Source organism: Methylovulum psychrotolerans (genome assembly GCF_002209385.1).
GTDB lineage: Bacteria > Pseudomonadota > Gammaproteobacteria > Methylococcales > Methylomonadaceae > Methylovulum > Methylovulum psychrotolerans.
Window position 1 is genome coordinate 1,615,390 of record NZ_CP022129.1, and the last position, 57,671, is coordinate 1,673,060.

The following is a 57,671-nucleotide window of genomic DNA, read 5'->3' on the forward strand; positions in this document are numbered from 1 at the left end:
GAAAAGATTCTTTTTACTGATGCTGTCGCTTTGGAAACAGCAGCTCAAACTCTACGCCACCGCCGCCCTGATTGGTGCGCTGATCGGCGTGTTTATCCTCGCCCCCAGTTATAACTTCATCTATTCGCGTGAAAGCAATAATAATAAATTATCTTCCCTCGAATACGTCTTTAGCCAGCTTACCTCCATTTTCGACGGCAACATCGCGGAAGACAACCTGCTGATGTTTTACGCCAAAATCGGCGCGATGCTGGGCTTGTTGACAGTCGGCATTTACGGGGTATTACACAAACGTCTAGCGCGTATCGAATCCCTGAAAGCGGAGTTGCAAAAAGACTTGGCCACCATCATCGCCCTAGGCGAAGGCCCATACTTGGAGTTTAAGTCCTCGCTACGCTGGGATTTGGAGCAATCCCGTATCAACCGCACCCTAGAAGGGGTTATCCTCAAAACCCTGGCGGGTTTCTTAAACAGCAGCCACGGCGGTACTTTATTAATAGGCGTAGCCGACGACGGCACTATTATAGGCTTGGAAAAAGATTACCAAACCCTGAAAAAGCCCAACCAAGACGGTTTTGAGCAGTCCATCATGACCGCCATCTCCACCAACTTAGGCGCCGACCTTTGCAGCCTAGTCCATGTCCTGTTCCACGTCATCGACCACAAAGACATCTGCCGCCTCATTATCAGCCCCGCCCACCGTCCGGTTTTCCTCACCCAAAACGGCACGCCCAAGTTGTTCGTCAGAACCGGCGGTGCCACCCGCGACCTGAATATCCAAGAGGCTTTGGAGTTTGTGCAGATCCGTTGGAAGCGGGAGGGGTAAGGCTCATTCCGCCCTCAGGTTATTCCGATTCCATTGACACTGTTAAGCAGATCACTAACCCTGCGGCCACACTTCGCCCCCCCCTCTTCCAGGCCACATTATGTGGCCAAAGCCCGTGTATATCTGCCAATTCCCCAGTGATATACACATGCATGCCCACATATTAAATCATCAACGGCTAGCGCTGCACTACAAATACCGCCCTTCCCTGTCATATCACCTAACCACTGACCGTCTTTTTCAAAGATGCAACGTCGGCACTCCCATTAGCACCATTTGGCCAGCCCATTAATTGTGTCCGACTGACAATACGGACAATTGCTGCCGTTTTCAGGCGACGTTTTTGTCCATAATTCAGGTAAAAAAAGGATATGGCAGATATTTAGCCGACTCTCAGAAAACAATACAACCCTAAAAGTTAAGTCAATAAAAAAGCCTCTAGAGAGCGTAGCCATTGAAGTTTTTTAAAAAATAATTTCCTGAAAAGAATTTTTTCCTTTTATTTTTGTGAATTATTCACTTTTAAGTGATAATTTTTTATTTTATTGTGTTTTTTTATTACTATATAATTTGGCCAGCCTTATCTTAAGGCTGGCAAAGGCTTCCGCCGTTGCGGTGAACAAATATTGCCGAAGCCATTTTTTGGCGCACTGTGGCAATTATCAAAGCATAAGCTTTCATTTCCCCCTCTATTTCAACCCCCTCCATGGGAGAAAATAGGAGAAAAAAACCGTCGCTACTCGGTATCTTTATAAAGAGTAAAGACGGGATTAAGTAATTGCCAATGACCCACAATATTTTCCCGTGTCGGGTATAACGATTGTGAAACTTACATAACCCTCAAAAAGGAAATAGTAATTATGACATCTGTAAAAAAAAGGCTAGGCGTGGCATCATGTATGGTGCTGGTTGCGGGGACCTGTTCGGCGACCCCCATCACACTGCCGACGGAATATCCGATTAATATGGGCTTTAAAACCTTATATTCAGATCCAGATCCAACAATTGGGGACGGCAGTAGGGCAGGCAATGAAAGTTTCGATAATGTTGGTAATGCCGCTAACTTTGCCATCCATCACGGCTACTTAAGCGATATGAACGCGATAAAATCACAATATCCAAACAGTGGTATTATCACTATCCTTGCCAATCCACCCACCACGATATATGTTGGTTCTGACAGCGGCACTACAAAAGTAGGCACTGTCTTTCCGGGTCACTTTCTTTATTATACAGGAACGACCGCTACAGCAAGTATCACCTCTACGGCAAGCCAAATTAATGTTGCCGACACCAGTGTCTTCAATGTTGGAGATTACATTCTCATAAGAAATAGCACTTCAGACTGGAGTAACTTTGAACATGCTAAAGTAACCCAGATTCTGTCAGGCGCCATTACCGTTACCCGTAGCACCAACTATGGCACAACCGCTAAAAGCTTCTCTAGCGGCGCTTATATTGCCCCTCATGTTGCGGCCTGGACAACGTCAACCGACATGTCTTATCGCCTTAATTATAGCCTACACGCCCCAACAGACTCTCAGGGGCATAAAGCTAATTATTGGGCTGCCCAGCTAATGGGTACAGGGTTAAACTCACAAACCCAGCACCAAGGAATGGAGCATGATGTGATACTCAATTCTTATTATCATTATGCCCGCCCTATAGATGCCAATAATGACGGCACAGGGGATTGGGGTTCTTTTAATGGCATAAACAGTTTCGGGCTAGGCATCCAAGAATATGCGGGATTTTTACGCACCCAATTAACCAATCTCGGTTCACCGGACAAAATAGTGCAATTCGACAGCGACACCCCACTCCGGGGTTACCGTGGCTTCAACTACGTCAATGGCGTACAGATGGAAACCTTTATGGATAATGTCAACACCGATGGCGGACGTTTTTCTGAGGCATACGAACATCTGTCCCATTGGGTGCAAAAAGCCCAGGCACTACCAAAATTCAGCTACGGTTACAACCGTATGCCCACTGCCACATACCACTCAAACACCTCAACTTACGCTCCCGACAGCGCTTTCCGCCGACATTTTGCGGTCGGCCTGATGGTTGGTATGCCCCATCCCTACGGTAGCGGGGATGATATGGGCATATTTGACTGGTCAGAACAACGGGGGGGCGGTTCAAATTACAAATGGTTAGGCGCCGCATCGGGTGCAGCAAGCCGCGAAGTTCCGGCTGATACGACTAATCATTTACAAGACGCTACTTGGGAGTTGGATATCGCGTCAAACTATACCGTTAAGCTCGACGGCAATATTGCCAGCGATGGCGCCTCCTATGTAACAGATGGCTCGCACAGTATCGAAATTGCCGGCGTTCCTTCGGGCACTAAACCTAACGACTATGGTGTCGGGCTATTACTGAGTTCTACAGCCATGGGAAATCTGACAATAGGCCAAGAATATACGTTGACGTTCGACGCGAAAGCCTCGGATAGCTTTAGTGTGCAAGTCAATGGCGAAACGCATAATTTTTCTAATACACCTTTTCAAATTCATGCCGGAAACTTTGGCGGTTATGACGCTTGGGTATTGGCGGACGGTGACTGGCGAACTTACACACTTAGCTTTACAGCGACAAACTACCCCCGCAACATCAAATTAGGGATCAGTGAAACCTTGGGCACTGTTTATTTTAGAAATATTAAATTCCAGTATGGTACCGCCAACCGTTTATCGCGTACGTTTGCTAACGGCAAAGCATTCTTGAATATGTCCGATAATGCTTGGACTATCGATAGCACTACCCGCCCCGACCTTCTGCCTGCAAGCAACCCTTACTATGACCTGCAAGGCAATAAGATCGGAAGTAGCTTTACCATACCAGCAAAAGATGCGGTTTTTTTGAAAAAAACCGCTAATTAACCCTTGTGATGTGTGGGCAAAAGCTTAAGCATTTGTCCACACGGAAACATGTGGCCCAGCCAAAAAATACTTATTGTAACGGATTATGGGGCGCGTTCATAATCTTGTATCCACTTGATTTCATTTTGTATCAATGAATTTTTAGCCACCCCATAATCCGGCATAATCCGCTTTTAATTAAGTCGATAACCATGAATGTCAGTTAGGAATCAACAACAGAAGTGCCCATAATGTTATGTTAACGCCAACTCACCCTATTGATACATTTCGCTTTTTTCTCTAATACGCTTGCGGATATTTCTTAATTTGCGCGGCCCGTATTCAGCCCACATAATTTCCGCACCGTCTCCAAGCTCTTCATAAATGGGCAAAATGTCTGTCAATCCCTCAAAAACCCATTGCATATTCACCCCATCTTCCCCGCCTTTGTAAGGCTCTGTTGCCGCCAAGGCAATTTCAACAGTCTTATCATAGGCCTCATCAAGATTTTGGGCTTTAATAAGAACCGTATTTTCCCAAGAGATAAAACGTTTTTCCGGGTCGTCATTACCGCTTTGGTCAAGTTCCACAAACCTTAACAAATAAGACGCAACATACCAACCATAAGGCGCGACGTTTTTAGAATAGGTCATCCCCGCGCCACTCCCCTATTGCCATCCCGAATCCACTCGCTCCAAGACCCGGCATATAGCTTAGACCCCAGTAAACCCGCCACTTCCATCGCCAAGATATTATGGCAAGCCGTCACGCCAGAGCCGCAGTTATGCGCAACCGCTTCAGGGGCAAATTTGCCCAGCAAAGCGGTAAACTGCCCGCGCAACACGTCAGCGGGCAAAAACCGTCCGTCTTGCGCCAAATTCCATTGGAAAGGGCGGTTTAACGCCCCTGGGATATGTCCCGCCACCGGATCTATCGGTTCCTGCTCACCGCGATAACGTTCGGGGGTGCGGGCATCAATCAGGCACAGCTTGGCCGTCGCCAAACCATTTTCCACAGCCCGCGCATCCAGCCAAGTGCTGGTATCCAGATACGGCCTAAACACGCAAGGCTTCACTTGCGGCAATACTGTGGTGATCGCCAAGCCTTGTTGCCGCCAATAATTAATGCCGCCATCCAACACCGCGACGTTACGGTGCCCCATAGCGCGTAACAACCACCATAACCGCCCGGCAAACGCGCCAGCCGCATCATCGTACACCACCACTTGGCTATAGTTGCTGATACCCCACGCGCCCAAAGCCTTCGCCAACACCCGAAAATCCGGCAACGGATGGCGACCCGTCTGGTCGGTGATGGCGGAGGACAAATCCTTATTCAAATCGGCATAACGGGCGGTGGGGATATGGCCGAACTGATAGGCGTTACGGCCTGCATCGCTATCCGCCAAAGAAAACCGGCAATCGACGATAACCCAATCGGGATGGCCTAACTGGGCTTGCAATTGGCTGGCGGAAATTAGGGTGGTATAGTTCATAAAGCGACCTGTAAGATGATTTTGCCGAAATGCTGGTTGCTCTCCATCATGTCATGCGCCAGCGCGGCTTGGTTAAGGGGAAAAGTGGCATGGATAATCGGCTTGACCGTACCTGCCGCCAACAAAGGCCAAACGGTTTGATAGAGTTGCCGGGCAATGGCGGCCTTAAAACCATCATCCTGCGCCCTTAAGGTAGACCCGGTCAAGGTCAGGCGTTTTAACATCACCGCCCACAAATTCAGCTCGGCTTTTGCGCCCTGCTGCACGGCGATTTGCACTAACCTGCCCTCTTCGGCCAAGCATTTGACATTACGCGCCAGATACGCGCCGCCGACCATATCCAATACCACATCAACGCCCCGCTGCGCCGTTAACGCTAAGATTTGGTCAACAAAATCCTGGTCATGATAATTAATCGCCGCATCAGCGCCCAAAGCCCGGCACAACTGGCATTTTTGCTCAGACCCCGCCGTCACATAAACGTTAGCCCCTAAGGCCTTAGCCAACTGTATCGCTGTCGTACCGATACCGCTACCACCGCCATGCACCAACAAGGTTTCGTGGGCGGCTAAACGGGCGCGGTCAAAGACATTACTCCAGACGGTAAAAAATGTTTCCGGCAAAGCCGCCGCTTCAACAAACGACAAACCCGACGGCACCGGCAAGCATAAAGCCGCCGTCGCCAGACAATATTCGGCATAACCGCCGCCCGTCACCAAAGCGCACACCGCATCACCGACCCGGACATGTTTCACCTCATCACCCACCGCCACCACCGTTCCGGCGATTTCCAACCCCGGAATATCCGACGCACCGGGCGGCGGCGGATACAGCCCCTGCCGCTGCATCACATCCGGGCGGTTGACACCGGCGGCGGCAACCCGCACTAAAACCTGCTGCCCCGAAGGCACAGGCACAGCGCGTTCGGAGGGCGTTAACAGCGTCTGGTTAATTTCAATAACACGCATGGCAATAATACCTTTAAAATAGGCCGCTATTATAAACCCTTTCTCCACCGCTGAAATAACCGCCCGTTCGCTTGGGCAGGCTATTCGGCGGCAAGCATTCCAACCGTCATAAACTAGGATAACAAATGATTAAGGCAGGTATTGTAGGCGGCACCGGTTATACAGGTGTTGAACTGTTACGGATTTTAGCACGGCATCCAGACGTTGAAGTCAGCGTCGTCACCTCCCGCGCCGATGCCGGGGTGCGCGTCGATACGGTATACCCTAGCCTACGCAACTTCGTGGCCGTCAGCTTCAGCCAACCGGAAATCGACACCTTAGCCCAATGCGACGTGGTCTTTTTCGCCACCCCCAACGGCACCGCCATGCAAATGGCCGAAGCCTTACTGGCACGCGGCATAAAAGTCATCGACCTGTCCGCCGATTTTAGATTGCAAAATATCCCCGAATGGGAGCAATGGTACGGCATGACCCACGCCTGCCCCGACTTGGTAAAACACGCCGTCTACGGCCTGCCCGAAGTCAACCGCGCCGCCATCCAACAAGCCCAACTGGTCGCCTGCCCAGGTTGCTACCCGACCGCCGTGCAACTGGGCTTTTTACCGCTGATCGAAAACCGCCTGATCGACACCCAGCAGCTGATTGCCGACGTAAAATCCGGAGTCAGCGGTGCCGGGCGCAAAGCCGAACTGGCGACCTTAATGAGCGAAACGGGCGAAAGCTTTAAAGCCTATGGCGTCGGCGGCCATCGGCACTTGCCGGAAATTCGCCAAGGCCTCAGCCATGCTGCTGGCGAAACCGTGCAACTGACCTTTGTCCCGCACCTGACCCCAATGATACGCGGCATCCATGCCACCTTATACTCGCAAATCAACGCCAGTGCGGATACCCTGCAAGCCATCCAAGCCCTATATGAGCAACGCTACCAACACGAGGCCTTTGTCGATGTCCTGCCGCAAGGTGCCCATCCCGACACCCGCAACGTGCGCGGCAGCAATAACTGTCAAATCGCCCTGCACCAACCCCAAGGCGGCAACACCTTAGTCGTGCTGTCGGTCATCGACAACCTCGTCAAAGGCGCGTCAGGACAAGCCGTGCAGAACATGAACCTGATGTTCGGCTTGGCGGAAACAACGGGACTGGATATTGTGGCGTTATATCCGTAAGCCCAGTTTATCACCGTAGGAACGTTGCACAGCAACGTCCCTATGCCCCCGCCCCTATTGATGCAGGACAATAGATGCTAACCCAATCGCTGGCGCTTGCCATCACTGGCTACCAAAAATACCTCTCCCCCTATAAAGGCTTCTGCTGCGCCCACCGGGTCTGGCACGGCGAGCTATCTTGCTCCGAATATACCAAACAAACGCTATTGCAAAACGGTGTTTGGCGGTCCCTGCCGAAAATCAGGGCACGTTTTCAAGCCTGCAAAGCTGCCGCTTTAGCACTCTCAGAACAACACAACCGCGAGCGGGACTATAATAGGAAAAAATGGCGGGATAAAACGGGTGATTTTTGCGAATGCTGCAATCCCTTAGAGCTAATTTCGTCCGAAGGTTGTAGTTTCTTCCACATAGACTGCGGTGGGATTGATGCTTGTGCGTGTACGCCGTAGTCGCTTGAATATTATCCTTCAAAGCGTGGTACAAAAGCCGTTGTGCCGGGTCGCCGTCCAGAAAAACCTTACTTAGCCGCCAGCATAACCTGCCAAAAAATTATCCAGCGTTTCATCAGAAAACAGTTTTTTACGTTATCAATTGATTTTACTGCGTAATCAATGACCGACAATGTCCGACCGGGCGATTAATTACATCAAGGCATGGGAATAATGTCACAGCAGTAGGTAAGTACCTCACTGCAATAATTAAGCGGCTTGCGTAAGCTATGTCCTAACAAAGCGGTTACCCAAGATTGCAACCGCCTTGCTAAACCACTGGCTATTTTACTTAATTAGGACACGACTCATGAAAACTTTACGCAACGCAGTAACCGCTTTATTGACTGTTGGCACCTTGGCTGGCGCAACCGCCGCTTCCGCCTTACCTGCAAACTGGAGCGACCAACTGCCCGCTTGGACATCGACCGCTTCTTCTTGCGCAATTGATGAATCTTCCGCCAGCAAATACGAAGTGACCGGCACACAATTCCGCTTCTTGGGAAACAATGTCAGCAATTTTGGCCTTTTTTCCGCCGCCGCTAAACAAAGCTTAAGCTCCATCAATATCACACCGAACTATCAGCCCATCACTGTGCGCTGCAATGTCACTCCCGTTTATGACTATGTTCCGGCTATCCCCCCAGCCGCAGGCGATTTCGTCGGCACACCTGCGTCATGGATCAGCGCAGATTGGAATTCCTTAATTGTCGGCTATAAGGATACTGACGGCATCAGCGCCAAAGCCCAAGTTAGCGCATCACTGAAAAAAATCAGCCGTACCACCATGACTGAATCCACTATCGCCACGTTTAACAGCAATCTGTCGGCTAATGTCGCGGCCAATGAAGATGTCATACAATTCAACCATAAGTTTGATTTCCACGCCAATGACTACTATGTAGAAATCAACTTAATCCGCCAAGACGCTACCGTGACCACGCCAGTGGCTTACAGTGTCCGTCTGGCAAAAGGTAGTGTCGGTACTATCTTACACTAACGGTCTGATGCGGCTGGGTGCAGTACAGCCCACCAGCCGCCTGCAATGAATTTGACGGCGTTAGTGACTACACTAAGGACACCATTAACGCCATCTTATCAGCTCTGTTAATGTAAAGCGTGGACTTGCCCTGTCATCACAAAAGAGTGTGTTTTGTAGGGCATGATAACAAAGCAAAGACACATAGAATACCCGATTAACTCCCCGATCAACTACACCCGCACCAACTTGTCCGAACACCTAGAGCAAGCTAGTCGCCAAAAAAGCACGCGATGTGCGTTGGCAAGCCGGACGGGAGCCCACCGTGAAATAAAACTGTTAGCTAATTTTTAGTTTAGCATTTTCGCTTCAGCCACCGTTCAGCCGTTGCATTCTACTCTATAGCCGACACAACAAGGACATTAGGTTTTCCCGTATGGGAAAGCGATTGGCAACGACACAAAAGGTAAGCAAAATGACTCTGCAAAACGCTGATAATACCCACAATAACATCATCGAATCTATGAACCAAGCTTTTGGCGACCATGAATTTTATGGCTTGGAGTATGTTTTGGACGAATGGCTGGAAAACACGCCCGCCCCCGGCTACCAAAATAAAATCGAATCGTTTGGTTTTTGGGATTTTCGGGATTGACCGCCCCATTGCCTACTCTATATAGGGCGAGTATTAAGCGGGTGTGAACAGTCCCTTGAAATTAGGATATAATCGGTATCTTTTTTTCAACTATTAAGATCAGCGGCGGCCTGTTACTGGCTTAACGTAACGGCGCGGCGGTCAGGATTAAAAACACACGCCATGCAAGAAATAAACCCGATCAAAAATAAAATTGCCGACCTGAAAAGCCGTGGAGACGCGCTCAGGGGGTATCTTTGACTTCGATAACAAAAGCGAACGCTTAGTTGAAGTCTTAAGGGAACTGGAAAACCCCAAAATCTGGGACAAGCCAGAGCTCGCCCAAGCCCTAGGCAAGGAACGTGGCCAATTGGAGTTGGTGGTCAACACCATCCTCGACTTGGAACGCGGCTTGGCCGATGCCGAAGAATTGCTGCTGATGGCAGTTGAAGAAGACGACGAGGACACCGTTGAGACCGTCGTTGCGGACTTGGACGACTTCGAGAAACGGGTCGCCGATTTGGAATTCCGGCGCATGTTCTCCGGCGAAATGGATGCCTGTAATGCCTTTTTGGATATTCAATCCGGCTCCGGCGGCACCGAAGCGCAAGATTGGGCTTCGATTATTGAGCGCATGTTCTTACGCTGGGGCGAGCGCAAAGGCTTTAAGACCGAGTTGATCGAAGAGTCCGATGGCGATGTCGCGGGCATCAAAAGCGCCACCATCCGCTTTGAAGGCGAATATGCGTTTGGTTGGTTGCGTACCGAAACCGGCGTACACCGTTTGGTCAGAAAATCCCCCTTCGATTCCGGCAACCGCCGCCATACCTCGTTCGCGTCCGTGTTCGTGTCACCTGAAATTGACGACGATATTGACATCGACATCAACCCCGCCGATTTGCGTATCGACGTGTACCGTGCCAGCGGCGCGGGTGGCCAGCACGTTAACCGGACCGAATCCGCCGTGCGTATCACCCACAACCCAACCAATACCGTGGTGCAGTGCCAAAGCGACCGCTCGCAACACAAAAACAAAGACACCGCGATGAAACAGCTTAAAGCCAAGTTGTATGAGCTGGAAATGCGCAAACGCAGCGTGACCCAACAGGCTTTGGAAGACAGCAAATCCGATATTGGCTGGGGTAGCCAGATCCGTTCTTATGTGTTAGACCAATCCCGGATTAAGGACTTGCGCACCGGGGTGGAAACAGGCAACCCGCAGGCAGTATTGGACGGAGATTTGGATATGTTTATTGAGGCGAGTTTGAAGAGCGGGTTGTAAGTATGCCTATAAATTTACTAAGCTAATCCCCGCCTCTATACTTTGCCAATGAACAAAAACGAACGTGAATTGTTACAGTTACGCGGTAAGGTGTTGGGTTGTCATTGTAAGCCAGCGGCATGTCATGGTGACGTTTTGGCGAATTACTTAAACTCACTTGATGACGGTAAATAATAAAAGCTGAATGATATGCCCCACTATAACACCGCCCTGTTCCTGTTCCGCCGGGATTTACGCCTAAGCGACAATACCGCCCTAAACGCCGCCTTACAGTCCGCGCAACAGGTCATCGCCGGGTTTGTCTTCGACGAACGGCAAATTAACCCGCATCCGTACCAAAGCCAACCGGCCTTACAGTTTATGCGCCAATCCTTGGCCGATTTGGCGGGGCAGTTGCAAGCGGTTAACGCTAATCTGGCCTTATTCCAAGGCTTGCCCGTACAGGTGATACGCGACTTGCACCAGCAACACGCTATCCAAGCGGTGTTCATTAACCGTGATTACAGCCCGTTCAGCCGCCAGCGTGATGCGGAAATTGCCGACGTTTGCCGACAACTGAACATCGCCCTGCATAGCTTGCCTGACGCGCTGCTGACCGAGCCGGAACAGGCTTTGAAACACGACGGCAGTGCCTATAAAGTGTTCACGGCATTTTATCATCATGTTCAAAAGCGGCCTGTGCCAGCCCCGCAAGCTTTAGTAAACGGGCGGTTTTTAAGCGTGGCCTCCACTGCGCCGCCAGACAGCCTCACGGCTGTAGGCAACTGGGGCGGACAAGGCGGGCGTACGGCGGGGTTAGCCCGTTTGGCACAGCTCCAACACTGCACCGATTACGCGCTAGAGCGGGATTTCCCGGCCTTGGCGGCGACTAGCCAACTCTCAGCGCATCTAAAATTTGGGACATTATCGGTGCGGGAAGCCTTTGCGGCAATTACCCGGCAACTCGGTGCCGAACACCCTTTATTGCGGCAATTGTATTGGCGTGATTTTATGACCCATATCGCTTACCATTACCCAGCAGTGTTCGGCCATGCCTTTATCGGCAAATTTGACGGGCTGGTTTGGGATAATAACCGCGCCTACTTTCAGGCCTGGACGGAGGGGCGGACAGGGTTTCCTATTGTCGATGCTGGGATGCGCGAGTTGAATGCCACGGGCTTTATGCACAACCGGGTGCGCATGATCACCGCCTCATTTTTGATAAAGGATCTGCGCATTAGCTGGCGTTGGGGCGAGCGTTATTTCGCCCAACATCTGACCGATTATGACCCTTGTGTCAACAACGGCAATTGGCAATGGGCGGCCTCGACTGGCTGTGATGCCCAGCCGTATTTTCGGATTTTCAACCCGTGGCTACAACAACAAAAATTTGACCCTCAAGGCGACTATATCTACCGTTGGCTACCCGAATTGCGTTCCGTACCGATAAAAACCTTGCACCAATGGCCGCAGAAACATTACGGCGACTTTTACCCCGCACCGATTGTCGACCACAGCACCGAGGTGCAGATTACGAAAGCGCGGTTTAAAGCGGCAGGGTAGTAGAACAGCGCTAAGCCCCTACCCTAAAAGCCTTTGCTATCCTAGGCTTTTTCCACTATAAATAAGCAACACACTTTTCATTTTAAATTCCACACATTAACAACCATGTCCGAAATACAACAAGACGAACAAGAACAGATCAGACAACGCCGTAGTAAACTCAATGAGTTACGCGATAGCAGCATTGCCTTCCCCACCGATTTCCGCCGTGATACTGTCGCGGGTGACTTGCTTGCCCACTATGCTGACAAAACCAAGGAAGAGCTGGAAGCCGAACCGTTACGCGTAAAACTGGCCGGGCGCATCATGACCCGGCGGGTCATGGGCAAGGCCAGCTTTTGCCATATCCAGGACATGTCCGGGAAAATCCAATTGTATGTCACCCGCGACGCTTTGCCTGAAGGTTTTTACAACGAGCAATTTAAAAAATGGGACATCGGCGACATTATCGGTGCCGAAGGTGTGTTGTTTAAAACCCAAACCGACGAGCTGAGCGTTAAGGTCGACGGTATCCGCTTGTTGACCAAAGCCTTACGCCCCTTGCCAGAAAAATTCCACGGCATAGCGGATCAAGAAATCAAATACCGCCAACGGTATTTGGACTTGATTATGAGCCAAGACTCGCGCAACACCTTTTTTATCCGCTCGAAAATTGTCGCTTATATCCGCCAATTTCTGATTGAGCGGCAATTTTTGGAAGTGGAAACGCCAATGATGCAGGTGATTCCCGGCGGGGCGACGGCGCGGCCTTTTACCACCCACCATAACGCCTTAGACATGGATATGTTTTTGCGTATCGCCCCGGAACTGTATCTCAAGCGCTTGGTAGTCGGTGGTTTTGAGCGGGTCTTTGAAATCAACCGCAACTTCCGTAACGAAGGTTTATCGACCCGCCATAACCCCGAATTTACCATGTTGGAGTTTTATCAGGCCTATGCGGAATATCAGGATTTGATGGACTTGACCGAAGCCATGCTGCGCGGCATTGCCGAAACCGTGGTCGGGCATACCGTCATTACCTATCAGGGTGAAGAATACGATTTTGGCAAACCGTTCCAACGCCTGACCGTTGTCGAATCCATCCTGCATTTCAATCCAGAACTGACGGCGGCAGACTTAGCGACCCGTGCAGCGGCGGCAGCCGTTGCCGAAAAGCTGCGGATTCCGGTCAAAGAAGGCTATGGCCTGGGCAAAATCCAGATTGAAATCTTTGAAAAAACCGTTGAAAGCCGCTTAATGCAGCCGACCTTTATCACCGCCTACCCAGTGGAAGTGTCGCCCTTGGCAAGACGTAACGACAACGACCCGCATGTGACCGACCGTTTCGAGTTTTTTGTCGGTGGCCGTGAAATCGCCAACGGTTTTACCGAGTTGAACGATGCCGAAGACCAAGCCGCACGCTTCCAAAAACAAGTGGAAGAAAAAGAAGCGGGTGACGATGAAGCCATGCACTTTGATGCCGACTACATCGTCGCCTTAGAACATGGTATGCCGCCTACGGCAGGCGAAGGTATCGGCATTGACCGCTTGGTGATGCTATTTACCGACTCGCCCTCTATCCGTGATGTGCTGCTGTTCCCGCACATGCGCCCTAAGCTGTAACGCCAATAAATCTGTCAAAAATAGCCCCGCATGGGTTTTGCCGGGCTATTTTTGAAATAGTATCGTGAGGCGGTTTCCTTGGAGCGCGTGCATTTTGCCTGCGTTTCAAATCCTTAGTTATCCATAGCCTGATCAAGCCAACGCCTTTGGAACTCATCAGCGGGCAGCGGCGGCGAAAGGTAATAGCCTTGGATCAGGTGGCAACCGTAAGACCGTAACAACGCCAACTGAGATTCAGTTTCAACCCCTTCGGCAACAACTGTCATCTTGAGTATTTCCCCTAAAGAGACGATAGTCTTAATAAATGCCGCTTCCTTGGAAGCAGGATCTCCGGTATAGGCCTGTATGAAAGAGCGGTCGATTTTAAGGGTTTGGAGGGGCAGTTTTTGCAAATAGGATAAAGAAGAATAACCTGTGCCGAAATCATCCATCGCGACATGGATACCCCGTTCGCGGACTTGGCGCAACCGTCTGGTGGCCTTTTCGACATCAAGCATGATCAAGTTTTCCGTCACTTCCAATTCAATCCATTCGGGTTTGGTTCCGGTTTCGGCCAGAATACGGTCAAGCACGGCAATAAAGTCATCGGCCAACAGTTGCCTGGGCGAGAGGTTGATCGCCGTCCGAAACCCTGGCTGTTTATCCGCCCAGAGCTTGGCTTGCAAACAGGCGGTCTTGAGTATCCATGTGCCGAGCGGAATGATTAACGCGGTTTCCTCGGCGAGGGCAATAAAACGGTCGGGGGGTATCATGCCGAAACCGGGACGTTGCCAGCGGACTAAGGCCTCCGCACCTACTACGCGTAAAGAACAATCGGCTTTAGGTTGATAATAAAGCCGAAATTCTTCTTGTTCTATCGCCAACCGTAAAGCATTTTCCAACAAAAGCCTTTGCTGGGCGGCCTCATTCATCCCCGCTTCAAAATATTGGAACATACCCCGGCCTTTGGCTTTGGACGCATACATGGCGGTATCCGCATGTTTGGTCAGGGTATCGAAATCATTGCCGTCATCGGGGAAAACGGCTATGCCGATGCTGACCCCGATGTAGACGGTATGTTCGCCAATTTGCACCGGACCGGATATGACCTCAAGCAGTTTCTGGGCTAGCTCAGTGGCGGGGCCGATACCGGATAAGCCCGGCAAGATGATAGTGAACTCATCGCCACCCAGACGGGCTACCGTATCTGTTTGGCGCAGGCAGCTTTGGATCCGCACGGCGATGGCCTGTAATAAACTGTCCCCCGCCCAATGTCCGAACGAGTCATTGATAATCTTAAAGCGATCCAAATCCAGAAAAAACACCGCGACACGGCTATTGTTGCATTGTGCCAAAAAAATTTCGTGTTCAAAACGGTCTCTAAACAGCAAGCGGTTAGGAAGATGGGTCAGCACATCGTAATGCGCCAGTTGTTTAAGCTCTTCTTCCGTCCGCTTCTGGTGGCTGATGTCCGTGGAAATGGCTACATAATGGGTCAGTTCATTGCGTTCGTCGGTGACGGCGTTGATGCTCAGCAGCATCGGGCAGAATTCGCCGTTTTTTCGCCGATCCCAGATCTCCCCTTTCCAAACCCCTTTGTCCAATAGGGTTTGCCATAAGCTTTGGTAAAACGCCTTATCATGGAGTCTCGATTTCAAGATCCGGGTATTTTGACCCAATATTTCAGAACGCCCATAGCCGGTGATTGCGCAGAATGCAGCATTGACTTCCAAGAAAACGCCTTGCGGATCGGTGATAAAAATAGCCGCACTGCTGGTTTCGAAAACTTTGGCACTCAGCCGCAGTCGGGTTTCCCGATTTTTCAATTCGGTGATGTCTAACGCCGTTATGACTGCACCTTCCAATTTCCCCTGCCTGCCATGCAGCAAACTACTTTTTAGCCAATAGATAGAAGAAGGATGGTCTTGATTTTTTTTTAACAGCCCATGTTCACCGCTATAGTTTCCATACAGCCGGATGGTTTCCAGCAACACGGAGCGGACAGTCCACGGCAAAGCGGGTAATTGCCCGGCAAGTTGCTGGCGTTCGGTAGAGGATAACAAGTCGTCAATGTCGGTTCCTAGCAACTCCGCTTCGGAAAAGCCCAATTCGCGCCCGGCTGCCATATTTAGCCGGAGAATCTGGCCTTTGGTGTTAATGACTAATAGGAGATCGTCAATAGTATCTGTGATGCGCTCGACAAAGTGACTAAGTGCCTGCTGTTGCTGCACCTTCTCTTTAAGCTTAGCCGTTTGTTGTTCAGATTCGCAAAGCATGGCATTCATGCTTTGGGTGATGACTAAGATTTGCCTTTCCTGTTTAAGGTTGGCCAATCTTAGGCTAGCGATTTCTTCCTGCAATTGTGCCAGTCTTTCCCCAGTGCCGGGACTTTGGCTTTCGGCCACTGTTAACGGCAGGGTACCGCTCAAGGACATCCAAAATCGTCCCCCCTCTTTTTTGACATGGAATCCTGACGTTTTCAGGTCGATACGCAAGCTATGCGCCGGACAAACAAGGCTGTCGCCATTGGGCAAAGAGCATTGTGTCAGGTTATAGCCTTCATGAGGACAGAGGGCGGGAATGGCCCGAAAAGTATCCTGAAGTTTGAAAATCAGAACATCAATAGGCTGGTGACCATTTGGCAACCATAACCGGCCTGCCCAGCGCGGCGGTTCAGTTGTATCGAGAAATGTCACCGATTCGACAACGGCATAGTGAATATTTTGCTGACTCATTCAGAAACAAGGCTGCATATCAGGCGGATGGTATCAGGTATGGCCTGTGCGGTAGTGTCGGACAGGCCGGAATAAAAAGGGCTGGCACCAGCTATTTCGACACCGACAATTATAATAGCCGGCAACGGCTGGCGGATGACCTTAAGGGCTTCCAGCAAATAGGGGATTCCCAAACCATGGCCCGTCAGCCGCTGAGGGTTTTCGGCCAAATCTTCCGGCCTCAATAGGCAAATTTCGCCGACATCCCCAAAATTGCTGAGGGCATCGACCAGAACCGCCTTATCGCAATGTTCCAGAAACCGGAGCGCGTTCAAACCTGCTATCCCTGCATTAAACACCTTGATGGTGTCTGGCCATGCCAATTGGCACAATTGTGTATAAACGTGGCTACCAAAACCATCATCACCATGCAGTTCGTTACCGAAACAGACTATATGGCATGTCTCCATATTAAAGCCATAATGTTGTGCGTTTGCCTGTATCGAGCACATGCACGGTGCAGACCAGACACGGGTCGTGTGAGCGGATAATATGGCCTATTTCCACCAAATCCTCAGGGTCATCGACCGCCAGACCGAGCAAACTGCTCTCCCAATGCCCATGCCGGCCTTCGCTATCCTTAGGCGATGCGTTCCAAGCGGTTGGCGTGACGACTTGATAACGGCTAATAACGCCGTCGGTGATTTGCACCCAATGACCCAATGCCCCGCGTGCCGCCGTTACCAAACCAAAGCCTTCGCCGTCCGGAATATCTTTTTCCGGGGGGTTAATGATATGCGGGGCGTTAGGGTGCGCCGCTAATTGGTGCAGGGTTTCGCGCATTTTCAGCAACAGCCGGGCGGTACGGTGTAAGCGGGCGAATTGGCGTAGCCAAGCATTGCCGCCTTCGGCCTGATACAGCGAACAGATCAATGCCTCACCATTAATGAGGGCATCGGCCAAGGGGCCGGTTTGCACGACTTTATTTTGATAACGGGGAGCCTTACACCAAGTATAGCGGTCAGAATGGGGTTGATAATCAGGAATGGTTTGCCCCTGAAACGGATGGCGGCCGCCTGCATAAGGTTGAAACCAAGAATAGCGCACATGTTCGGTAATCTCGGCTTGCTCAAACGCTTCGATAATACCCGTATCGCCATTAAGGAAACCGGCCTTGAACAAGCGTTGGTGCTGTGGCGGGAAAGTGCCGGCAGCGTCCGGGTCGTCATAAGCACCATAACTGAGCATGTGCGGCGTTCCGAACCCTACGCGGTGTAGGCCGATATCGCGGCTCATTTGGGTGAACAGTCCGATGGCGCTGTCTGCATGGCTGCCTTTTGCGGTTAGCCAAGCGAAGAAGTCATCAGCCGATTGCAACGCCAACCAAGTTTCTAGGTCGCCCCCCAATACCATCTGCTCAAAGCCACGGGTCAGCTTATTGACAATAGACAGGCTATCGATAATGTGGCGCTGGCTTGCCGGGGTCGTTACCCCTCCGGGTAACATATAAGAGGAGTGTGGCCATTGGCCGCCAAATAGGGCGATTATCTCGACGATATGGCGCGAATATTCGAGGGCGCCGCAGTGCACCCAGCCTTTGAACGGCAGAAAAGCCGCCCGGGCTTTTTCATAAAGCGGTTTATGGCGGTATTTGGGATGACAAAAGTCCGCCGTGAAGAACAGGAAGGATTGCCGCAAATCGCTTTGCACCGTTTCGGCCATCAAGCACAGGTTGCGGATACGGACTGCGGCCGGCGGTACGGGGATACGCCCGACTTGTTCTAGTGCCAGCACCGCCGCATTTAATTGCGCCGTGCCGCAGATGCCGCAGATGCGTGGCGTAATCACCAGAGCATCTTTCGGATTCCGGTCCACAAGAATTTGCTCGAATCCCCTATAGAGGGAACCGATACAGCGGGCATCGACGATTTTGCCGTCTTCCAATTCCAACTGGAAATCCAAATCGCCTTCAACGCGGTTCAGATCAATTTGAATGGTTCTTCTGGACATAACTAAGGATCCATCGTCTTGTTCAGCACCCGTTCGGGCGCGGCTTCATGGGCCAAGCTTTTGTAAGCCATATAATTGGCCCGTTCTACGCCCATCGGCAAATGCACCGGAATGCTGCCAATTTTTTCGGTATCGAACAAATCATGATCCAACGGAAAGTCAGGGGAAGTGCAGCCGAAACACGGCACACCCGCGCGGGTCTTGCTGCTGCGGCCATTCCACAGTTCGGTATTGCAAATCGCCATCGTGACCGGCCCTTGGCAACCCAGATTAAAAAACATGCAGGCTTTTCCGCCGAATGCGGCGTCTTCCACATCGTATTCATGGTATTCGTTACGCGTACAGCCCTGATGCACCGTGGTATTGAAAAAGACTTTAGGACGGTTAATATGGTCCAGTTCCACCGGAAGCCCCATTGCCAGCATGGCCAGCGTTTTGGTCATGGCATTGGGATGGGCGGGGCAACCTGAGATATTAATGACCGGCAAACCCTTACGCGAACGCCAATCTACCGACAATAAGCCGCCGGGGGATTTTTTGTCGAACTGTAAACCGAGGCAGTCAGTAGGATTGGGCGGGGCGGAATGGACACCGCCATAAGCCGCACAAGTGCCTAATGCCACAACATATTCCGCTTTTTCGGCCAGTTCCCTAACCAAACTCATTTTTGAACGCCCACGATAAGGATCGTACATGCCCGAACCATCCGGGCCGGTGATGATACTGCCTTCAATACATAAAATATCGAGGGTTTGTTGTCCTGCGAGAATGGCTTCGATTAATGTTTCCAGCCGCCCCGTCGGTTCCATAGATAAAGAAGGTTGCCAGAGCATTTGTATACCGTATTCATCCACAAGTTCTTCCACTGACGGGCTGTCGGCACAAAGAATCGACATAGTATCGCCACCGCAGGAACCCGTTTGCAGCCAAAGTAACGTTGTCATAACCATCTCCTTGAGACTATTCGCCAGAAAGACTACCCGCCAAGCCTTTTTAGCCTTAACAACCTTAAAAGCCATGCTTGTGGCCGATACATTACAAGCTTAAGCAAGTATTAGTATTTTAACCGCTATCGAAATTATCTATAAGATATTATTAATTTTCAAGTTTTTTCGGCAATAAGCTTAAACACATTTACAAAAAATCGCCTGACCCTTCTTTCGCCGCACAGACAGCAACCCATTGCCCTAACGTAGTAAAAGTAGCGGTTGCCGAAGCCAATACGGCATTGATCTCCGCCTCTGGTTGGGAGTCAAAACATTGCGTCATTAAAACGGCAAAACCGCGCCATTGCGTTTCTAAATCCGCCCCATAACAATGGTAAAAATTCAATGCTGAGCTAACATCATCACCTAATTGTTGGCTTAAATGCCGGCCTATCACCCGACCGCCCAATAACGAGCCTTCTAAGACATACAATGCACCCATTTTTTGGGCAAACGTTGTCAAATCGGGTAATGCTTCGCAGATAGGCAAGTTGCCAGCACTATTAATGCCCAAAACGTTTAGATCTTGTTGCAACAAATGGGTTTTGCGGCGATAGAGCAATTGGCTATGCAGTTCGGCGGGTAAATTATCAAATAACAGAGGTTCTATGCCAGAAAAGTAACCGTAAAAATAGCTTAACAACTGGGCATATTCGTTTAAACGATAATCTTTGGCAAATAAGCGTTTAAAGCAAGGTGCTTTTTCTAGGTGCTGATGGGCGGCTTGCGTGTCATTTTTTAGGCGCACCATAATATTCGGGTGATTATTATCGGCGGGAAGGCTTATCGAAGGTTGCGTTTGCATAATTTTACTGTATAAAAATATAAAGACTGCTGGTTAAGGCGCATTTTAAGGGATAACATAACCCATAGTTTAGCCTTTAATAGCCCGCATTTGCCAGACCTTGCCAAATTTAAGGGCGTTCAGGTTTTGCAATTCAACAAAAATGCCGCCCCCCCCGTCTATATTTTAGCCCCGCCTTTAGGTCACCGGCATCCCTATCACCTTGTTAATTATTATTTTAAGCAATACACATAGAGAGGACATAATGGAAGCAATAAAAGTAAGGTTTGAAGCCCAAGGCTTGCGCACCGTCGAGGTCATGCCCGAAACCCATTTATTGGACGTACTGCTCGAACGTCATGTTGAAGTGAAGCAGTTATGTAGCAGACGCGGCCTCTGCGCGACCTGCCATGTTTATGTGACCAAACATCCTGAACAGTTAAGCCCCCCTACGCCCAGAGAAAGCTTGACGTTAGCGGTATTAACGGGCGCCCAAGCTAATAGCCGCCTTTCTTGCCAAGCCAAAGTCTTGGGCGAAGGGGTAGAAGTGGCGTTACCGGACGGCTTATATATCGATTCTTTCGAGTCTTTAGAACAGCTAATTGGACAGCGCACCCAAGTACCCATATTACACCCCGTTACAGGCGATATACTGGTTCCTGCCAATAAAATCATTATCCGCTCGATTATTGAAAAATTACAACATTTAAATGTCGATATAGAAAAAGTCAAAAACGGTGACTTATAACAACCACCAACGGCACTTGCGTCCGGGCTACCGTGTAATAGGTACGCGCGGTTAGACCCATCACGCAAAAACTAAAGACCCATTGCGCCCGCAACTGCTTATACGGCGGAGCACAAGGCCTTTAGCCGTTTATTGTGTAAAACCGACAGATAACTGACTTATGTCCCTTATAACTTCGCCGTTTTCTCATTTAACAATTCCTGCAATTGGTTGACCCTTCTGACCAATTCATTAATGCGCAATTTTTCTTCGGCGGCGGCCAAAAGCGCTATTTGCTGATGCTCGTTCAGGGCATCAAACACTTCGACAATTTTCACGGCCTTATACGGGTCGGCGGCATTCGGACGCGGCTCATCTTCGGTTTTTACCGCAGTCAAAACAAATTTAACATCAAAACCATGCCGAGCCAATTGCGCCAAGTGATGCGCAGGCATCTTTACGCCATTTTCCCAAGAAATGACCGACCGTGATGTGACGCTACATAATAAGGCGACATCATACTGGGACAGCCCCAATCTTAACCTTTCTGTACGAAAGCGGGCGGCCACTTCTTTTATGATGCTTTCTTTCTGCATTTATCTTTATTAACATATGAAATATATTTCTTTAAATTCCCGAAGAATTCTTCACTTTAGCACCGCTTAATAAAAAACTACCCCTATCGAATTGTCTTAGGCATAAAACCAATAAAAACTCTGGGCAGTGTATTAACCAGATAACAATACTTCTCAACCTATCCGAGCATAGCCTCCCCATAACATTTCTCCAGCTTATCCTCAGCCGTTTCGACGTTAACTCCAGATAGTACCTTCCGACCTCAGGTAATGTTTTCTTCGTATTTTTTGTTGACATGTGAAGTATTCTTCTTTAAAGTTCAATGCAAATATCCATTGGCCTAGAACGCATGAAATTAAAAACTCCAAACAAAGCGAAAGAGATGTTTATAAAAGGGTATCAGCTTTACTGAATAAGCCCGTGTACATGGCATACCCTGCCATGTTGTCAGCGACTTATTGCATGGTAAATAGTGGTGCGAAAGCCTTTTAATATCAATTTTGCAGAACCCATGCCCTATAGGCTCACCGAAAGAATATAGGAAGCACCGTTCATTCCGACATACCTTCAGGGACATAAAGGGATTTGTTCTCACGAGCGCCGGAGCCGTAGACCGCGTAAGCGAATCTGCATAGTGGCCATAGATGGCTAACCCGTACGGGAGCCTATCTTTTGGCATTGGGTGTGCCCTTTATATATGGTTTAACGAATGTTAAAAAACACATAAAGGCCTACTTTTAGTTCATTGGTGTAGGCGAGACCAATCATACAAGACCGCCGTATTATTAGGATCAAAAATGGCAATTAGCCAGAGGGGATTTTGCCCTCCTGCCAAAGCGGCGTTGCGTAAACGCTTACCATTATTATCTTATAACTACCTTGCAATCATACCGGGCGAACGCTTTTTATCCATATTGTCATATACCAGTTACAGCAAAAATCAAGCCCAATAACAGAAATGAATATGGCGACCATAAGCTTCTGGGTTATTTTTACCCACAAGAAACAGCATACCGGTGAACGACCAAACGGCGCAGAGCTCCATAAAACCGCCCACTATAGTTTCATCAAAATTAACGAAGAAACAGATCAATATTTGCCTTGGTTTCTTTAGGCTCCCTATATGGCCTAAGCCTATCTGAAAATGGGCAACCCAAAGACCGTTGCCGCCTTTAGAAAGAAAGCCCTGAAGCGTTTAGGCGCGATAAGCAAATAATACAATACCATAAAAATCATATACTTGCACGTTATTTATAAAAAACAAGTTAAGTACAAATAAATCAAAAAATAATTATCAACAGAATAGCGTTAGATGGTAAAAAACTTACCCATCTACATGAAAAAAATGGCTCAATATGGGGTTGTTGGCTGTTTGACAATAACCGTCTTTACCGCATTTTCTGACATTAGGGACAAACTCAAGAAAGCTCAGATATAGCGGTACAACGTTTGTGATATGCCCCGATAAGAGGGGCTCCAGCTAGGAACGCAATGGCAACCAGAAGCCTTCCATGGTGCTCGGATGGGCTTCGCAAAACCTGTCGCCGCATTTTGAGAGGGGCAGTCCTATAAATTTTAGTGGCTTTTAAAAATGGACTTATGATTATTTTCTCATACTCTATGTACTGAAGGGATCAGGACGGCGAATAATTTGACGATCCGACGGGCTACTTATTTGTCGAAAAGATGATGGCCACAACAGTGACCTGTCAATTGCAGAGCTGCAACCGTCTCGATGACATCACCGCGATGTCCGCGTATTTAACAAATGAGGCTGCCTGCCAAAAAAAGGAAAAGTTGATGCCGTCAAATTAGCGGCTTAAATAAGGGTGGGCATGAACGGTTATAAAAAAATTGCAGCAAATTTAAAAATGGACTTATCGTCATTTTCGTCATATTATACATGTACTGATGTTACGCAGTAGCGTGCTTTATCCCCGTTTGCCGCGCCGAGCATAGCAGGTTTTGTCGGGATCAGCCCAAAGGGCATAAATACCCAACCCGCCCCTCCGATATGGAGGGTGGATTTATGTGAAAATCAAAACCCAGATAGAACTTTGATGTTAAAGCAGCCTGTCTGGCAATGTGATTTTTTATGTGCAGAGAAAATTTACACAATTTAACTATTGGCAGAGTTTTCGCTCTCTCTGTCGATACCTAACTTTACTATAGAAAAAGTCAAAAATACTGGTCTATAAAAAAGCTCAACGACCTTTGCTTTCGGCAGGGTATTACATTGTAAACGGAGGAGTTTATGGCGATTGACGTAACCGATGGCGGTTTTCAGGGGTATCACAATTATTATTATCCTGACGAATTTTTTAAAGCAGATCCAGAAAAAGGCGCCATTTATCTGAATGATGGTGAGCGGGCGGCGAAAGTCAGCGAATCGTTCATTAACGGCCTGCATTTAGGGATTGAAGAAGAAATCGGCGATTCTGCCGGACTCTTGATGTATAAAACCGGCCACCAATGGGCGTTGTTGGACATGAAACGCTTTAACAACCGGATGCGCCATGAATATGGCGGCGGTAAGTTGGATATTTGGCAAATGAACAAGCAGTTTGTTATGGAAACATGGTGGTGGCCGTTGACCATCCAAGGCTTTGGCGGTTGGCGTTTGACTATGGGCGACAAGGATAACGAGGCTTTACAAAGTAAAGGCCTGACCGTCATTGAGTTACGCAACTCGGCGGTGGCCCAGTCGATGGCTTTAGCGGGCAAGCCGGTTTGCCACATGTACGCTGGCCTTTTTGCCGGGGTGTTTTCCTTTTATGACCGCGAAGAACGCGGCTGTATCGAAATCCAATGCTACGCCATGGGCAATGATGTCTGTAAGTTTTTGGTCGGTTCGCAAAAACTGATGAACGCGGCGGAGTTTTGGTCTAAAGAAGGCGCTACGGCGACGGAAATACTCGAAAAACTCGGCTAATAAGGCAACTATTATGGTAGACACCTACACGCCTAGGCAACTGGACTATTTCAAAAGTACGCTGGTTATTTTAAATGCAGCCTTGACGGACACGCCTTTAGCTGCCGACCCGTTGCCATTGGCGGCGGCAGAGGCATTGGCTCCCCCGCCTGCCCCAACAATACCAGAGCCGGCAGCAGCACTAACGTTGGCCGAAGCAGCCCCGGTAATGGCTTTAGCCAGTAGCGCTGTTGATAGTGAACCGTTGCCCGAAGCCATTACGACAGTGGCAGGCACACCGACGTGTGCGGTCTTTTTCCAAGCCTTACCTTGGCAAGCCGATCCGATGGCGCCGATAATGGCGGCCAGTGCGGAGCCTAGCGTTGCCGCCGTGCTGACATTACCTGTAGAGCCGCTGCCCGAACCGATTAAACCCGTAGAAGGTAAGCCTAGCCAGGCATTTTTTCGGGCGTTACCTTGGCAAGGCACAACAGTATCTGTCAGCTTTACTGATGCCGCCTTACCACCTGCGCAAATGCCCAAAGCCAGCAAGGCGTTTTTCCGAACCCTACCTTGGCAAGGCCATAGTGCAGCTCCCGGCATAAACAGCGGCGACTTTGCCGGCATTGCCGCTATCGCTACACAAACCGCCCTGCAAGCGGCACAGCGGAGCGTCGGCAAGCAAGGTATACCAGCGGCAAGTTTTTTTAAAGCCTTGCCTTGGTCGAGCCGCGTTTAACATCATTTAATTTCTTTTGGTATGCGCACATTTATGACTACACTTAATACCCAACCCCCTGCCAAGTTACGCGACAACCCTGAAATCGCCAAACTTTTTTTAGCTGCCGAAAGCCGCCATTTCACCGATGCCGAATTCCAGCAGTATCTGGCTTTAGTGCCTGATTATGCTGACCGGGTCGCTGCCGCACAAGAAGTCATTGCGGCGGAATTGGCCACCGTCACTACCACGATCAAACAAGTTTTTTTCTTATACCCGTTTGCCAAATACCACGAATTCCCGAAAGACAAATGTGTCCGTGATGTCAGCTATGTCAGCGTCTATGCGACCCATAGCATGTTAATGGCCGAGCCGGATTGGTTCCGTGACAAGCTGTTAATTTGGTTAAAAACCATTTTGCAAGCGTTCTCCTATCCTGCGCGTGAAGAACGCCCCGGCGTGACTCCGGCTCAAGAACTGCCCTACCCTGAAATTACCCGCCACGCCGATACCTTACCGAAAAGGCAGCGGGCCATTTACGAAACTTACGCGCGGTTGCTGATGAACTATAAGCAAGTGCTGTCGCCACAAGCCTTTGCCTTGTTGCAACCGCACTTACAGTTAGCCGTTGATATCCTTGCTTCAGAATGAGTATGACACCATGACGACTACCTTTGATGAAACCGGCGCGTCTGCCCAGCAGCTCAGCGCCCAAATTTTACAAAAGATTTTTAGCGAGGCAGCCCAAACCTTCGATATGAATGCCGGCACCGTGTTCGGCAATACCGATGTCCGGGTCATTTACTTGTCATCTGATATTATCCATGCCATTTATGATGTCCTGAAATATGAGTCGGGTGATGCTTGGTCACTCATCTTAAAAAATTGCGGCGTTATTTGGGGCAAACGGGTCAGCCTGTCTTTAGAAAAAGAGCTGCAAGCCGCGACGCTGCAAAAAACCGCCGCACTCAGTGTCGACAGTTATATTGCCCTATTGGAAGCCTATTTCGCCAATCATGGTTGGGGGAAAATGCGCTTTTACTTAGATAGCGCCGAAAGCCACGGCATCGTCCGCGCCAATTTAAGCAACAGCCTGTTTGCCAATACCTTAAAACACCTGGACACACCTGTCGACTTTATGATCGCCGGTATGTTGCAAAGTATTTTTTCCGGTATCAGCGAACAAGAACTGGATTGCCTCCAAGTGTCTTATCAATATTCGGGAGCCAATGCGAGTGAGTTCCTGATCAGCGGTGCAGAACGCATCGCCGCGTTAGGGCAATTAAAGATACATGAGCTGGATCCCAATGAAGTCTTGGCACGATTACAAACCACCTGACGGTGACTTGTTTCCTGAACGCTATAACGTCGAGGAAATGCTGAATGAGAGCGCCGCCAGTATGGTCTTACTGGGGTATGACACCCAGTCGGCCATTCAGGTGGTGATCAAATGCTTTAAGCCTTCTGCCAAAGGGGCTTATTTGCGCGAGATCAATGCCGCGTTTGATCTCAGCCACCCTAATGTGCAGCGCTGTTTGGATACCTTCCACCGCGCCGATGGTATGGCCTGTATTGTCTATGACTATCTGGAGGGCGGCAGTCTGGCGCAATTATTAGCGGAGCAAGGCAAGCTGGATCTTAAAACGACCATCCTTTGCTTGCAGGCCATCTTGACGGCTTTGGCGTATTTGCATCGGCTTAACCGCATCCATTGCGACATTAAGCCGGAAAATATCATGTTACGCCCACAAGCCCACGGCCCCGCCGATTTTGTCCTGATTGATTTGGGGGCGGTGTGCATGTTACGCGAAGCCCAAGAGGGGCAGCATGTCCAAGGCACTCCGGCCTATATTGCCCCCGAACGGATTAAAAACCGCTTCTTTTTCAACAGCGACTTATACAGCCTAGGGGTTATCGCTTTTGAAATGGCTTGTGGGCGGCGGCCTTTTGTCGGTACCGTTAAAGAAATAACCCAAGCCAACTTAGCGTCCGTCCCGTCTTTGAGCGGTATCCAACCGACGGGGTTACGCGATTTTATTGACCATTTATTGGTGAAAGACCCTCAACAACGGCTACAGAGTGCCGAGGCGGCGTTAGCTTTATTAAACAAGATATTAATTTGCCCAAGCCAGTGGCAGACTGCCGTCTTAACCCCCGTTAGCATCCATGCTAGGTGGCGGTTGCCGCTAGAGGAAGAACCTGTGGCAATAGATTGCTTCCATATCAATGGCTACCCTTTAATCGGCTTAATGTATGAGGGTTATGAAACCCTTATTGACCCTCAGCAACCGCAGCAGCCGCTATGGAGATTTTTGACCCCTTATCCGCTACAAATTTTGGGCGTTGACAGGCTAGCCTATGCTACGCCTTCACGGGTGCAGATTGTTGAGTTGACTAAGGAAGGAGGCAGTGCGGAATGGCTGCTCAAAGAATGCCTGAACGACCTCAAAACGTGGCATGTCGGCTACCGTAAGCTCGTGTGGAGCAATACTTTTTTTTATTATTACGACAAACTTAGGCAAGAGCCTGCCGCCATTCGGTTTGGGGTGAGCAATTATTTGCTCAAGCCCCAAGTGCATATCCTCGGTAACGGTTGCATTGTCATCAGTGAAGGCCTCGCTAATAATAAAGTGGTGTTCCGTGATCCGCAGGCCCAAGTAGTAAGCGAATGGCAATTAGAGGGCATGGTCATTAGCTTAAGCTACGATACCCATAATATTTTAGCGGTCACAATGAACCTAACTGACGGTAATATATGCAGTTTATGGTGCTTAGCAATACATCACCCCCCCCGTAAGCTGGTCTTAACAGGTACTATCAGCCATATTTTTGCTATTAATGGGGTCGCTTTCTGGGTAAGTGACCGCACTGGGCTGTATTGTTGCGACACAACGTTACGTCCGCAGTTGATAAGTGCTTTGCCCAGCCAAGTGCTTAAAATTGCCGCCACTTATGACCACCGCTTCATCGTTGCCCTATGTAAAGATGATCACGGACTATTTATGACTTTATTGAAAAACCGAGCCGTCTTATGAATTTTCTTAGCGATTACTTTAACCCTCCCCGTCCCTTAACAGCCCCGCGCCCGATACATTGTGTATTTTATTCACATATTTGGACAGTATATACCTTGGCGGAATTAGCGCTGGTAAACCCGAAAACCGATATAATTCTGGAACTGGCGACGACCTCCCATTTTGCCGCCGCCCTGAATCCTTTCAACAGTCACCATGAATCCCTGCCCAGCCTGTTGCAAACCACTAAGTATCTGCACCAGCTAGGCAGCCGCTTTAAGGATATTGCCGCACCGATGGTGCTCGCCCCTGCCCAAGCCGTCGCTACGCCAACCCTGCTGGCGGCATTAGCACTGGTGCGCAGCAATCCCAGTCCGGTAAATAAGGCAGTGGTTATGGTACATATTAATGATGCCGCCACCTTTGCCGCCGCCTATAGTGAAATGAGCCGATTTTCTATCCTCTGGGATATTGCCGACCAGCCGAATGCCAATTTGCCGGCCTTAGCACATATTTTGGTGGCGGAAGACTGTATGGATGCGCAACGCTGGGGCGGCATTCATTTATGCCAACACCCGCACAGACGTTTACCCGACCATCCGCAACGCGAAACCGCCTTAAAGGAATTATTGGCGGAATTTCCCCTGCTCAGTATTGCCTAAGCAAATGCAAGCTTATCCGCTGCTAATTTCTGGCTTACCCAACAGTGACACCCTACAGGTTTGGCAAAAAAATGGTATCCGCTGTTTGTTAAATGTTTCGGGAATAGATATATTTGAACTCTACCCCGATTATAATCTGGCGGCTTTCACGGTTGCCCAGTTTACTTTTGCCGACATTTTCACCCTAGCGCCGCCTGTAGAGGCAACGGCTTTAGCCGATAGCGACCTTGGGTCCCTTTATGTGCAACTAACCGACAGCCACCAACGCCAAGCGCTGTTAGCGGCAGTGCAGTGCTTACAGGCACAATTACAAAACCGCATACCCACCAGCGTATTTTGCCATCGCGGCCAAGGACGCTCGCCCCTGGTTGCCGCCGCCGCTTACCAGCACTTCTACCAAGAAACTGGCCAACAAGCTATTGCCCGGATACTTGCCCAACATCGCCCGGCGGTTTTTACCCGCCTGAGCTTGTCGGCACTACACTGGTGCGCCTCCCAACTACCGACTTGACCAACTTCATGCGCTTCCGACCGCTCATACAACAGACGCTAGAAATGTTGGCTCCCCTACCCTGTCAGGCGGTGGCTTTACCCGAAACGTTTCGCCATATTGCCAGACCCGAATTGGACGGTATATTGGTTATGGAAACACAGTTTTTTCGTGTTGCCGAACACGGGCAACTGCGCCTTGTCCATATCTACGCACCAAAAATCAACATTTTGACACTGTTTTTTTTCCCGGATGCCCACTGGCAACTGCCTATCTATTGCTTGGAACTGGTCGTTTTGGGTATACAGCCCATCGTCGCCCTATTGGATTGCGTATGCCTGATGCCGATGGCCTGTTCGCAACCCGTTGCCGATTTTATGGCAGCGGCGCACCATAGCCACCCCGACCTGAACCAAGCCGCCGATCCCCCCGACTGGTTTGGGCAATGCCGTTCAGGAGCGGATTTTTTTTTACGCCCTGATAACGAAGCGCAAATGGCGGCAATAGGCCAAATACATCTGGACTTACTGGCCGGCCCTATGCAAGCTTTACTGGCAAACGCCCAGACGTTCTGCCCATCCGAAACGGTACGGCACCAACAGCTTTTACAAGCCTATAAGCATCACCACCATCTGAATGCCCCAGGCTTGAGGCTGATGAACCGGAGCTTTGGCGAACAATGGACAGCCGATTATATGGCGGTGCTGTTTCAATAGGCGAATTGCTTAGCCCCCCGCTATTTCTAGTTAGTGATGAGATTTTTATGACGACCAAAAAAACGTCCCACCCCGTCGATGTCGAAGCCGGGCGCAGTTATTCATGGTGCGGTTGCGGCTTAAGCCCTACCCTGCCATTATGCGATAAAACCCACCTTTGCACTGCCCAACCCCCAGTCAGGCCACCGTTAACTTTTCTTGCCGAACAATCTGTGACAGTATTCTTATGTACCTGTACACGCACAGAAAACGCGCCCTATTGTGACGGCTTCAATTGCGATCCTTAAAAAACGTTTACTTTTTCTATCCGACAGACTAGCGATCAGCCGCCTCTCATTGTGGCAAATTGGCAGGTGATTAATAACGTTGCCGCTTATGGCTTCGGCACTTTCTCACTTAACAATTCCTGCAACTGGTTTACCCTTTTGGTTAATTCGTTAATGCGCAATTTTTCTTCGGCGGCGGCCAAAAGCTCCATTTGCTGATGCTCGTTCAGGGCATCAAACAGTTCGACAATTTTCGTGGCCTTATACGGGGGAAAAGCTACGTTTGCATTCGGGTGCGTTCCATCTTCGGTTTTTATGGCGGTCAAAACAAATTTAACATCAAAACCATGCCGCGCCAATTCCGCCAAGTGATGCGCAGGCATCTTTACGCCGTTTTCCCAAGAAATGACCGACCGTGATGTGACGCTACATAATAAGGCGACATCATACTGGGACAGCCCCAATCTTAACCTTTCTGTACGAAAGCGGGCGGCCACTTCTTTTATGATGCTCTCTTCATTTATCTTTATTAACATATGAAATATTTCTTTAAACTTCCACAAAATTCTCCACTTTACCACCGCTTAACAAGGAAACTAAACACACACTAATGCCTTAGGAAGGAAATTAATAACAATATGTAACGGCTCAACCCTTACCGCAACAACCAATAACCCATAAAAATAACTTAAATATTAAAAAATAGTATTTTTCTGGATTTTTTAGGCCAGTTAGTTTTTTAATGGTTTTGTGCCGCCAATAAAGCAATCTATAGGTGTTTTTATATTAGTTAAAATGCGCTATATATGGATTTTAAAGATATAAATAGTCTCATAAAATTTTAAATTATTTTATATCTATACAAAGGTAAGTTTTTATTAAAACATTAACTATTCTATTTGCCATGATTAATAAAATGCCTAGACACTTGTACTTCCAAAGAAGAGAGCGGCAAGTATTTACAAAAATACTCCATCAAAGCATTAACTAAACAACTGCACCTTTCAACCTATCCGAGTATGACTCTCCGTAACCTTTCCCCAGCCCCCTCACCCCCCGACCAACTTCAGGTAATAACAAGCCCCCCTGTAGTGATGTTTTCTTCTTTTTTTTGTTGACACATGAAGTATTCTTCTTTAAAGTTCAATATAAATATCTACCTGCCTGATCACACAAACACGCATGAAGCTGAAGACTCCCGACGAAGTAAAAGAGATGTTTTATAAAAAGGGTATCAGCCTTACTGAATGGGCCCGTACACATGACATCCCCCGCCATGTTGTCAGTGATTTGTTGCGTGGTAAGTGCATTGGTAGGCGGGGCCAATCACACAAGGCCGCAGTATTATTGGGGATAAAAGATGGTAATGAAGCAGATGGCTTGAATAGTTGGCAAAAGCTTAATAACGGAACGGATACGCACACCATCAGTGGGCGTGGTAACAGTCTGGATAAAATCAAATTCTAGCCTTACGCAAAATCTTGACTTTTTGGCAATTTCTCGCATCTTAGTTTGTAGCTATGAGGCGGCTTAGGTCAAAGCCCAGCAAAAAGCGGCGGCGGCAGCTATAGATGAGCGATATTTGGCTAACTATTTTTTAACAACAAGAAACCACCTAATCGCAAGCAACCCTACAGGCCGCTCCGAAAAACGGCTCGCCATCCCCCATTAAAACGGACAAAAAACCAGAATAACCGATACTTGCCTGAGTTTTTTAGACCCTAACTGGCCTACGCTTATCCGAAACGGACAAATCAAGGGCTGTAATGAGGCTTGGGCAGGCCGCATAAACAAACCCTCTTCATTTTTGGAGCCAACCCATGCCGCTTTTACGTTTAGCCATCCTCGCACCGTCCGCCACCGAACAAGAACTGGCCCTTATCCGCCAAGCCGCCTCTTTGGCTATCCGTTGTTTAAACAGCGACTGGTCCCTGACCGACAATGCCCAGGCCAACTTGCTTTTGGTGTGGATCAATTCAGAAAAGGATGTGCAGGCGTTCAAAATTTTACAGGAAAAATATACCGACAAACGCCTGATCGTCTGGGCCAGCAACGAATTGGCGGTACAAACGTGCTGGTATCTCCCTTACCCCAAACGCAATACCGTACCGACGGTGTTGGGCATCGCCAACCTGTTCAGCCGTGTGCAGGCCCATTTTCTGCCCGCCGAAAACACCCCCAAGCCCGATGCCTTCGACCCCGAACAAAGCCTGATCGGCATTGTCCGCGAAGCCTTGGCGGACGGCAAAGCGCGTATCTGTACTTATGATGCTTGTCCGCCGCTATATTTGTTGCCTAACGAACAGGCTTTTTATCTCGACGGCGGCCTTGAACAACTGATCCCTATGGTTTTGGCAGACCGCCAGGCTATCCGGGCCACCGAAGCGAGCGACCATGACGTGTTAAAAACGGTCAGCTATGTGCAGTTTTCTTCACGTCTGTCGCAATACATGTTTCTGGAAGAAGACAGCGTGTTCCAGGACATTAAAGTGAAAAAATACAAACGCTATGCCATCAATGAATTGCTTTGGTTTTCCGCGCTCCTGGCTTCGCGCGGACGCTTGCCGCACGGTATCGGCGCCGACGAAACCGTGCTGCTGAAGCATCTGCCCGAATACCTGCGCCTGGAGTATTACGGCAAAGACTATAGCGGCTTCCGGGATGGTCAGGCCCTGTTCTTTCATCACTGAAAGCAGTTTTTTTCTGAATGCCGCTGGATAAGCCATTCGTTTTCCATTCAAGATGATCGTTTTTACAATAGCCTATTATCATATCAAATTATATTGGCTTGGCTATACAACAGCGTATCGGGCGGCTTGTTTTACGATGCCGACGGCAGTGGTGCGGGTGTAGCGGTACAAGTCGCCTTACTCGGTACAGGGTTGGCGATGACTTCGGCGGACTTTATGGTCGCTTAAGGCTTATCCCCCGCCCATGTTGAAAGCCGAAGGTTTAACTTAAGGGTCTTGTAAGTTAATCCGTTCGTGGCGAACCCTTCGGCAAGCTCAGATAACGTCACGCATTGGGCGGCCTAGCGCGGAGTGCAAAGGTCTTTAGCCTTTGCACGATGGCTTGTGACCCTACATGCCAACATCCAGGCCGCCGCTGGCTTAGGAATGCACACGAAATAAATCCGTTGTAGAGACGAAGAGCCGTTCCCTGAGCGAAGCCGAAGGGAGCAACTCTTCGGCTTCGCCCAAAGACTTCCATGCAATGGAACCCCCACTTAATTTTATGCGCATCCCTAACCATGATCAGCCAGCGGGCATTCCTTAAGATACCCGCTTTTTTAGCCCATCCCCCGTTAAAATCCCACTATCTCCCGCCAAAGCCCTTTATAATTGACGTTGCTTTCGCCGTCTCCGGCCTTTCCTTCTTAAAATCTCACGTCATGTACTATCAAGGCATAAAAAAAACCATTGTTCTGCGTCCTGTACCGAAACAGCAAGGGTACGGAACCGATATGCACCCCTTATTAACGCGGATTTTTGCCGCCAGAGGTGTGCTGACAGCTGCCGAATTGGACAGAAGCTTAGCGAAACTACCGTCACCGTGGCTATTGTCCGGCATGGAGACGATGGTCGCGCACCTCATCACCGCCTTGCAAACGCAACAACGCATCGTCATCGTCGCCGATTTTGATGCCGACGGGGCGACCAGTTGCGCGGTGGCGATGCAAGGCTTGCAGTTACTGGGGGCAGGGCAGGTGTCGTTTATCGTCCCGAACCGTTTTGAATACGGTTACGGCTTAACGCCGGAAATTGTCGAACTGGTCAAGCAACAGCAGCCGGATGTGCTGATCACCGTCGATAACGGTATCTCCAGTATAGAGGGCGTTGATGCCGCCAAAGCGGCGGGCATTATTGTCCTGGTCACCGACCATCACCTGCCGGGTGCACACTTGCCCGCCGCCGATGCCATCGTCAACCCCAATCTGCCCGATGATACTTTTCCGAGCAAAGCCATTGCCGGGGTGGGGGTGATGTTTTATGTCTTAATGGCCTTGCGTAGCCGTCTGCGCGATCTGGGCTGGTTTACCGAGCGGCAACTGCCCGAACCCAATCTGGCGCAATTGCTCGATTATGTCGCTTTGGGTACGGTGGCCGATGTCGTGGCGATGGATGCCGTCAACCGCACCCTGGTTTATCAAGGCTTACAGCGCATCCGTATAGGCCGTGGCCATCCGGGTATACAGGCTTTGATTAAAGTGGCGGGCAAAAATCCGCTGGCACTCAACCCCAGCGATTTGGGTTTTGCCTTAGGGCCGCGCCTCAATGCCGCCGGACGTATGGACGATATGTCTTTAGGGATTCAGTGCCTGTTGACCGACAGCGACAAACTGGCGACCGATATTGCCATGCAGTTGGATGACCTAAATAATGACCGCCGCGATATTGAAAGCCAAATGAAGTTTGAGGCGCAGGCCTTGTTGGCGGATATGAAAAAACTCGACGAACACCGCGCCCCGGCGGGGGTGTGTTTATACGATGCCAATTGGCACCAGGGTGTTATCGGCATTTTGGCCGCGCGGATTAAAGACCAACTGCACCGCCCGGTAATTGCCTTCGCTCCGGCGGGCAAGGACTTAATCAAAGGCTCGGCGCGTTCCATCGCCGGGGTGCATATCCGCGACGTATTAAGCGACATCGCCACCACGCATCCGAAAATACTCAGCAAATTCGGCGGTCATGCCATGGCAGCGGGCTTAACCTTGGCGATGCACGATTATCCGGCTTTTGCCCTGGTTTTTGACGAATACGTCCGCAAACGCTTAAACCATGTCGATCTGGAGCAAAAAGTCTACTCGGACGGCGAACTGACCGAGCAGGATATAACCTTAGAACTGGCTGAGCTGTTGCAAAATGCCGCCACTTGGGGGCAGGGCTTCCCGGAGCCGATGTTCCACGGCGAGTTTGATGTCGTGCAAGCGCGTATCGTCGGGCAACGCCACCTTAAACTGGTGCTACGCTGCGCCCAAGGCCATCTGCTGATAGATGCGATTGCTTTTTTTATCGACCAACCGGAACAATGGCTGGGTATAAGACGGATTGTCGCCGCGTATAAATTGGATATTAATGAGTTTAGGGGGCAGCGTAGCGTGCAGTTTATTTTGAATTATTTGGAGAAGTTGGCTTAACCAAAGAGCGTTCGGTCATGGAATCGGTATTGCCTGCCCCGTTCGTTGATGGTGGCTAAAAAGCCTAATGCGGCCATATCGGTGACACCGTGTTCGCGTAGCACCGCATAGAGCTGATAAAAATCGGTGCTTAGGTCATTGGAGAAAATGCCGGGGTCATCAGAACCCAGAGACACCATAATGTCAGGGTCATTCGGCTTGGCAAAACCGGGTACTTTCATCCAGCGTAGCGAGTGGTGTTCACGGTGGTGCTGGTATTGGCTGATCCGCACATTGCTGGTCGGCAATGTTTCAATGATCACCCGCCGCTGTTGCACATCGGTCATGGCGCGTTGTTGAAGCCGTATCAGCGTCGCTTCATCGAGATGCTTGGCATCAACCTCAATTAGTTTTTCGCTGCGTTGCCAAAGGTTGGCGTTTTGCCACCAGTCGGCTAAGGAAGTTAAATCCGCGCCTTCTTCCTTGGCTTGATGGACAAGCCGCGCTTCTTCGCGCCACGCATCACTGAACGAAGCAGATTGCCAAAACCAAGGGGTTTCTTTATCGAGACAAGCGAAGACAAATTTAGGCCATAGCCCCCTGTGTTGCATTAACATGTCGGTTGCTTCGCAAGTCATCGGTTTTGCAAAAATAATCGTCGCCAAACGGGTAACCTCACTTGCCAGCTTTTGGGCTGCTTGTTGACTGTCCGGGCATTCACGCAGATAACGCCAAGCTATCAGTAAATCCAGCAACCATTCGCCTTGGCGGACTACCAGCTTTGTGGGCATACTCGCCAGCCACAGCTTAGGGTCTATGCCGAGTGCCGTACCATGACCGATACGGTCGCCGTCTTTAATGTCCAGCAATACCAGCGCGTCAGCCACTTGGCGGATGCCGCTGATAAGATGGGTAAAATCTTCGCCAGCATGATAGGTTTTATGGGTCAGGCCATGCCGATGGCAGACGCGGAAAAATGGTGCAAAAACCTCTGGTGAGGCATGTAGTTCGTTAGCGGCGGCATCTATGCCGCAGAGCCAGTGCCGAAGTAGAGGCCAATGCTCTAAGGTTTGGCATAGGGCGTTTGTCCGTGTTTCTAGCGAGAGCCGTAATGCGGCATGGCGATAGTTTTTTTCTTTATCGTGCTTCCATGACAGTTTAACGAAGTGAGCCACTAGCGTCAGTTTTAGGTGGGAATGGTGGCCGAGTCTATTGAGTTGCGGTACTTGTTCTTCAAGCCCCGTAAGTATCTTGGAAAGATTGTGATAAGTTGTATTGGCGTTTGTTTTTCCGGTTTGTAAATAACACAGATAAGCGCCGAGAATGCTGGTAAGCAACGCACTATTTTTTTCAATGTTTTCTTTAGGGGCAAAGCGGCCTTCTACCCAACCAGTGCGGCTGTGCTGTTGAATCGCGCCGTTCATTTGCCGAAAGCGATAGTGATAGTCTTTTTCGGCGGGTTCGCGCAAATCCGTTAAGGTATATTTTTGGAACTGATCAAAACCATACATATCTTGCCGTTGAACGGTCAGTTGTAAATATTCATTTTGGAGCAGCAAATAAAGGTGCAACAGGCGGTCTGCTAATGGATCTGGGGTTGTTGTCAGGCGTTGCAATAAGGCAAGCAACCAATTCATTTCAATCTGTATGGCCTTATTTTCTGCATCGTAAAATCGTCCATCATCGGCAAAAGGCGAGCCGCCACTTAGTAGCTGTTGGATATTAATAGGCGCACAAGTTTTGTCTTGCTTGGCAAGACGTTCTGCTTGCTTAGCAAGCCGCTCTGCCCGACCGTCACTAATAGCAATTAACCAGCACCTTATTTGTTTGGCAAGAAGCAAATTTTGGCGAAGCTTTGCAGGGTTTAAAGCGGGATTGATGCTATGGCAAAGTTCTTGGATTTGGGTGTTTTTATCGTATTTTTTGCAAAAATCAGATAGTTCAGCGCGTGGATTGAGTAAAGCGCGTTGCCAGCAAATTTCCGCATGGGTGCTGCCGTTTAGGTGTAAATGGGTTTCGTGTAAGCCTTCACGCGCGATGTAATCCTCCACAGCGGGATCGTATGGGTAGATTAAAGGGCAAAGTCCGTGTGTATTAGTGGGGATTAGTGTGCCAAAACGGTTGCTTCCATTGCTATGTGCATAGGCGGCGGCTTGTACGGGTAAGCTGGAAATACGGCTAAGCACAGCCTGCCACTCGCCATAAGTATCCAGCACTGCATGAAGTTTGCCGTGTTGAAATTGCAGATAGCCGCTTCCCAAAGCTTTTAGCATAGGAGCAACCCAATTTCCGGGTTTGGCGTGGTATTTTTCACAAAGCAATTGCCAACGGGAACGGAATACATGATCAGGATGCCTAGACTGCCACGGTTGGTAAGCTAAATAAACCGCTTCTTCCATTTTGTCTTTGGAAATCGCCTGATGAAAAGGGTGATTTTCCAACAAAGCCAATAGGTGATGATTGGCAAGGACGAAAGGGGGGAGGACGGTTGTGGCGGAGGGGTCAATGATCATGGCCTATTGATTAGATTTCCCTTTTAATTCATTAAATCTAGCCAATTGAGCTCTAATTCGTTTTGCCACAATATGATCTGGGGTATTAGCAATCAATGCTAAATTTAACAGTTCAAACGCAGTTTCATCACAGCCTAAGCTTTCAGTTTTGAAGGGGGTGCTACGATTGTGCATCGCATTTAACAGAGTGTTAGCGTTATCTTTTTTTATTAAACCTAGGATAAGAGGGCAAGTGCCAATAATACGGGTTAGCGGAAAGCATTTAATATCAGCTATAGTGAATTTTTTTATAAAATCATCAATTGGTGTCTCAAGCGGATTGGTTCTTTCAATGTCTGACCTACAATTGCTTCCATAATGATAATAATGTTCTTCGACAAAAAAGGCATTGATTAAGCAGGTAGCATATAATTCCATAATTGTTGCAGCTCCACTTTCATGAGATGACCATGATTTGTCATCAACGTTTAATAAGCTAAAATAGAATCGAGTCCATATTTTACCTAGCAAAATAGAAGATGGCCTAATTTGCTTTATAAGCGAGTTGACGAATGCATGCCATTTAATAACATTATTTACTAATGATTTGAAAGACTCGGAATATTTAGAGTCTTTTTTTAGAGTAGATCTGTTTGCGAAGCCTTTATAATTATCTTTTTCATTTCTCCATGATAAACCTGAGACCGTTACAACAGAAAGATATTGATTTAATTCGTTATGAATAGTCGCATTAGTGGCATTGTTGATAGATAGTAATTTAACAGCAATGCCAAGGATATTAAATATGGAGATATAGGTTTGTGAATCATTATCTGTTATATTTACTCTGCTTAAGGCAAATATAGGTATCTTTCCGTTACATAATAAGTCTGTAATGATTGATTCCGCAGTAAGTTGAGCTGTAGAATCGGCAATAAGTTGAGCTCTAGAATCGCTTGTATAAGCGACGCCCCCTTTTGGTTCAGGTGGATGATCAATAAATATTTGTTTATCTAAGCCGTATCGTTTAAGACCAATTACACCACTTCCGACTGAACGAGTGTTTGATGTACTACTAGCAAGTATACCACACGCATGTCGCGCCCAATTGAGAGCATTTTCGTTACGCCCAATACTGAAATAGCTTCTAAAACGCTGTTCTTTTTGCTTGCTATCCAACTCCCTAACTAGGTTGTATAACGTAATACTACCCTGTGCTTGCAGCATATAGTCGATAGCGTAATCAGGACGGCCTTCACAATGGCTAGCAACCTCGGCAGCTAGTGCGACAAAGCAATTACGCAAGGATTCTTTACTGGGCTGAGGGCGTAGATAACAACCAGTATCGAACTCCCCATCTTCAAGCACCATTCTGAATACAGCGTCATTAAGCGCGTTTATATCGCCTGCACTTAGCGCGTTGACATCTATTTGATGGGAATGCAAGCTGCCGCGAAACATTGCACGGAAACCTTTAACGACATGCTTGGGAGAAAAAAGGCCTTTCTCCATATTTTGGGTGCAGAATTTGAGCAACTGGGTGACGGAGCGCAACGGTTGTTTGAGGAGAAACTCTCTGTATAGGCTTAAATCCCTTTCGCCTTTAATATACAGGCCTTCTTGTAGTAATTTGTCGATAATTTCATCAAGTGGCTTTGTTAAAAGATCGCTTGCACCAACAGCATATTGAACTTTATATTCATAGCTAGGACTTTTCATCAAATCCCATAAAGGTGTCAAATGGGCGCGTTGATGTAAAGGAAACAGCTTTTTTAGGTATTGGTCTTCAAGATGGTCGATTAATTTTATTTGTTCATCGCTACGGTGCTTGTCGCGCTCAAAAATGGTTTTTCCCATGTGTTCATAATAATGGTTCCGCACCAGTTGGGAATAGAGTTGCAGATCACCTGTGATTAAAACCACTAAATGGGGACTATCCAAATAACGGCGGATCATTTCAAGCACTTGCTTGCCTTTAGAGAAATTGGTATCGGCATCATCAATACTGATAATCAGAGCGTATTTGTTGAGCAACGCACAACTATCCTCGATGAGCTTTTTAAAAGTTTCAGCCAATTCCATACCGCTTTGCGCCCGCTCCAATCCCCAATTTAAAAAAGCTTCTTCATCAATTCCCTGTAATGGATTATTTTTCTCATCTAATAACTGTAAGCCCCCAGCCAGCTTTTTAAGTTGCTTGCGCCAGCCTTCGTATTTGCCTTCGTCAATTGAGAACTGTCGGCATTGGTTTTGTTTGTCAATTAGGTGTTTAAGTGCGTATAGTACAGAAAGAAAAATATGCTCGCCCGTTTCTACTTGCGTAGGGTCTATTTCTATGAGGAGAGCTAATTTACTATTATTATCGGTTGTCAGCTCTTTAGTCACCGATTTTAGAAAAGTAGTTTTCCCCGCGCCGCGTGTGCCGTCAATAAAAAAAACCGTGCCTCTGATGTCATCATCATTAAAGTCAGAAAACTCTTTTTGTCTGGTGGGATTGGCATAATATTCAACCCGTTTATTGATGGCCTCACAAATCGTTTTAAACGCTTCATGTTGAATTAGGTGGAGCTTGGTATTGTCTTTGCTGCCTGAGTCATTTCCTGTCGGCAGATTATTGGTAGTAAGATCAAGGATGATTGTTTTAGGGGTAGTAAGGTCAACGAGCATGGTCATACTGAATCCAAAATAGGGAAGGGGCGTTTATCAATCGCTAGATAGGTTAATAAGTATAGTAGTTGACGCGAAAATGTACATAAAGTATTTTTCGCCGCGCTTTTTAGGCTCTGCATGGCGATAAAATAAACTTGTCGATTAAGACCTTTGGGATTTTAGAGGCTTAAATAGTTTGGGCTATTGCCTACAGTGAACATTAGGCATAAAAAAAGGGCGGTCAATAGACCGCCCTTTTTTGTACCACCTAACGCTGAAAAATTATTTCTTTTTCTCAGGTGCTGGTTTTGCGGCTTCGGCAGGTTTTTTCTCTTCCGCAGCAGCAGGGGCTTTTTCTTCGGTCACTTCTTCAACTACGACTTCTTTGGCGACGGTTTTGCCGTCTTTGTCTTTGATTTCTTCTTCAACGACGACTTCTTCGGTAACGGGTTTGGCGGCATCAGCGGCGGCGGGTTTAGGCGCTTCGGCTGGTTTGGCTTCGTCTTTCAGCGGCATTAAGATGTCGACTTTTGCTTGTTTACGCAAGGTTTCCAACATGGCTTGGACTTTTTTGCGTTGCAGCATCGGGGTCAGTTGTTCTTTGACGGCTTCAATCGGCGGTGGGGTTTGGGCGCGTGAGTCTTCACGCAAAATAACGTGCCAGCCGAATTGGGTTTGGACAGGTTCTTTGGTGTATTTGCCTTTTTCTAAGGCGATAACCGCTTTGGAGAACGGTTCGACCATTTGGTTGGCGACAAACCAGCCTAAATCGCCGCCGTTTTGGGCTTCTTTGCCGTCTAAGGAGTTTTTGTTAGCCAGTTTGGTAAAATCGGCGCCTTTGTCCAATTCGGCGATCAGTTTTTTCGCTTCGGCTTCGGTTTTTACCAGAATGTGGCGGGCTTTGTATTCGGTGGTGTTGTTACCGCCTATTTTGCTGTCGTATTCGGCTTTGATTTCCGCGTCAGTGACAGGATTGGTTTTCATAAAGTTTTCGATTTCTGCTTGGGTCAGAATCGCTTTTTTGGCTTCTTCCAAACGGCTGATAACATCAGCGCCTTTATCCAGTTGTTTTTGTTCGGCATCTTGCACTAACAATTCGCGTTGGATCAGTTCTTCCAAGAGCTTTTCTTTAGGGAAGCTTTGGCCTTGGGCGCGTTCGGCAATTTCTTTTTCCAGATTGTCGAAGGTCGCTTTGGCGATGTATTTGCCGTTAACGACGGCAATGGCATCGGCTTTGTTGACAACAGGGGCGGCGGGGGCTGATGCGGTGCTGCTGCCTGCGGTTGGGGCTTTTTGGTCACAACCTGTGGCAATCAGGGCAGTGCTAACGATCAGCAAGGGGATAAAGGCTTGTTTCATTACGGTGTTCCTTTTTAGTTTTGTTCAGAGGGTGAGAGGGCATTAATGCCTAAGGCATGAATTTGTTGTTTCATCAGCTCGCCGAGGGCTTTATAGACCAGTTGGTGGCGTTGCACCAAGGATTTGCCCTCGAAGGCTTCGGCAACGATAGTGACATGGTAGTGCCCGCCGCCGCTTCTGGCACCAGCATGACCCGCATGGGCGGCGCTGTTGTCTAATATTTCCAGCACTTCGGGGTGGAATGCGTCGGTTAACGCGGTTTTAATAAGGTTGGTTGTCATTGGGGAAATACTTTTTTAAAGGGTTTAACGGTGACGGTGGCATATACGCCCGCGTCAAGGTAAGGGTCGCAAGCCGCCCAGTCTTGGGCGGCTTGCAGGCTGGCAAATTCGGCGACCACTAAGCTGCCGGTAAAGCCGGCTTCGCCAGGATTGTCGCTATCCACCGCCGGATGGGGGCCGGCCAAGACAAGGCGGCCTGCATCCTGCAAGGCCTGTAGCCGCGCCAGATGGGCGGGCCGTGCCGCTAGCCGCAGGCTGAGGCTGTCAGCGACATCTTCGCTGATAATGGCATATAACACTTATTCCTCCGTTTCGGGCAGGTGTTTATAAAGGTAAATCGCTAGCAGCACGAAAAACAGCACCATCATGCCGGGTACGCCAAAGGTTTTGAAGATGACCCATTCGTCGGTGCTGAAATGGAACATGACATAGACATTGATAAAACCGATGCTGGTGAAGAATATGCCACAAAGCAAATTAAGGCGTTTCCAGACCGGTTTTGGCAAGGTCAAATTAGCAGACATCATCCGCTCGACAAAAGTTTTCTCGCCGAAAATTTGGCTGCCAAAAAAAGCCAAACCGAGCACCCATTCGATGATGGATAATTTCCATTTGATGAATTGCACGTCTTGCAGATACAGCGTCGCGCCGCCCATGACCACGACCAAACCTAGGGTTATCAATTGTATGGCCGGAACGTGGCGGTAACGTAGCCAAGAATAGCTGACTTGAATGCTGGTGGCGGCCATCATCACGGCAGTGGCGACATAAATGTCATAAGTTTTATAAGCGATAAAAAATAAAAGGATGGGGACAAACTCAAGGAGTTGCTTCATAACGGTTGTTTCATAAGCGGTGTTGGCCAGGTGCGGACGGCTATCGGGAGGGTGAACAGTCACAGTGGCGGTTCAAAATATCTTCATTGTAGAAGTTTTAGCGAGGAATGTACATGTTTGAATGGCGGTTTCTGCTAGAATGTCCCTTCTTAACCGGAGGTAAATAATGACAGAAAATAGCCTTATAGAATTGGAGGCGGCGGCATTCAGACGCTTGCTCAAGCACTTACAGGATCATCCTGAAGTACAGAATATTGACCTGATGATACTTGCCGACTTTTGCCGTAATTGTTTGGCGAAATGGTATGCGGAAGCGGCGCAGGAGCAGGCTGTCGCCATTGACTATGAGCAGGCCAGGGAGTTTGTTTATGGTATGTCGTATAAGGACTGGAAAAACCAGTTCCAACAAGATGCCAGCCCCGAACAGTTGGCGGCTTATGCGCGTAAACAGGAGCAAAAATGACCAGTACCGCCCCATACCATGCGATGTTTTCAGGTGCTATCGGTAAAGATTACGAGATGTTGAAGCTGTTGTCGCCGTTAGCGGTGGAAATGAGCCGACTGGTCGGTGTGACGGTCAGTGAGTTTCCAAAACCGCCCGGGCAAACCCTGCATGTCGTCGAATTGGGCGGCGGTACGGGTATCACTACCTTGTCGATATTAGCGGCGCGGGAAGCTTTGCACGTCCTCAGTATCGATAATGAGCCGGTGATGCAAAACCAAGCCAAGCAGAATTTGCAAGTTTGGCAACAGCAAGGCAAGCTGGCGTTTTGCGGCGATGATGCCTTAACGGCTTTACAGGCCTTGCCGAATGCAAGTGTCGATGTGGTGGCTTCGGCTTATACCTTGCATAACTTCCCTAACACTTACCGCCAGCAGGTTATCGCGGAAATTTTCCGCGTTTTAGTGCCGGGCGGGCTGTTTGTGAATGGCGACCGTTACGCGCTGGATGATGTTGATTTACACACCCGCACGACCCAAGCCGAGGTCAGCGGTTATTTCCGCATTTTGGTGGCTGCTAATAAGCTGGATTTATTGGAGCATTGGATTGTGCATCTGTTCAGCGACGAATCGGCCAACCACATTATGCGCGAGACCTTGGCTTTGGAGGATTTGGCGGCGGTTGGTTTTACCAGCATCTGTTTAAGCCAGCGTTGTCAAGTCAACGCGCTGGTCACGGCACATAAGCCGCATTAGCCCCAAGCACTTGAATCCCAGTCATTCTTAAGGCCTTAAGCCCTGTTGACAAGCGTTTGATGAGCTGATATTTTCGCCCTTTGGCACTCTCTCTGTACGAGTGCTGATTTCTGTTATTTGTCGAGGTCGGTGTGGGCAAGCATACGCAATTATTAAATGAACGGTCACTGCAATTATTAAAAACCCTGGTCGAGCGCTATATCAGCGACGGCCAGCCGGTGGGTTCTAGGGCTTTGTCGAAAGACTCGGATTTAAACTTAAGCCCGGCGACTATCCGCAATGTGATGGCGGATTTGGAAGATTTGGGTTTGGTGCATTCGCCGCATACCTCCGCCGGGCGGATACCGACGGTCAGCGGCTATCGCCTGTTTGTCGATAGCCTGTTGACGGTGCAGCCGTTAAATGTCCAAGAGCTGAGCCGTCTGCAAGGGACGCTGGCGGCCCAGCATGATCCCAGCAATATGATCGGCGTGGCGTCGCGGTTGTTGGCGGACCTGACCCAAATGGCGGGTGTGGTGACCTTACCGCGTCGGGAGATTGTCTGTTTTCGGCATATCGAGTTTTTGCCTTTGTCCCATAATCGGGTGTTGGTGATTTTTGTCACTAACGAGCAGGAAGTACATAACAAAATCATTTTGACCGCCAAACACTTTAGCCCCGCCGAATTGCAGCAAGCCGCCAATTACATTAATTCCATGTACGCAGGGCGTAGTTTGAATGCGGTGCGCGAAGCCGTAATGAAAGATTTGCGCGATGACCAGGAGCGTGTCAACCAAGGCATGTTGGATGCGATTAGCATGGCGCAACAGGTGTTTAATCAGAATGAGCAAAAAGACGATTATGTGTTGGCGGGCGAAACCAATTTGATGGGTTTTTCGGAATTGGCTGACCGCGACCGCCTAAAAAACTTGTTTGATGCCTTTTATCAGAAGCAGGGCGTTATCGATTTGCTGGACCAGTGCATGAAGGCCGATGGCGTACAGATTTTTATCGGCGAAGAATCCGGTTATCAGGCTTTTGACCATTGCAGCTTGGTGACTTCCTCTTATTCCGTCAGCGATGAGGTGGTCGGGGTGTTGGGCGTGATAGGCCCGACCCGTATGGCTTACGAAAAAATCATCCCTTATGTCGATATTACCGCAAAATTATTAGGCGCAGCCTTGAATCCTAAATCGACACCCCCATTGTAGGCCTAAGCTATCTGTATTCTACGCCCTGTAGGCCGTAGTCAGGCGCGTTTTAAACGGTGTGGTGGTTTTATACGGTTAGCGAAGCCGTTCGTGCTGAGCTTGTCTAAGCCTTGTGCTGAGCTTGTCGAAGCAAAAAAAACGGCTTCGCTAACCCGTAAGCTATCCGCTACCCATGACACATACCCACTAACATCCCATAAAGGTAGAGATAATGAGTAACGAGCAGGAAATCCCGGTAACGCCAGTAGACCCTGAAATTCAGGCCGACGTACCCGCCGAGGCGGCCAGTGCAGAGGCCGCAGAAACGGTTGACGAGACTGAGATCATGGAGCCGGAATTGACCGTGGAAGGTCTGAAAAAAGACTTGGCGCAGGCGCAGCAAAAAGCCCAAGAAAATTGGGATAAGGCGTTGCGTATCCAGGCGGAAATGGAAAATCTGAAACGCCGTACCCAAAAAGATTTGGAAGATGCGCATAAATTCGCCCTGACCGGCTTTGCCAAAGAATTGTTGCCTGTGCTGGACAGTTTGGTATTAGGTCTGCAAGCGGCGACAGGCGATAGCGAGCAGGTGCAAAAATTCCGTGAAGGCAGCGAGCTGACCATCAAGCAGTTTGAAGCCGCGTTGGCAAAATTTAATGTCGTCACTATCGATCCGGTCGGCGAACCGTTCAATGCCGAGCATCACCAAGCGATGGTCATGCAGGTGGTCGAAGGGGCGGTGCCGAATACGGTAGTGACCGTGTTCCAAAAAGGTTATTTACTGAACGGACGTTTGCTCCGTCCGGCGATGGTTGTCGTCGCTAAAGCAGCAGATTGATAACAGGCTTGAAATTAGAAAAACCAGCCTCATATCGTCCATAACAACAAACATTTTTACTAAATTCAAGTCTGGAGAATTCAATGGCTAAAATAATTGGCATAGATTTAGGAACCACCAATTCCTGCGTCGCGGTACTGGAAAACGGTGTTGCTAAAGTTATCGAAAACAGCGAAGGGGCGCGTACTACGCCTTCTATCATCGCGTTCAGCAGCGACGATGAAGTGTTGGTCGGCCAATCGGCAAAACGCCAAGCCGTCACCAACCCTAAAAACACCTTATTTGCTATCAAACGTCTGATCGGTCGCCGTTTTAAAGACGACGTGGTACAAAAAGACATCAAAATGGTGCCTTACAATATCGTTGAAGCCGAAAATGGCGACGCATGGGTCGATGTGCATGGCAAAAAAATGGCCGCACCGGAAATTTCCGCCCGCGTGTTGATGAAAATGAAAAAAGATGCCGAAGCGTATTTAGGCGAAACCGTCACCGAAGCGGTCATTACTGTACCCGCTTATTTTAACGACTCACAACGCCAAGCGACTAAAGATGCCGGACGTATCGCGGGCTTGGACGTTAAACGCATTATCAACGAGCCGACTGCGGCGGCGTTAGCGTTTGGTATGGACAAACCGAAAGGCGACACTAAAATTGCCGTATATGACCTAGGCGGCGGTACCTTCGACATTTCTATCATTGAGATTGCCGAAATTGACGGCGAACATCAGTTTGAAGTGTTGGCAACTAACGGCGACACGTTCTTGGGTGGCGAAGATTTTGACTCGCGCGTTATCGAATACCTGGCGGAAGAGTTCAAAAAAGACACCGGCGTGGATGTCCATAACGACCCATTGGCGTTGCAACGTTTGAAAGAAGCGGCGGAAAAAGCCAAAATCGAATTGTCTTCCAGCCAACAAACTGATGTTAACTTGCCGTACATCACCGCTGATGCTACCGGCCCGAAACATTTAAACGTTAAACTGACCCGTGCCAAATTGGAAGCGTTGGTTGAAGAGTTGATCAACCGCACTAAAGGCCCTTGCGAAATGGCGCTGAAAGATGCCGGTTTGTCTGCAAAAGACATCAACGACGTTATCTTAGTCGGTGGCCAAACCCGTATGCCGAAAGTCCAAGAAATGGTTAAGGCCATTTTTGGCCAAGAACCCCGCAAAGACGTTAACCCTGACGAAGCGGTGGCTTTGGGCGCGGCTATCCAAGCGGGCGTTTTGGGTGGCGAAGTTAAGGACGTGTTGTTGCTGGACGTTATCCCACTGTCTTTGGGTATCGAAACCCTGGGCGGTGTCATGACCAAGCTGATTGAAAAGAACACCACTATCCCGACCAATGCGTCACAAGTGTTCTCGACGGCAGATGACAACCAAACCGCAGTGACCGTGCATGTGTTGCAAGGTGAGCGTGAAAAAGCGTCGGCCAACAAATCGTTGGGCCGTTTTGACTTGGCGGACATCCCACCTGCACCACGCGGTGTGCCACAAGTTGAAGTGTCGTTTGATATTGATGCTAACGGTATCTTGAACGTATCGGCTAAAGACAAAGCGACCGGCAAAAAACAATCTATCGTGATTAAAGCGTCTAGCGGTTTGTCCGATGACGAAGTCGAACGTATGATTAAAGATGCCGAAGCCCATGCTGACGAAGACCGTAAACTGACGGAGTTAGTCCATGCGCGTAACCATGCCGACACCATGATCCATGCGACCGAAAAATCTGTAAAAGAGTTGGGCGAGCAAGTTAGCAGCCAAGAAAAAACCGAAATCGAACAAGCTGTGGAAGCGTTGAAAGCCGCTCTGAAAAATGACGACAAAGACGACATCGAAGCGAAAACCAATGCCCTGACCGAAATCTCCGGCAAATTGGCGGAACGCGTTTATGCCCAAAAAGGCGCGGCAGAAGGCGGTGAAGCCCACAGCCAAACTGGCGGTAGCCACCATGCCGCAGATGACGGCGTAGTCGATGCCGAGTTTGAAGAAGTGAATGACGATAAGAAGTAAGGTGCGCTTGGGTTAATGCCATAGGCGTTAACCCTATTCTTACCGGAAGCCGGAAGCTGTCCTAATGGGATGGCTTCCGGCTTTTTTGTGTTACTGGGTATTAAAACGAATTTCTTAGCTAGGGCGGGTACGCCTTCGGATGGTGATAGTTATGTGTCTGTTGAATTGATATTTTTTTGCCATTCGCTACAGAGCTTTAAAAAAGATCGGCTATTATCTTTAGCCTGCTGTAAATCCATTGATGCTGAGAAGGCTGGTTGGTCGGTGATTTCCCGATATTTACCTTCTTTTATGCGGCTTCCTAGCCATTTTTTAGCATCCCGTATGCCTTCGGGTTCAGGATTGTCGCCATGGGTTATGGAAAACCCACGCAACCCATCCAAGGAGTCACGGGCGGCGATAAACCAAGCCTCATATTCTTTATTGGCCAATATGATGGAGATTTTTCTGTCCGGGACAATTCGTTGGGTTCTGTCAAGAATTTCTCTGCTTAACTGAGCGGGACAGTCGTCATCGGCATCCAATAAAATCACAATCCACCCTTGTTGTTCACATTTTTGCGCTGCCAACATGAGCATACGGTGAAATTCTTCCTCTTTATTAAGAAAGCGGTCACGGCGTACGCGAATGGGCTTGGTTATCTCCAGCCCATAATTGTCCGGGGATAACCAATCTCTTAAGCGGCGCAATAAAATCGGAAAAGCCGCGACTTCACCATCACCTTCCACAATAGCGGTTATTTTCATTCCGCACTGGCTCCAAACAAATCGATTTGCTTCAAGTCAAATTGGCCCAATGCCACAGGGTCTGGCATTAATTGGTCTAGCCTTAATAGTTCACCAGCAGAAAATAAATGCTTTTGTATGCTGTCACGCGAGGCTTCATCAATAGGGGCGATTCTCGTTTCGCCACCATTAGCGACCACGGCAAGCAAGGAATCCGCTGTGATTGACGGGTCATCAAGCAAATCAGGGCTGTGGCTAGTGATAATTATCTGGGTTTTTTCCGATGCGTGTTGTAGCGCTTGGCGCAAGGCGCTGGATGCAGCAGGATGTAGTGCGGTTTCAGGCTCTTCAATACCGATTAATAGTGGCATAAAATCACAGTTTCCTTGAAATAAGGCTGTCAATATGCCTAAGGTGCGTAGAGTGCCGTCTGACATATTCAGGCCATGAAATTCCCAAGGGAATTTAGCTCCCACCATATCTTGCTGAAAGGCGATGGTTTCCATTTGTCCGACCGCAATACGTTTCACGCCATGTACCATAGGTACAACCGCACGAAGATATTCTTTTATGGTATCTAGGGCTTCTGGGGCATTTTTTTCAAGATGTCCCAAAACGCTGGCAATATTTTCCCCTGCTGGTTTAAGTAAACGGCCATCTTGGGGTTTTTGGTAATCGCGTATTAATTTGGGGTTAAGGTTATAAAATCCCATTGCGGTTAGGGCATCAAATACAGGCCTAAAAACAGGTAGGCCAGACGCATTAACCAAAGCCAACCTGTCAGAGGTTACGGCAGGAAAAGCGGATTCGCTACTGGCTTTTAGTTCACCGCCTTCGAGCTTAAAAAAGGAGCCTTTACCCATGCCGCCATTTAAGCCACATTCCTCCGTTTGGACTTCATAACGCCCTCCTTTAAGGCCGCGTATATTAAAAGCATAATAACCCTGTTGTCCGCTATGGAGCTGAAACTCCAAACGGACACCAAAATGAGTTGGATGGCCACTTGAGCGTCTTCTGACTTCGGAAAGTCCCCCGCGTTCATTGAGTGCGTTATCAAGGGAACTGCTTAAAGCATCTCTGACAAAATGTAAGGCATCAAGGAAATTGCTTTTGCCCGAACTGTTAAGTCCCACTAAATAAGTTAAGCTACCTAACCGTACATCACATGCAGCTATGCTTTTATAATTTCGTAAAACGATTCGGGTAAGAAAAGGTCGGTGAGTTTGATCTTTAAGCTTTTCCATTAATTATTTCCTTTGCTTTCAATGGCATTGCCAAAACGCCGTGTCGGCAAACACATACATTACGCCCGCATCACCCAAATTCATATCAATAAACGCTTCATCAAACTGCAAGAGAAAATGTCCATCATACTCGTCGCTTTGTAGCCAGATAGGTTTGCCGGCGGCATAAGATGCCGAAAATACGGCATTCCTTAATTGCTCTAAGGGGTTTTCCTCATCATATTCTTCCGGTTCGTCAAAGATACTTTCAGGGACTTTGACGGGAGTTAGCCGATAACCGCTGGCTTGGTCGCTTTCCCGAAGGGTCTCGGACGGCTCGCCTTGGTCAATGTCATCTTGGGATAGGGCGATCAGGACGGTTTCTGGTGTATGGGGTTCATAGGCTCCGTTGTCTATGCGGTCACTGATAAATAGCGCGACGGCCCGCGCATTGGCGAGCGTGTCGGTTTTCAGTTCCGGCATGTCGTCTAAGTCGATGGTAAGCAGATGAGCCATTGGCAAGCCATTAAGGCGCGGCCAAGTCATTGGCGTTATGCCTAGAGGCACTCCGCCGATCCTTGCCACGGTGGTCGCGGTGGGTTCTTGGTCAATGGCCTCGGCTATATAAATAGTTAGCAGGTTGCTATCTGTCGTTTCCAAGACTTTAGCTGTCAGCTCACGAATCAATTCAATACTCATTTTCTTACCCTCCCCTAAATTAAGGTCAATTTAGCAAGTGTAGCAGTTTATAGAGTGCCTGTTAATAAATCCCGTAATTTTTTGTGGATTTTATTGTTTCGGCTGACTACCTCATAACTGCGGGTTATCCGCTGATAGGAGTTGGTTGGTAAAAACCGCCAGTAAGGCCTCGTCTTCAAGCTGCAACAACGCCACAAACCGCGCCTGTTCTTCGGGGTTGGCCTGTAGGTAGGCCGTATCCAGATAGTGCTGGAGCAACAAATCCAGCTCTAAACTGCCACGGCGGCATTGCCATTTTAATTTTGCCAGTTCCATTATTGCCGTTTGACTAACAGCTTTTTAGTTTCGGCGATGGCTTTGGCGGGGTTCAGGCCTTTAGGGCAGGTGTCGGTGCAGTTCATGATGGTGTGGCAACGGTACAGTTTGAACGGGTCTTCCAATTCATCCAGTCTGGCTCCGGTGTTTTCATCACGGCTATCCGCCAGCCAGCGGTAGGCTTGCAACAAGACCGCAGGCCCCAGATAGCGTTCGCTGTTCCACCAATAACTGGGGCAACTGGTCGAGCAACAGGCGCAGAGCACACATTCGTATAAACCATCTAATTTTGCCCGGTCCTCTTTGCTTTGCAGGCGTTCGGTGTCGGCAGGGGCGGGGGTTTGGGTGGCTATCCACGGTTTTATCGAGGCATATTGCGCGTAAAAATGCGTCATGTCCGGCACTAAATCTTTAACTACCGACATGTGCGGTAAGGGGTAGATTTTGATGGTGTCAGGATAGGAGTCAATGGCTTTGGTACACGCCAGGGTGTTTTTGCCGTTGACGTTCATGGCGCACGAGCCGCACACGCCTTCGCGGCACGAGCGGCGGAAAGTCAGGGTGCTGTCGATGTCGTTCTTTATTTTTAAGATCGCGTCCAGCACCATTGGTCCGCAATCGTTCATGTCTAGTTCGTAACTGTCGATACGCGGATTTTCGCCGGAGTCAGGATCCCAACGGTAAACCTCAAAGCGGCGGATGTTTTTGGCATCGGCTGGGGCTTTGAAGGTTTTGCCTTCGGTGAGTACGGAATTTTTCGGTAAGGTAAATTCAGCCATGTGAGAAATCTCGGGTTGATGGGGTTGGCATGGGGGAGTTAAAGTAAGTTTATCGGCAAAAATAACGGGTCATGCTAAATTTTTAATTCTTGTAAGCACTGCTCAGGTGTCATTGCTCTAAACAATCGACAAAAATTTTCATAACTGATAGCGTTGTTGCAGATAATCCAAACGGGCATCATCGGTTTCATCACCCATGTTAAATTGTCCAGCCAATGGCTTGGCTACCGTTGTTTGCCCATGCAGTAAACCGATACGAAAATAATGGATAAGATCATAAATTTCAGCAAGTTTTTCGCTAGGGATTTGTTTTATCTCGTCGAAAATTTGTTCTTGGAGCATGATACGTTACCTTCTAAATGGTTATCTTGTCCGGCTTTTATTCGCTTGGCGGCATCTCTTCTCTCCTTTAATTGATGCCGCTGCGACTTAAAATGTTTAGTAAACCCGCTCCTTAGGCGGAATCACCTCAACATCATCCGATAAGGTGTATAAATGCACCGGACGGTAATCAATGCTGACTTTGCCGTCAGTCAGCCAAGTAAGGGTGTGTTTCATCCAGTTGGCATCGTCACGGTTGGGGTAATCTTCCCGCGCATGGCCGCCCCGGCTTTCCTTACGGTTGCCGGCGGCGTTAATAGTGACATTGGCTTGAGCCAGCAAATTGTCCAACTCCAGCGTTTCCACCAAATCCGTGTTCCAGATTAACGACTTGTCTTTTACGGTTACATCGGCAAACGAGGCGCTGATGTCGGCCATTGCCGTTATGCCTTCATCCAAGGTCGCTTGTGTCCTGAACACGGCGGCTTTCGTCTGCATGACCCGCTGCATGTCCAAACGGATATCCGAGCTGGAGCGGCTGCCGTTGGCGTTGCGGATTTTGTCAAACCGTGTCAAGGCTTGGTCACACGCGTCTTTATTGAGTGGTTTATGGGACGAGCCGGGTTTGATGAGTTCGGCGCAGCGGATAGCGGCAGAGCGGCCAAACACGATCAAGTCGAGCAAGGAGTTGGAGCCTAAACGGTTCGCGCCATGCACCGATACACAGGCGGCTTCGCCTATCGCCATCAGGCCAGGGACAATTTTATCGGGGTTGCCCGCTTCCAACGTCACCACTTCGGCCTTATAGTTGGTGGGGATGCCGCCCATATTGTAATGTACGGTCGGCAACACCGGAATCGGCTCTTTTGTGACATCGACACCCGCGAAGATTTTCGATGTTTCGGCAATCCCCGGCAGGCGTTCGTGGATAATCGCCGGGTCTAAATGCTCGATATGCAGGTAAATATGGTCTTTGAGCTTACCGACCCCACGGCCTTCGTTAATTTCTATGGTCATGGCGCGGCTGACCACGTCGCGGGAGGCCAAATCTTTGGCGGACGGGGCATAGCGTTCCATAAAACGCTCGCCTTGCGAGTTGGTCAGATAGCCGCCTTCACCGCGCACGCCTTCGGTAATCAGACAGCCGGAGCCGTAAATGCCCGTGGGGTGGAATTGGACAAATTCCATATCTTGTAATGGCAGGCCCGCGCGTAACACCATCGCATTACCGTCACCCGTAACGGTATGTGCTGAGGTGCAGGAAAAATAACTGCGCCCGTAACCGCCCGTCGCCAACACGGTTTGGTGGGCTTTGAACAAATGCAAGGAACCGTCATCCAAGCACCACGCCAATACGCCCCGACATTCGCCGTCCTGCATAATCAAATCTAAGGCGATATATTCGACAAAAAATTCGGCATTGTGCTTTAAGGCTTGTTGGTACAAGGTATGTAAGATGGCGTGTCCGGTCTTATCTGCCGCCGCACAAGTGCGTTGGGCCTGGCCTTTGCCGTAATGGGTGGTCATGCCGCCAAAGGCGCGTTGGTAAATTTTGCCTTCCGCCGTGCGCGAGAAGGGTACGCCGTAATGTTCCAGTTCTATCACGGCCGGAATGGCTTCACGGCACATGTATTCGATGGCATCCTGATCGCCCAGCCAGTCGGAGCCTTTGACCGTATCGTACATGTGGAAACGCCAGTCATCTTCGCCCATATTGCCTAACGCCGCGCTGATGCCGCCTTGGGCGGCGACGGTATGGCTGCGGGTCGGGAAGACTTTAGTCAGGCAGGCCGTTTTCAGGCCTTTTTCGGCCATGCCAAAAGTCGCGCGTAAACCCGCACCACCCGCACCGACCACAATGACATCGTAAGCATGTTCAATAATTTTATAGCTGGTAGCCATGTTTTATCCTACTAAAATGATGCGCAATACTGCCAGCAGTGCCGCCAGTGCCAAAAACAGAAAGCTGAGGTTGACCGCCCAAACGGCGATGATTTTCGCGCCTTCTTTAGCGACATAATCTTCAATCACGACCTGCAAGCCCAGGGCGGAATGATAAAATACCGCCAGTATCCAGGCGGTTATGCACACGGTATTCAGCGGCTCTGCCAACCACGCTACGGTTTCGCGGTAGGGGGCGTTAATGCACAGTTTGAGCAAAATGATGAACGGTAAGGTCAGTGGGATTAATGCCACTGCGGTCACGCGCTGCATCCACCAGTGTGCCGTGCCTGCTTTGGCAGAACCGATGCCGAGGGCTTTGGCTAAAGGGGTCCTAAAATCCATACAACAACCTCTAAATAAAGATTAACGCGATAAAAGTCAGCGCAAACGCCGCACCCAGCTCGATTTTGGCATAATAATCCAAGGTTTCTTTATCGAAACTGTGGCCGGCATCCCAGAATAAATGCCGTACGCCATGGCATAAATGAAAAAACAGTGCGTACACAAAGCCCCAGTACATCAGGGTGACCAGCCAATTGCCCAACACGGCCTGCATCTGCCCATAAGAGCTGGTGCCGCCTGACACCGCCGATAAGATATAAACCACAAACAGCAAGCCTACCGAGAGCATCACGCCAGTGATACGGTGGGAGATGGAGATCATCCCCGTTAACGGCAGTTGGTAGATTTGTAAATGCGGGGAAGTGGGTCGGTTTGAGTTAGCAGCCATAAAGTTCCCGGTAGTGTAAGTTAAAAAGCCCCAGCCCATTTTATCAGACTGTCGTTTTATTGATATTGTGCGGAAAGCGCAGGTAAAAATCTATAGACAGGTACGCATATTGCACAAATATCGTCTGGGTGTCTATAGGCGATGGGAGGATAATAGTAATTTTATTGTATTTTGTAGGGTTAATGGTGGGGTGCGCCAACTCAAAACAGGAGTTTATGCGTTAAGTTCCTTCAAATATTAGCAAAAAACTAACAAAATCATCCCACCTACAGCGTTTTCTTTGCTAAACTCATTAAGAATATAGAATGAATGCCTAGCCGCATTTTTCAGATGAATTATTTTATCTGAAATAAAAAACAGTTTCCGCCGCCCAATTTTACTTATTAGCTGAAAATCGCCAAAACCTCAAAGGCATCTTTAAGGAAAGCAACGTTTTTATATTTTATCAATCCGTTAGGTGGGTTTTATTGGGGGTGGCTGATGCGCTTAATACTGTACTGATAAGCGTGGTTCCAGATGGGTTTTTGCCTAAAGTGCAAAGGGCTTCAGCTTTAGTCGATGCTCTGTAGGAGCAACGTATCCATAAACACACATCCTTGGATGTAGGGTTTTAAGTTTCTTTATCGATCCCTGTTAATTCTATGCCTAGGACAATCATTAAATGAAAGCCATGATCTTATCCCGACCCGCAAAAACCCGCGCTTTGTTATTTTTAGGGCTATTGCTGATGGCGATAGGGATTTTAGGCGGCACTATTTTGCGCAATCTCTATCATTTTAATAGCGTATTATCCTATGTCGAATACTCGCACCGTATCCAAAAGATTTCGGTCGGGCTGCACCAGTCCATTATCGGTTATCTGATCGAAAATCGGGGTGATCTGCAACCGGCGGCATTGACCGCCACCCTGAATGAAATGGAAGAGCTGATGGAGGATAAGCGCTATTTGTCCGAAGCCACCAAAACCCATTTGGCAGAGCTAAAAGACATGCTCAAAGATATAGTCGAATTGGGGCGGGGCGAAAAGAACGAGCGTTTGTCGCAAGCCTTAAAAATCATGGATGAAACTTTGGAATACGAGGCGTTGCAACGCGAAAAATCCCTCGAAGACATCAATCTGAGCACCCAAAGCGAGTTGTACATTGCGCTGGCGATTTTTACCCTGATTGTCGTCGGGGCGGTAAGTTTTTTGCATTCGCGTATCTTGCATCCGCTTAATGATTTGCGCAAGTTGCTGGAGAGGCTGACCGAGGAAAACTTTACCCCCATCACCACGGCTCACTTAGATCCCTTACTGTTGCCGGTCTTTAACAGCTATAATGTCATGGTTAAACATTTGGCGGAATTGGAAGAGGCCAAACGTCTGTATGCGCAATCTTTACAGCATGAAGTCCGCCTCGCTACCCAAGCGTTGTTAGAACAACAATACAGCTTAGCGCGTGCTGAGCGGTTGGCGGCGATTGGCGAAGTCGCCGCCGAATTGGCGCACGAAATACGCAATCCCTTAGCGGGCATACAGATGGCTTTTAATAATCTGCGCCGTGAGATTGCCGACCCGCAGCAAATCGAACGCATTGAACTGATCAATTCCGAACTGAAACGATTGGCGGCCTTGCTGACCGATATGCTCAACCAAAGCAAGCATAGCCCTGAAACCGCCTGTTATTTTGATATGGCGATACTGATCCGCGATCTGGCCACATTAACCCGTTACCAGATACCTGAAACTATCCAACTGGAAATCAATGCCCCCGAACACCTTAAGGTCTATTTGCCAGAAAGCGGTATGCGGCAAATGTTGCTGAATTTATTGCTGAACGCCGCCGATGCGCTGGATACCCAGCTAGGTTTTATCCGTATTAACGTTTATGTCGGCAGCCGGGGCCGAGGCTTGGGTATTGACGTGATAGACAACGGTCCTGGCTTTACCCAAGACATGTTGGCTTACGGCATCCGCCCTTTCCGTACCAGCCGCCCGCGCGGCACGGGTTTAGGCTTGGCGATGGTGCAGCGTTTTGTCAAAAATCTCGATGGCACGATTAAACTGAGTAACCAGCAACCGCACGGGGCTTGTGTTACTGTCTTACTACCCGACGTTTGCCTCGCTGGAGAGCATTATGATTGAAACCTTGCTCATTATTGAAGATGAAAAATTGCTCGGCTCGGAGCTGTCGCGCCATTACCGCCAATCTGGCTGGGAAGTGGTGTTGGTCAGTACCTTGGGCGAAGCCAAGACTTTGCTGATGCAAAAAAATCTCGAACCCTTGCTGATTTTATCTGATATGAATCTGCCGGATGGTAATGCCTTGGATTTCATGGAGTTTATGAAAAAACACGCGGGCTATGCCGAATGGCTGTTTTTGACGGGCTACGGCAGCGTCCCCGATTCTGTCCGTGCCTTGCGTTTAGGCGCCTATGATTTTCTGGAAAAGCCGTGTGATCTGGAACGCTTGGATTTAGTGGTTGCCAGCGCCTCGCGGAGTGCGGCGATACAGCGCCGTTTAGTAGACCAGACCCGGCAAGGCTATCGGCGTTATTCACCCGATGCCTATATCGGCCATAGCCAACAAGCGCAGGGTATCCG

General features: G+C 49.0%; 56 protein-coding genes (2 of these 56 only partly in view). 31 read left to right on the plus strand and 25 right to left on the minus strand.

Annotation, left to right across the window (positions count from 1 at the left end; all coding sequences use genetic code 11):
• Together CEK71_RS07330 and CEK71_RS07335 are read left to right on the plus strand one after the other, a co-directional pair.
• Positions 1-826, plus strand: the 3' portion of a protein-coding gene (locus CEK71_RS07330) for an AlbA family DNA-binding domain-containing protein (RefSeq protein WP_088618778.1). 2 nt of this gene lie to the left of the window's left edge; the window shows 826 of its 828 coding nt (coding positions 3-828); its start codon straddles the left edge of the window (only 1 of its three bases is visible, at position 1); it ends in the stop codon at positions 824-826.
• 860 nt (positions 827-1,686) lie between these two features.
• Complete coding sequence (locus CEK71_RS07335; RefSeq protein WP_157679044.1) at positions 1,687-3,714, plus strand: hypothetical protein; 2,028 nt, start codon at positions 1,687-1,689, stop codon at positions 3,712-3,714.
• A 254-nt stretch (positions 3,715-3,968) separates the two neighbouring features.
• Here CEK71_RS07335 and CEK71_RS07340 read toward each other — a convergent pair whose 3' ends face one another.
• The 3 genes from CEK71_RS07340 to CEK71_RS07350 are packed head-to-tail and all read right to left on the minus strand — an operon-like array spanning position 3,969 to position 6,156.
• Positions 3,969-4,346 carry a DUF4288 domain-containing protein gene (locus CEK71_RS07340; RefSeq protein WP_088618780.1) on the minus strand — a complete coding sequence of 126 codons (378 nt, stop codon included), beginning with the start codon at positions 4,344-4,346 and terminating at the stop codon, positions 3,969-3,971.
• Positions 4,343-5,188: a sulfurtransferase gene (locus CEK71_RS07345; RefSeq protein WP_088618781.1), complete on the minus strand. Its 846-nt coding sequence runs from the start codon at positions 5,186-5,188 to the stop codon at positions 4,343-4,345. The genes CEK71_RS07340 and CEK71_RS07345 overlap by 4 nt, the downstream gene beginning before the upstream one ends.
• Positions 5,185-6,156, minus strand: coding sequence for an NAD(P)H-quinone oxidoreductase (locus CEK71_RS07350; RefSeq protein WP_088621535.1), 972 nt, complete (start codon positions 6,154-6,156; stop codon positions 5,185-5,187). Before CEK71_RS07350 ends, CEK71_RS07345 begins: the two co-directional genes overlap by 4 nt.
• A 125-nt stretch (positions 6,157-6,281) precedes the next feature.
• On the opposite strand from CEK71_RS07350, the gene argC reads away from it, so the two are divergent.
• The 8 genes from argC to lysS all read left to right on the plus strand — a co-directional run bounded on the left by argC (position 6,282) and on the right by lysS (position 13,849).
• On the plus strand, positions 6,282-7,322 hold the full coding sequence (gene argC / locus CEK71_RS07355; RefSeq protein WP_088618782.1) for an N-acetyl-gamma-glutamyl-phosphate reductase: 1,041 nt from the start codon (positions 6,282-6,284) through the stop codon (positions 7,320-7,322).
• Between the two features lie 74 nt (positions 7,323-7,396).
• Positions 7,397-7,771 carry a membrane protein insertion efficiency factor YidD gene (yidD, locus tag CEK71_RS07360; protein ID WP_088618783.1) on the plus strand — a complete coding sequence of 125 codons (375 nt, stop codon included), beginning with the start codon at positions 7,397-7,399 and terminating at the stop codon, positions 7,769-7,771.
• A 349-nt stretch (positions 7,772-8,120) separates the two neighbouring features.
• Positions 8,121-8,810, plus strand: coding sequence for a hypothetical protein (locus CEK71_RS07365; RefSeq protein ID WP_088618784.1), 690 nt, complete (start codon positions 8,121-8,123; stop codon positions 8,808-8,810).
• Positions 8,811-9,264: 454 nt separating this feature from the next.
• The gene (locus tag CEK71_RS07370) at positions 9,265-9,444 is read left to right on the plus strand and encodes a hypothetical protein (protein WP_088618785.1); all 180 of its coding nucleotides are present in this window, start codon (positions 9,265-9,267) and stop codon (positions 9,442-9,444) included.
• A 162-nt stretch (positions 9,445-9,606) separates the two neighbouring features.
• Positions 9,607-10,705 (plus strand): peptide chain release factor 2 gene (gene prfB / locus CEK71_RS07375; RefSeq protein ID WP_157679046.1). Its coding sequence is split into 2 segments (ribosomal slippage): positions 9,607-9,681 and positions 9,683-10,705, totalling 1,098 coding nucleotides; the frame shifts between segments, so codons are not numbered across the junction.
• 48 nt (positions 10,706-10,753) lie between these two features.
• Entirely contained in the window at positions 10,754-10,879 is a 126-nt protein-coding gene (locus CEK71_RS24130) for a DUF4326 domain-containing protein (protein WP_088618787.1), read from the plus strand.
• A gap of 15 nt (positions 10,880-10,894) precedes the next feature.
• Positions 10,895-12,247, plus strand: a complete 1,353-nt coding sequence (locus CEK71_RS07385; protein ID WP_088618788.1) for a cryptochrome/photolyase family protein — start codon at positions 10,895-10,897, stop codon at positions 12,245-12,247.
• 105 nt (positions 12,248-12,352) lie between these two features.
• Positions 12,353-13,849, plus strand: a complete 1,497-nt coding sequence (gene lysS, locus CEK71_RS07390; protein WP_088618789.1) for a lysine--tRNA ligase — start codon at positions 12,353-12,355, stop codon at positions 13,847-13,849.
• Positions 13,850-13,962: 113 nt separating this feature from the next.
• Here the strand turns inward: lysS and CEK71_RS07395 are convergent, their stop codons facing one another.
• From CEK71_RS07395 to CEK71_RS07415, 5 genes are all read right to left on the minus strand, one after another.
• Positions 13,963-16,563, minus strand: a complete 2,601-nt coding sequence (locus CEK71_RS07395; RefSeq protein WP_088618790.1) for an EAL domain-containing protein — start codon at positions 16,561-16,563, stop codon at positions 13,963-13,965.
• On the minus strand, positions 16,560-17,012 hold the full coding sequence (locus CEK71_RS07400) for a hydrogenase maturation protease (RefSeq protein WP_088618791.1): 453 nt from the start codon (positions 17,010-17,012) through the stop codon (positions 16,560-16,562). The genes CEK71_RS07395 and CEK71_RS07400 overlap by 4 nt, the downstream gene beginning before the upstream one ends.
• 1 nt (position 17,013) lies before the next feature.
• Positions 17,014-18,552 (minus strand): nickel-dependent hydrogenase large subunit, encoded by a 1,539-nt coding sequence (locus tag CEK71_RS07405; protein WP_088618792.1) that lies wholly within the window; start codon positions 18,550-18,552, stop codon positions 17,014-17,016.
• 2 nt (positions 18,553-18,554) lie between these two features.
• Complete coding sequence (locus tag CEK71_RS07410; RefSeq protein ID WP_088618793.1) at positions 18,555-19,496, minus strand: NADH-quinone oxidoreductase subunit B family protein; 942 nt, start codon at positions 19,494-19,496, stop codon at positions 18,555-18,557.
• A 190-nt stretch (positions 19,497-19,686) separates the two neighbouring features.
• Complete coding sequence (locus CEK71_RS07415) at positions 19,687-20,343, minus strand: biliverdin-producing heme oxygenase (protein WP_088618794.1); 657 nt, start codon at positions 20,341-20,343, stop codon at positions 19,687-19,689.
• A gap of 244 nt (positions 20,344-20,587) precedes the next feature.
• Between CEK71_RS07415 and CEK71_RS07420 the strand changes: the two genes are divergently transcribed.
• Positions 20,588-21,070, plus strand: coding sequence for a 2Fe-2S iron-sulfur cluster-binding protein (locus CEK71_RS07420; protein WP_198328494.1), 483 nt, complete (start codon positions 20,588-20,590; stop codon positions 21,068-21,070).
• 167 nt (positions 21,071-21,237) lie between these two features.
• Here CEK71_RS07420 and CEK71_RS07425 read toward each other — a convergent pair whose 3' ends face one another.
• Positions 21,238-21,645, minus strand: a complete 408-nt coding sequence (locus tag CEK71_RS07425; protein ID WP_088618795.1) for a helix-turn-helix domain-containing protein — start codon at positions 21,643-21,645, stop codon at positions 21,238-21,240.
• A gap of 2,234 nt (positions 21,646-23,879) precedes the next feature.
• On the opposite strand from CEK71_RS07425, the gene CEK71_RS07430 reads away from it, so the two are divergent.
• The 9 genes from CEK71_RS07430 to CEK71_RS07470 all read left to right on the plus strand — a co-directional run bounded on the left by CEK71_RS07430 (position 23,880) and on the right by CEK71_RS07470 (position 30,423).
• Complete coding sequence (locus CEK71_RS07430; RefSeq protein WP_088618796.1) at positions 23,880-24,557, plus strand: V4R domain-containing protein; 678 nt, start codon at positions 23,880-23,882, stop codon at positions 24,555-24,557.
• 13 nt (positions 24,558-24,570) lie between these two features.
• Complete coding sequence (locus CEK71_RS07435; protein ID WP_088618797.1) at positions 24,571-25,275, plus strand: hypothetical protein; 705 nt, start codon at positions 24,571-24,573, stop codon at positions 25,273-25,275.
• 33 nt (positions 25,276-25,308) lie between these two features.
• Positions 25,309-25,905 carry a globin family protein gene (locus tag CEK71_RS07440; RefSeq protein WP_157679048.1) on the plus strand — a complete coding sequence of 199 codons (597 nt, stop codon included), beginning with the start codon at positions 25,309-25,311 and terminating at the stop codon, positions 25,903-25,905.
• Between the two features lie 10 nt (positions 25,906-25,915).
• Positions 25,916-26,593, plus strand: a complete 678-nt coding sequence (locus CEK71_RS07445; RefSeq protein ID WP_088618799.1) for a hypothetical protein — start codon at positions 25,916-25,918, stop codon at positions 26,591-26,593.
• The gene (locus CEK71_RS07450; RefSeq protein WP_157679050.1) at positions 26,562-28,289 is read left to right on the plus strand and encodes a serine/threonine protein kinase; all 1,728 of its coding nucleotides are present in this window, start codon (positions 26,562-26,564) and stop codon (positions 28,287-28,289) included. The genes CEK71_RS07445 and CEK71_RS07450 overlap by 32 nt, the downstream gene beginning before the upstream one ends.
• A gap of 95 nt (positions 28,290-28,384) precedes the next feature.
• Positions 28,385-28,930 (plus strand): hypothetical protein, encoded by a 546-nt coding sequence (locus CEK71_RS07455; RefSeq protein ID WP_157679052.1) that lies wholly within the window; start codon positions 28,385-28,387, stop codon positions 28,928-28,930.
• Between the two features lie 4 nt (positions 28,931-28,934).
• Positions 28,935-29,441 (plus strand): protein-tyrosine phosphatase family protein, encoded by a 507-nt coding sequence (locus CEK71_RS07460; protein ID WP_088618802.1) that lies wholly within the window; start codon positions 28,935-28,937, stop codon positions 29,439-29,441.
• Positions 29,417-30,136 (plus strand): hypothetical protein, encoded by a 720-nt coding sequence (locus CEK71_RS07465; RefSeq protein WP_157679054.1) that lies wholly within the window; start codon positions 29,417-29,419, stop codon positions 30,134-30,136. Before CEK71_RS07460 ends, CEK71_RS07465 begins: the two co-directional genes overlap by 25 nt.
• 47 nt (positions 30,137-30,183) lie before the next feature.
• Positions 30,184-30,423, plus strand: a complete 240-nt coding sequence (locus tag CEK71_RS07470) for a CDGSH iron-sulfur domain-containing protein (RefSeq protein WP_088618804.1) — start codon at positions 30,184-30,186, stop codon at positions 30,421-30,423.
• Between the two features lie 86 nt (positions 30,424-30,509).
• Here the strand turns inward: CEK71_RS07470 and CEK71_RS07475 are convergent, their stop codons facing one another.
• Positions 30,510-30,938 (minus strand): helix-turn-helix domain-containing protein, encoded by a 429-nt coding sequence (locus tag CEK71_RS07475; protein WP_088618805.1) that lies wholly within the window; start codon positions 30,936-30,938, stop codon positions 30,510-30,512.
• Between the two features lie 646 nt (positions 30,939-31,584).
• Here CEK71_RS07475 and CEK71_RS07480 point away from each other — a divergent pair.
• The 4 genes from CEK71_RS07480 to recJ all read left to right on the plus strand — a co-directional run bounded on the left by CEK71_RS07480 (position 31,585) and on the right by recJ (position 35,539).
• On the plus strand, positions 31,585-31,869 hold the full coding sequence (locus tag CEK71_RS07480; RefSeq protein ID WP_088618806.1) for a DNA-binding protein: 285 nt from the start codon (positions 31,585-31,587) through the stop codon (positions 31,867-31,869).
• A gap of 353 nt (positions 31,870-32,222) precedes the next feature.
• On the plus strand, positions 32,223-33,092 hold the full coding sequence (locus tag CEK71_RS07485; protein WP_088618807.1) for a hypothetical protein: 870 nt from the start codon (positions 32,223-32,225) through the stop codon (positions 33,090-33,092).
• A gap of 93 nt (positions 33,093-33,185) precedes the next feature.
• Positions 33,186-33,320, plus strand: coding sequence for a hypothetical protein (locus tag CEK71_RS23900; protein WP_269766611.1), 135 nt, complete (start codon positions 33,186-33,188; stop codon positions 33,318-33,320).
• A gap of 473 nt (positions 33,321-33,793) precedes the next feature.
• The gene (gene recJ / locus CEK71_RS07490) at positions 33,794-35,539 is read left to right on the plus strand and encodes a single-stranded-DNA-specific exonuclease RecJ (protein WP_088618808.1); all 1,746 of its coding nucleotides are present in this window, start codon (positions 33,794-33,796) and stop codon (positions 35,537-35,539) included.
• Here recJ and CEK71_RS07495 read toward each other — a convergent pair.
• From CEK71_RS07495 to CEK71_RS07520, 6 genes are all read right to left on the minus strand, one after another.
• Complete coding sequence (locus CEK71_RS07495; RefSeq protein WP_088618809.1) at positions 35,536-38,031, minus strand: amidohydrolase family protein; 2,496 nt, start codon at positions 38,029-38,031, stop codon at positions 35,536-35,538. The genes recJ and CEK71_RS07495 overlap by 4 nt on opposite strands.
• Before the next feature lie 3 nt (positions 38,032-38,034).
• Complete coding sequence (locus tag CEK71_RS07500) at positions 38,035-40,683, minus strand: P-loop NTPase fold protein (protein ID WP_088618810.1); 2,649 nt, start codon at positions 40,681-40,683, stop codon at positions 38,035-38,037.
• Between the two features lie 258 nt (positions 40,684-40,941).
• Positions 40,942-42,018, minus strand: a complete 1,077-nt coding sequence (locus CEK71_RS07505; RefSeq protein ID WP_088618811.1) for a peptidylprolyl isomerase — start codon at positions 42,016-42,018, stop codon at positions 40,942-40,944.
• A gap of 14 nt (positions 42,019-42,032) precedes the next feature.
• Complete coding sequence (locus tag CEK71_RS07510; RefSeq protein ID WP_088618812.1) at positions 42,033-42,299, minus strand: BolA family protein; 267 nt, start codon at positions 42,297-42,299, stop codon at positions 42,033-42,035.
• Positions 42,296-42,598 carry a YciI family protein gene (locus tag CEK71_RS07515; RefSeq protein WP_088618813.1) on the minus strand — a complete coding sequence of 101 codons (303 nt, stop codon included), beginning with the start codon at positions 42,596-42,598 and terminating at the stop codon, positions 42,296-42,298. Before CEK71_RS07515 ends, CEK71_RS07510 begins: the two co-directional genes overlap by 4 nt.
• Positions 42,599-43,135, minus strand: coding sequence for a septation protein A (locus CEK71_RS07520; protein ID WP_088618814.1), 537 nt, complete (start codon positions 43,133-43,135; stop codon positions 42,599-42,601).
• A gap of 166 nt (positions 43,136-43,301) precedes the next feature.
• On the opposite strand from CEK71_RS07520, the gene CEK71_RS07525 reads away from it, so the two are divergent.
• The 5 genes from CEK71_RS07525 to dnaK all read left to right on the plus strand — a co-directional run bounded on the left by CEK71_RS07525 (position 43,302) and on the right by dnaK (position 48,351).
• Positions 43,302-43,598: a DUF1244 domain-containing protein gene (locus CEK71_RS07525; protein ID WP_088618815.1), complete on the plus strand. Its 297-nt coding sequence runs from the start codon at positions 43,302-43,304 to the stop codon at positions 43,596-43,598.
• The gene (locus CEK71_RS07530; protein ID WP_088618816.1) at positions 43,595-44,332 is read left to right on the plus strand and encodes a class I SAM-dependent methyltransferase; all 738 of its coding nucleotides are present in this window, start codon (positions 43,595-43,597) and stop codon (positions 44,330-44,332) included. The genes CEK71_RS07525 and CEK71_RS07530 overlap by 4 nt, the downstream gene beginning before the upstream one ends.
• Before the next feature lie 131 nt (positions 44,333-44,463).
• Positions 44,464-45,522, plus strand: a complete 1,059-nt coding sequence (gene hrcA, locus CEK71_RS07535) for a heat-inducible transcriptional repressor HrcA (protein WP_088618817.1) — start codon at positions 44,464-44,466, stop codon at positions 45,520-45,522.
• A gap of 211 nt (positions 45,523-45,733) precedes the next feature.
• Entirely contained in the window at positions 45,734-46,339 is a 606-nt protein-coding gene (gene grpE, locus CEK71_RS07540) for a nucleotide exchange factor GrpE (protein ID WP_088618818.1), read from the plus strand.
• An 83-nt stretch (positions 46,340-46,422) separates the two neighbouring features.
• Positions 46,423-48,351, plus strand: coding sequence for a molecular chaperone DnaK (dnaK, locus tag CEK71_RS07545; RefSeq protein WP_088618819.1), 1,929 nt, complete (start codon positions 46,423-46,425; stop codon positions 48,349-48,351).
• 149 nt (positions 48,352-48,500) lie between these two features.
• Here the strand turns inward: dnaK and CEK71_RS07550 are convergent, their stop codons facing one another.
• From CEK71_RS07550 to sdhC, 9 genes are all read right to left on the minus strand, one after another.
• On the minus strand, positions 48,501-49,097 hold the full coding sequence (locus CEK71_RS07550; RefSeq protein WP_088618820.1) for a DUF4276 family protein: 597 nt from the start codon (positions 49,095-49,097) through the stop codon (positions 48,501-48,503).
• Positions 49,094-50,320 carry an AAA family ATPase gene (locus CEK71_RS07555; RefSeq protein ID WP_088618821.1) on the minus strand — a complete coding sequence of 409 codons (1,227 nt, stop codon included), beginning with the start codon at positions 50,318-50,320 and terminating at the stop codon, positions 49,094-49,096. Before CEK71_RS07555 ends, CEK71_RS07550 begins: the two co-directional genes overlap by 4 nt.
• Positions 50,321-50,338: 18 nt before the next feature.
• Complete coding sequence (locus CEK71_RS07560; RefSeq protein WP_088618822.1) at positions 50,339-50,998, minus strand: DUF1963 domain-containing protein; 660 nt, start codon at positions 50,996-50,998, stop codon at positions 50,339-50,341.
• Positions 50,999-51,109: 111 nt separating this feature from the next.
• Complete coding sequence (locus tag CEK71_RS07565; RefSeq protein ID WP_088618823.1) at positions 51,110-51,313, minus strand: FAD assembly factor SdhE; 204 nt, start codon at positions 51,311-51,313, stop codon at positions 51,110-51,112.
• Entirely contained in the window at positions 51,313-52,092 is a 780-nt protein-coding gene (locus CEK71_RS07570) for a succinate dehydrogenase iron-sulfur subunit (protein WP_088618824.1), read from the minus strand. The genes CEK71_RS07565 and CEK71_RS07570 overlap by 1 nt, the downstream gene beginning before the upstream one ends.
• A gap of 138 nt (positions 52,093-52,230) precedes the next feature.
• Positions 52,231-52,434 carry a hypothetical protein gene (locus CEK71_RS07575; RefSeq protein ID WP_088618825.1) on the minus strand — a complete coding sequence of 68 codons (204 nt, stop codon included), beginning with the start codon at positions 52,432-52,434 and terminating at the stop codon, positions 52,231-52,233.
• A 96-nt stretch (positions 52,435-52,530) separates the two neighbouring features.
• Positions 52,531-54,315, minus strand: a complete 1,785-nt coding sequence (sdhA, locus tag CEK71_RS07580; RefSeq protein ID WP_088618826.1) for a succinate dehydrogenase flavoprotein subunit — start codon at positions 54,313-54,315, stop codon at positions 52,531-52,533.
• A gap of 3 nt (positions 54,316-54,318) precedes the next feature.
• A complete protein-coding gene (gene sdhD, locus CEK71_RS07585; protein WP_088618827.1) occupies positions 54,319-54,699 on the minus strand; it encodes a succinate dehydrogenase, hydrophobic membrane anchor protein in 381 nt (126 codons plus the stop codon).
• Positions 54,700-54,709: 10 nt separating this feature from the next.
• Positions 54,710-55,087, minus strand: a complete 378-nt coding sequence (gene sdhC / locus CEK71_RS07590; RefSeq protein ID WP_088621537.1) for a succinate dehydrogenase, cytochrome b556 subunit — start codon at positions 55,085-55,087, stop codon at positions 54,710-54,712.
• A gap of 661 nt (positions 55,088-55,748) precedes the next feature.
• Here sdhC and CEK71_RS07595 point away from each other — a divergent pair.
• Positions 55,749-57,212 (plus strand): sensor histidine kinase, encoded by a 1,464-nt coding sequence (locus CEK71_RS07595; protein WP_088618828.1) that lies wholly within the window; start codon positions 55,749-55,751, stop codon positions 57,210-57,212.
• Positions 57,205-57,671 carry the 5' end (the start) of a sigma-54-dependent transcriptional regulator gene (locus tag CEK71_RS07600; protein ID WP_088618829.1) on the plus strand. The gene runs 925 nt beyond the window's last position, so only the first 467 of its 1,392 coding nucleotides appear in the window; it begins with the start codon at positions 57,205-57,207; the stop codon falls past the right edge of the window. Before CEK71_RS07595 ends, CEK71_RS07600 begins: the two co-directional genes overlap by 8 nt.

Coding starts and splice junctions, on each gene's coding strand:
- sdhD (WP_088618827.1), bottom strand. CDS start 54,699: ATGGATTTTAGGACCCCTTTAGCCAAAGCCCTCGGCATCGGTTCTGCC.
- CEK71_RS07425 (WP_088618795.1), bottom strand. CDS start 21,645: ATGCAGAAAGAAAGCATCATAAAAGAAGTGGCCGCCCGCTTTCGTACA.
- yidD (WP_088618783.1), top strand. CDS start 7,397: ATGCTAACCCAATCGCTGGCGCTTGCCATCACTGGCTACCAAAAATAC.
- CEK71_RS07335 (WP_157679044.1), top strand. CDS start 1,687: ATGACATCTGTAAAAAAAAGGCTAGGCGTGGCATCATGTATGGTGCTG.
- sdhA (WP_088618826.1), bottom strand. CDS start 54,315: ATGGCTACCAGCTATAAAATTATTGAACATGCTTACGATGTCATTGTG.
- dnaK (WP_088618819.1), top strand. CDS start 46,423: ATGGCTAAAATAATTGGCATAGATTTAGGAACCACCAATTCCTGCGTC.
- grpE (WP_088618818.1), top strand. CDS start 45,734: ATGAGTAACGAGCAGGAAATCCCGGTAACGCCAGTAGACCCTGAAATT.
- CEK71_RS07430 (WP_088618796.1), top strand. CDS start 23,880: ATGGCGATTGACGTAACCGATGGCGGTTTTCAGGGGTATCACAATTAT.
- CEK71_RS07340 (WP_088618780.1), bottom strand. CDS start 4,346: ATGACCTATTCTAAAAACGTCGCGCCTTATGGTTGGTATGTTGCGTCT.
- CEK71_RS07400 (WP_088618791.1), bottom strand. CDS start 17,012: ATGGAGACATGCCATATAGTCTGTTTCGGTAACGAACTGCATGGTGAT.
- CEK71_RS07365 (WP_088618784.1), top strand. CDS start 8,121: ATGAAAACTTTACGCAACGCAGTAACCGCTTTATTGACTGTTGGCACC.
- CEK71_RS07385 (WP_088618788.1), top strand. CDS start 10,895: ATGCCCCACTATAACACCGCCCTGTTCCTGTTCCGCCGGGATTTACGC.
- CEK71_RS07370 (WP_088618785.1), top strand. CDS start 9,265: ATGACTCTGCAAAACGCTGATAATACCCACAATAACATCATCGAATCT.
- argC (WP_088618782.1), top strand. CDS start 6,282: ATGATTAAGGCAGGTATTGTAGGCGGCACCGGTTATACAGGTGTTGAA.
- CEK71_RS07500 (WP_088618810.1), bottom strand. CDS start 40,683: ATGACCATGCTCGTTGACCTTACTACCCCTAAAACAATCATCCTTGAT.
- CEK71_RS07410 (WP_088618793.1), bottom strand. CDS start 19,496: ATGACAACGTTACTTTGGCTGCAAACGGGTTCCTGCGGTGGCGATACT.
- CEK71_RS07415 (WP_088618794.1), bottom strand. CDS start 20,343: ATGCAAACGCAACCTTCGATAAGCCTTCCCGCCGATAATAATCACCCG.
- CEK71_RS07530 (WP_088618816.1), top strand. CDS start 43,595: ATGACCAGTACCGCCCCATACCATGCGATGTTTTCAGGTGCTATCGGT.
- CEK71_RS07445 (WP_088618799.1), top strand. CDS start 25,916: ATGACGACTACCTTTGATGAAACCGGCGCGTCTGCCCAGCAGCTCAGC.
- CEK71_RS07460 (WP_088618802.1), top strand. CDS start 28,935: ATGCAAGCTTATCCGCTGCTAATTTCTGGCTTACCCAACAGTGACACC.
- CEK71_RS07525 (WP_088618815.1), top strand. CDS start 43,302: ATGACAGAAAATAGCCTTATAGAATTGGAGGCGGCGGCATTCAGACGC.
- CEK71_RS24130 (WP_088618787.1), top strand. CDS start 10,754: ATGAACAAAAACGAACGTGAATTGTTACAGTTACGCGGTAAGGTGTTG.
- CEK71_RS07565 (WP_088618823.1), bottom strand. CDS start 51,313: ATGGAACTGGCAAAATTAAAATGGCAATGCCGCCGTGGCAGTTTAGAG.
- CEK71_RS07450 (WP_157679050.1), top strand. CDS start 26,562: ATGAAGTCTTGGCACGATTACAAACCACCTGACGGTGACTTGTTTCCT.
- lysS (WP_088618789.1), top strand. CDS start 12,353: ATGTCCGAAATACAACAAGACGAACAAGAACAGATCAGACAACGCCGT.
- recJ (WP_088618808.1), top strand. CDS start 33,794: ATGTACTATCAAGGCATAAAAAAAACCATTGTTCTGCGTCCTGTACCG.
- CEK71_RS07350 (WP_088621535.1), bottom strand. CDS start 6,156: ATGCGTGTTATTGAAATTAACCAGACGCTGTTAACGCCCTCCGAACGC.
- CEK71_RS07470 (WP_088618804.1), top strand. CDS start 30,184: ATGACGACCAAAAAAACGTCCCACCCCGTCGATGTCGAAGCCGGGCGC.
- CEK71_RS07505 (WP_088618811.1), bottom strand. CDS start 42,018: ATGAAACAAGCCTTTATCCCCTTGCTGATCGTTAGCACTGCCCTGATT.
- CEK71_RS07560 (WP_088618822.1), bottom strand. CDS start 50,998: ATGAGTATTGAATTGATTCGTGAGCTGACAGCTAAAGTCTTGGAAACG.
- CEK71_RS07480 (WP_088618806.1), top strand. CDS start 31,585: ATGAAGCTGAAGACTCCCGACGAAGTAAAAGAGATGTTTTATAAAAAG.
- CEK71_RS07550 (WP_088618820.1), bottom strand. CDS start 49,097: ATGAAAATAACCGCTATTGTGGAAGGTGATGGTGAAGTCGCGGCTTTT.
- sdhC (WP_088621537.1), bottom strand. CDS start 55,087: ATGGCTGCTAACTCAAACCGACCCACTTCCCCGCATTTACAAATCTAC.
- CEK71_RS07495 (WP_088618809.1), bottom strand. CDS start 38,031: ATGATCATTGACCCCTCCGCCACAACCGTCCTCCCCCCTTTCGTCCTT.
- CEK71_RS07395 (WP_088618790.1), bottom strand. CDS start 16,563: ATGAGTCAGCAAAATATTCACTATGCCGTTGTCGAATCGGTGACATTT.
- CEK71_RS07555 (WP_088618821.1), bottom strand. CDS start 50,320: ATGGAAAAGCTTAAAGATCAAACTCACCGACCTTTTCTTACCCGAATC.
- CEK71_RS07570 (WP_088618824.1), bottom strand. CDS start 52,092: ATGGCTGAATTTACCTTACCGAAAAATTCCGTACTCACCGAAGGCAAA.
- CEK71_RS07440 (WP_157679048.1), top strand. CDS start 25,309: ATGACTACACTTAATACCCAACCCCCTGCCAAGTTACGCGACAACCCT.
- CEK71_RS07575 (WP_088618825.1), bottom strand. CDS start 52,434: ATGCTCCAAGAACAAATTTTCGACGAGATAAAACAAATCCCTAGCGAA.
- CEK71_RS07345 (WP_088618781.1), bottom strand. CDS start 5,188: ATGAACTATACCACCCTAATTTCCGCCAGCCAATTGCAAGCCCAGTTA.
- CEK71_RS07595 (WP_088618828.1), top strand. CDS start 55,749: ATGAAAGCCATGATCTTATCCCGACCCGCAAAAACCCGCGCTTTGTTA.
- CEK71_RS07405 (WP_088618792.1), bottom strand. CDS start 18,552: ATGTCCAGAAGAACCATTCAAATTGATCTGAACCGCGTTGAAGGCGAT.
- CEK71_RS07510 (WP_088618812.1), bottom strand. CDS start 42,299: ATGACAACCAACCTTATTAAAACCGCGTTAACCGACGCATTCCACCCC.
- CEK71_RS07475 (WP_088618805.1), bottom strand. CDS start 30,938: ATGTTAATAAAGATAAATGAAGAGAGCATCATAAAAGAAGTGGCCGCC.
- CEK71_RS07435 (WP_088618797.1), top strand. CDS start 24,571: ATGGTAGACACCTACACGCCTAGGCAACTGGACTATTTCAAAAGTACG.
- CEK71_RS07520 (WP_088618814.1), bottom strand. CDS start 43,135: ATGAAGCAACTCCTTGAGTTTGTCCCCATCCTTTTATTTTTTATCGCT.
- CEK71_RS07485 (WP_088618807.1), top strand. CDS start 32,223: ATGCCGCTTTTACGTTTAGCCATCCTCGCACCGTCCGCCACCGAACAA.
- CEK71_RS07420 (WP_198328494.1), top strand. CDS start 20,588: ATGGAAGCAATAAAAGTAAGGTTTGAAGCCCAAGGCTTGCGCACCGTC.